The 56,005-nt window shown below is 56.1% G+C and carries 59 protein-coding genes, 1 tRNA gene and 1 pseudogene (1 of these 61 cut by a window edge); 32 read left to right on the plus strand and 29 right to left on the minus strand.

Annotation, left to right across the window (positions count from 1 at the left end; all coding sequences use genetic code 11):
* Window positions 1-118 precede the first annotated feature (118 nt).
* Complete coding sequence (locus AC2FJC_RS11550; RefSeq protein WP_496739628.1) at window positions 119-1,390, plus strand: nSTAND1 domain-containing NTPase; 1,272 nt, start codon at window positions 119-121, stop codon at window positions 1,388-1,390.
* A gap of 174 nt (window positions 1,391-1,564) precedes the next feature.
* Complete coding sequence (locus tag AC2FJC_RS11555; protein WP_496739629.1) at window positions 1,565-1,846, plus strand: hypothetical protein; 282 nt, start codon at window positions 1,565-1,567, stop codon at window positions 1,844-1,846.
* An 18-nt stretch (window positions 1,847-1,864) separates the two neighbouring features.
* Here AC2FJC_RS11555 and AC2FJC_RS11560 read toward each other — a convergent pair whose 3' ends face one another.
* The 10 genes from AC2FJC_RS11560 to AC2FJC_RS11605 all read right to left on the minus strand — a co-directional run bounded on the left by AC2FJC_RS11560 (window position 1,865) and on the right by AC2FJC_RS11605 (window position 13,326).
* Entirely contained in the window at window positions 1,865-2,635 is a 771-nt protein-coding gene (locus AC2FJC_RS11560) for an alpha/beta hydrolase (protein ID WP_496739630.1), read from the minus strand.
* 68 nt (window positions 2,636-2,703) lie between these two features.
* Window positions 2,704-3,543 carry an EamA family transporter gene (locus AC2FJC_RS11565; protein ID WP_496739632.1) on the minus strand — a complete coding sequence of 280 codons (840 nt, stop codon included), beginning with the start codon at window positions 3,541-3,543 and terminating at the stop codon, window positions 2,704-2,706.
* 74 nt (window positions 3,544-3,617) lie between these two features.
* Window positions 3,618-4,763 (minus strand): iron-containing alcohol dehydrogenase, encoded by a 1,146-nt coding sequence (locus AC2FJC_RS11570; protein WP_496739633.1) that lies wholly within the window; start codon window positions 4,761-4,763, stop codon window positions 3,618-3,620.
* 68 nt (window positions 4,764-4,831) lie between these two features.
* Window positions 4,832-6,214, minus strand: a complete 1,383-nt coding sequence (locus AC2FJC_RS11575; RefSeq protein ID WP_496739635.1) for an aldehyde dehydrogenase family protein — start codon at window positions 6,212-6,214, stop codon at window positions 4,832-4,834.
* Between the two features lie 128 nt (window positions 6,215-6,342).
* Window positions 6,343-7,704, minus strand: coding sequence for a glutamine synthetase family protein (locus tag AC2FJC_RS11580; RefSeq protein WP_496739637.1), 1,362 nt, complete (start codon window positions 7,702-7,704; stop codon window positions 6,343-6,345).
* 50 nt (window positions 7,705-7,754) lie between these two features.
* The gene (locus AC2FJC_RS11585; protein WP_496739638.1) at window positions 7,755-9,440 is read right to left on the minus strand and encodes a Na/Pi cotransporter family protein; all 1,686 of its coding nucleotides are present in this window, start codon (window positions 9,438-9,440) and stop codon (window positions 7,755-7,757) included.
* Between the two features lie 148 nt (window positions 9,441-9,588).
* A complete protein-coding gene (locus tag AC2FJC_RS11590) occupies window positions 9,589-10,623 on the minus strand; it encodes a TRAP transporter substrate-binding protein (protein ID WP_058274157.1) in 1,035 nt (344 codons plus the stop codon).
* 50 nt (window positions 10,624-10,673) lie between these two features.
* The gene (locus tag AC2FJC_RS11595) at window positions 10,674-11,993 is read right to left on the minus strand and encodes a TRAP transporter large permease (RefSeq protein WP_282169226.1); all 1,320 of its coding nucleotides are present in this window, start codon (window positions 11,991-11,993) and stop codon (window positions 10,674-10,676) included.
* Window positions 11,990-12,574, minus strand: a complete 585-nt coding sequence (locus AC2FJC_RS11600; protein ID WP_496739639.1) for a TRAP transporter small permease subunit — start codon at window positions 12,572-12,574, stop codon at window positions 11,990-11,992. Before AC2FJC_RS11600 ends, AC2FJC_RS11595 begins: the two co-directional genes overlap by 4 nt.
* Complete coding sequence (locus tag AC2FJC_RS11605; RefSeq protein ID WP_496739640.1) at window positions 12,571-13,326, minus strand: N-formylglutamate amidohydrolase; 756 nt, start codon at window positions 13,324-13,326, stop codon at window positions 12,571-12,573. Before AC2FJC_RS11605 ends, AC2FJC_RS11600 begins: the two co-directional genes overlap by 4 nt.
* A 136-nt stretch (window positions 13,327-13,462) precedes the next feature.
* Between AC2FJC_RS11605 and AC2FJC_RS11610 the strand changes: the two genes are divergently transcribed.
* Both AC2FJC_RS11610 and AC2FJC_RS11615 read left to right on the plus strand, forming a co-directional pair.
* Complete coding sequence (locus AC2FJC_RS11610; RefSeq protein ID WP_058274161.1) at window positions 13,463-14,350, plus strand: MurR/RpiR family transcriptional regulator; 888 nt, start codon at window positions 13,463-13,465, stop codon at window positions 14,348-14,350.
* A 78-nt stretch (window positions 14,351-14,428) separates the two neighbouring features.
* A pseudogene (locus tag AC2FJC_RS11615) lies at window positions 14,429-15,184 on the plus strand (hypothetical protein); the annotation flags it as partial.
* A 7-nt stretch (window positions 15,185-15,191) separates the two neighbouring features.
* On the opposite strand, the gene AC2FJC_RS11620 reads toward AC2FJC_RS11615, so the two are convergent.
* Window positions 15,192-15,866 carry a TIGR04283 family arsenosugar biosynthesis glycosyltransferase gene (locus AC2FJC_RS11620; RefSeq protein WP_496739641.1) on the minus strand — a complete coding sequence of 225 codons (675 nt, stop codon included), beginning with the start codon at window positions 15,864-15,866 and terminating at the stop codon, window positions 15,192-15,194.
* A gap of 74 nt (window positions 15,867-15,940) precedes the next feature.
* Here AC2FJC_RS11620 and ygfZ point away from each other — a divergent pair, with 74 nt between their 5' ends.
* Both ygfZ and AC2FJC_RS11630 read left to right on the plus strand, forming a co-directional pair.
* A complete protein-coding gene (gene ygfZ, locus AC2FJC_RS11625) occupies window positions 15,941-16,678 on the plus strand; it encodes a CAF17-like 4Fe-4S cluster assembly/insertion protein YgfZ (RefSeq protein WP_496739642.1) in 738 nt (245 codons plus the stop codon).
* A 106-nt stretch (window positions 16,679-16,784) separates the two neighbouring features.
* Window positions 16,785-17,729: an ABC transporter transmembrane domain-containing protein gene (locus AC2FJC_RS11630; RefSeq protein WP_496739643.1), complete on the plus strand. Its 945-nt coding sequence runs from the start codon at window positions 16,785-16,787 to the stop codon at window positions 17,727-17,729.
* A 60-nt stretch (window positions 17,730-17,789) separates the two neighbouring features.
* Here AC2FJC_RS11630 and efp read toward each other — a convergent pair whose 3' ends face one another.
* Window positions 17,790-18,353 (minus strand): elongation factor P, encoded by a 564-nt coding sequence (efp, locus tag AC2FJC_RS11635; RefSeq protein WP_496723679.1) that lies wholly within the window; start codon window positions 18,351-18,353, stop codon window positions 17,790-17,792.
* A 218-nt stretch (window positions 18,354-18,571) separates the two neighbouring features.
* Here efp and AC2FJC_RS11640 point away from each other — a divergent pair, with 218 nt between their 5' ends.
* A complete protein-coding gene (locus tag AC2FJC_RS11640) occupies window positions 18,572-18,892 on the plus strand; it encodes a DUF6280 family protein (protein ID WP_008757056.1) in 321 nt (106 codons plus the stop codon).
* 67 nt (window positions 18,893-18,959) lie between these two features.
* On the opposite strand, the gene AC2FJC_RS11645 is transcribed toward AC2FJC_RS11640, so the two are convergent.
* Window positions 18,960-19,529, minus strand: a complete 570-nt coding sequence (locus AC2FJC_RS11645) for a cobalamin biosynthesis protein CobQ (protein WP_496739644.1) — start codon at window positions 19,527-19,529, stop codon at window positions 18,960-18,962.
* 60 nt (window positions 19,530-19,589) lie between these two features.
* Between AC2FJC_RS11645 and AC2FJC_RS11650 the strand changes: the two genes are divergently transcribed.
* On the plus strand, window positions 19,590-21,047 hold the full coding sequence (locus AC2FJC_RS11650; protein WP_496739645.1) for a cobyric acid synthase: 1,458 nt from the start codon (window positions 19,590-19,592) through the stop codon (window positions 21,045-21,047).
* Between the two features lie 3 nt (window positions 21,048-21,050).
* Here the strand turns inward: AC2FJC_RS11650 and AC2FJC_RS11655 are convergent, their stop codons facing one another.
* The 3 genes from AC2FJC_RS11655 to AC2FJC_RS11665 all read right to left on the minus strand — a co-directional run bounded on the left by AC2FJC_RS11655 (window position 21,051) and on the right by AC2FJC_RS11665 (window position 24,057).
* A complete protein-coding gene (locus AC2FJC_RS11655; protein WP_496739646.1) occupies window positions 21,051-21,800 on the minus strand; it encodes a hypothetical protein in 750 nt (249 codons plus the stop codon).
* Window positions 21,801-21,889: 89 nt separating this feature from the next.
* A complete protein-coding gene (locus tag AC2FJC_RS11660) occupies window positions 21,890-23,308 on the minus strand; it encodes a TolC family outer membrane protein (protein WP_496723687.1) in 1,419 nt (472 codons plus the stop codon).
* Between the two features lie 95 nt (window positions 23,309-23,403).
* Entirely contained in the window at window positions 23,404-24,057 is a 654-nt protein-coding gene (locus AC2FJC_RS11665) for a protein-L-isoaspartate O-methyltransferase family protein (protein WP_496739647.1), read from the minus strand.
* Window positions 24,058-24,284: 227 nt separating this feature from the next.
* Here AC2FJC_RS11665 and AC2FJC_RS11670 point away from each other — a divergent pair.
* Window positions 24,285-24,358, plus strand: a tRNA-Cys gene (locus AC2FJC_RS11670).
* A 68-nt stretch (window positions 24,359-24,426) separates the two neighbouring features.
* Here AC2FJC_RS11670 and AC2FJC_RS11675 read toward each other — a convergent pair.
* The 3 genes from AC2FJC_RS11675 to AC2FJC_RS11685 are packed head-to-tail and all read right to left on the minus strand — an operon-like array spanning window position 24,427 to window position 25,865.
* A complete protein-coding gene (locus AC2FJC_RS11675) occupies window positions 24,427-25,458 on the minus strand; it encodes a site-specific integrase (RefSeq protein WP_496739648.1) in 1,032 nt (343 codons plus the stop codon).
* Window positions 25,455-25,646 carry a hypothetical protein gene (locus tag AC2FJC_RS11680; protein ID WP_102870184.1) on the minus strand — a complete coding sequence of 64 codons (192 nt, stop codon included), beginning with the start codon at window positions 25,644-25,646 and terminating at the stop codon, window positions 25,455-25,457. Before AC2FJC_RS11680 ends, AC2FJC_RS11675 begins: the two co-directional genes overlap by 4 nt.
* Before the next feature lie 24 nt (window positions 25,647-25,670).
* Window positions 25,671-25,865: an Arc family DNA-binding protein gene (locus AC2FJC_RS11685; RefSeq protein WP_081805596.1), complete on the minus strand. Its 195-nt coding sequence runs from the start codon at window positions 25,863-25,865 to the stop codon at window positions 25,671-25,673.
* 84 nt (window positions 25,866-25,949) lie between these two features.
* Between AC2FJC_RS11685 and AC2FJC_RS11690 the strand changes: the two genes are divergently transcribed.
* Window positions 25,950-26,264, plus strand: coding sequence for an Arc family DNA-binding protein (locus tag AC2FJC_RS11690; protein ID WP_121999155.1), 315 nt, complete (start codon window positions 25,950-25,952; stop codon window positions 26,262-26,264).
* A gap of 2 nt (window positions 26,265-26,266) precedes the next feature.
* Here AC2FJC_RS11690 and AC2FJC_RS11695 read toward each other — a convergent pair whose 3' ends face one another.
* Entirely contained in the window at window positions 26,267-26,866 is a 600-nt protein-coding gene (locus AC2FJC_RS11695; protein ID WP_496739649.1) for a hypothetical protein, read from the minus strand.
* Between the two features lie 200 nt (window positions 26,867-27,066).
* On the opposite strand from AC2FJC_RS11695, the gene AC2FJC_RS11700 reads away from it, so the two are divergent.
* Window positions 27,067-27,279 carry a helix-turn-helix domain-containing protein gene (locus AC2FJC_RS11700; RefSeq protein ID WP_496739650.1) on the plus strand — a complete coding sequence of 71 codons (213 nt, stop codon included), beginning with the start codon at window positions 27,067-27,069 and terminating at the stop codon, window positions 27,277-27,279.
* A 2-nt stretch (window positions 27,280-27,281) separates the two neighbouring features.
* Entirely contained in the window at window positions 27,282-27,482 is a 201-nt protein-coding gene (locus AC2FJC_RS11705) for a hypothetical protein (protein WP_496739651.1), read from the plus strand.
* A gap of 295 nt (window positions 27,483-27,777) precedes the next feature.
* Here the strand turns inward: AC2FJC_RS11705 and AC2FJC_RS11710 are convergent, their stop codons facing one another.
* The 4 genes from AC2FJC_RS11710 to AC2FJC_RS11725 all read right to left on the minus strand — a co-directional run bounded on the left by AC2FJC_RS11710 (window position 27,778) and on the right by AC2FJC_RS11725 (window position 30,541).
* A complete protein-coding gene (locus AC2FJC_RS11710) occupies window positions 27,778-28,104 on the minus strand; it encodes a hypothetical protein (protein ID WP_496706887.1) in 327 nt (108 codons plus the stop codon).
* 2 nt (window positions 28,105-28,106) lie between these two features.
* Window positions 28,107-28,751, minus strand: coding sequence for a hypothetical protein (locus tag AC2FJC_RS11715; protein WP_496706889.1), 645 nt, complete (start codon window positions 28,749-28,751; stop codon window positions 28,107-28,109).
* A gap of 425 nt (window positions 28,752-29,176) precedes the next feature.
* Complete coding sequence (locus AC2FJC_RS11720; RefSeq protein WP_496739652.1) at window positions 29,177-29,833, minus strand: hypothetical protein; 657 nt, start codon at window positions 29,831-29,833, stop codon at window positions 29,177-29,179.
* Between the two features lie 195 nt (window positions 29,834-30,028).
* Window positions 30,029-30,541, minus strand: coding sequence for a DUF805 domain-containing protein (locus AC2FJC_RS11725; protein ID WP_496706892.1), 513 nt, complete (start codon window positions 30,539-30,541; stop codon window positions 30,029-30,031).
* A gap of 206 nt (window positions 30,542-30,747) precedes the next feature.
* Between AC2FJC_RS11725 and AC2FJC_RS11730 the strand changes: the two genes are divergently transcribed.
* From AC2FJC_RS11730 to AC2FJC_RS11755, 6 genes are all read left to right on the plus strand, one after another.
* Window positions 30,748-31,515 (plus strand): DUF1835 domain-containing protein, encoded by a 768-nt coding sequence (locus AC2FJC_RS11730; RefSeq protein WP_496706893.1) that lies wholly within the window; start codon window positions 30,748-30,750, stop codon window positions 31,513-31,515.
* A gap of 90 nt (window positions 31,516-31,605) precedes the next feature.
* Window positions 31,606-32,070 (plus strand): SecDF P1 head subdomain-containing protein, encoded by a 465-nt coding sequence (locus AC2FJC_RS11735; RefSeq protein WP_496706894.1) that lies wholly within the window; start codon window positions 31,606-31,608, stop codon window positions 32,068-32,070.
* Between the two features lie 65 nt (window positions 32,071-32,135).
* Entirely contained in the window at window positions 32,136-32,336 is a 201-nt protein-coding gene (locus tag AC2FJC_RS11740; RefSeq protein ID WP_496706895.1) for a DUF3955 domain-containing protein, read from the plus strand.
* Between the two features lie 213 nt (window positions 32,337-32,549).
* Window positions 32,550-33,803, plus strand: coding sequence for a serine hydrolase domain-containing protein (locus tag AC2FJC_RS11745; protein WP_496706897.1), 1,254 nt, complete (start codon window positions 32,550-32,552; stop codon window positions 33,801-33,803).
* Between the two features lie 225 nt (window positions 33,804-34,028).
* Window positions 34,029-34,781 (plus strand): hypothetical protein, encoded by a 753-nt coding sequence (locus AC2FJC_RS11750; protein ID WP_496706898.1) that lies wholly within the window; start codon window positions 34,029-34,031, stop codon window positions 34,779-34,781.
* A 228-nt stretch (window positions 34,782-35,009) separates the two neighbouring features.
* Window positions 35,010-38,021: an autotransporter family protein gene (locus AC2FJC_RS11755; RefSeq protein ID WP_496706899.1), complete on the plus strand. Its 3,012-nt coding sequence runs from the start codon at window positions 35,010-35,012 to the stop codon at window positions 38,019-38,021.
* Between the two features lie 299 nt (window positions 38,022-38,320).
* On the opposite strand, the gene AC2FJC_RS11760 is transcribed toward AC2FJC_RS11755, so the two are convergent.
* Window positions 38,321-38,605: a hypothetical protein gene (locus AC2FJC_RS11760; protein ID WP_496739653.1), complete on the minus strand. Its 285-nt coding sequence runs from the start codon at window positions 38,603-38,605 to the stop codon at window positions 38,321-38,323.
* Between the two features lie 166 nt (window positions 38,606-38,771).
* Here AC2FJC_RS11760 and AC2FJC_RS11765 point away from each other — a divergent pair, with 166 nt between their 5' ends.
* The 14 genes from AC2FJC_RS11765 to AC2FJC_RS11830 all read left to right on the plus strand — a co-directional run bounded on the left by AC2FJC_RS11765 (window position 38,772) and on the right by AC2FJC_RS11830 (window position 49,587).
* A complete protein-coding gene (locus tag AC2FJC_RS11765; RefSeq protein ID WP_496739654.1) occupies window positions 38,772-39,098 on the plus strand; it encodes a hypothetical protein in 327 nt (108 codons plus the stop codon).
* Window positions 39,099-39,162: 64 nt separating this feature from the next.
* A complete protein-coding gene (locus AC2FJC_RS11770) occupies window positions 39,163-39,741 on the plus strand; it encodes a lytic transglycosylase domain-containing protein (protein WP_496739770.1) in 579 nt (192 codons plus the stop codon).
* Window positions 39,741-40,031 (plus strand): TrbC/VirB2 family type IV secretion system protein, encoded by a 291-nt coding sequence (locus AC2FJC_RS11775; protein WP_025060020.1) that lies wholly within the window; start codon window positions 39,741-39,743, stop codon window positions 40,029-40,031. Before AC2FJC_RS11770 ends, AC2FJC_RS11775 begins: the two co-directional genes overlap by 1 nt.
* A gap of 7 nt (window positions 40,032-40,038) precedes the next feature.
* Entirely contained in the window at window positions 40,039-40,317 is a 279-nt protein-coding gene (locus AC2FJC_RS11780; RefSeq protein ID WP_496739655.1) for a VirB3 family type IV secretion system protein, read from the plus strand.
* On the plus strand, window positions 40,307-42,673 hold the full coding sequence (locus AC2FJC_RS11785) for a VirB4 family type IV secretion/conjugal transfer ATPase (protein WP_496739656.1): 2,367 nt from the start codon (window positions 40,307-40,309) through the stop codon (window positions 42,671-42,673). Before AC2FJC_RS11780 ends, AC2FJC_RS11785 begins: the two co-directional genes overlap by 11 nt.
* Window positions 42,666-42,824 (plus strand): hypothetical protein, encoded by a 159-nt coding sequence (locus AC2FJC_RS11790; RefSeq protein WP_496739657.1) that lies wholly within the window; start codon window positions 42,666-42,668, stop codon window positions 42,822-42,824. Before AC2FJC_RS11785 ends, AC2FJC_RS11790 begins: the two co-directional genes overlap by 8 nt.
* The gene (locus AC2FJC_RS11795; protein WP_496739658.1) at window positions 42,817-43,965 is read left to right on the plus strand and encodes a lytic transglycosylase domain-containing protein; all 1,149 of its coding nucleotides are present in this window, start codon (window positions 42,817-42,819) and stop codon (window positions 43,963-43,965) included. Before AC2FJC_RS11790 ends, AC2FJC_RS11795 begins: the two co-directional genes overlap by 8 nt.
* Entirely contained in the window at window positions 43,962-44,741 is a 780-nt protein-coding gene (locus tag AC2FJC_RS11800) for a type IV secretion system protein (RefSeq protein ID WP_496739659.1), read from the plus strand. Before AC2FJC_RS11795 ends, AC2FJC_RS11800 begins: the two co-directional genes overlap by 4 nt.
* Window positions 44,742-44,745: 4 nt before the next feature.
* Window positions 44,746-45,396: a VirB8 family type IV secretion system protein gene (locus tag AC2FJC_RS11805; RefSeq protein ID WP_496739660.1), complete on the plus strand. Its 651-nt coding sequence runs from the start codon at window positions 44,746-44,748 to the stop codon at window positions 45,394-45,396.
* Window positions 45,397-45,399: 3 nt separating this feature from the next.
* A complete protein-coding gene (locus AC2FJC_RS11810; RefSeq protein ID WP_496739661.1) occupies window positions 45,400-46,095 on the plus strand; it encodes a TrbG/VirB9 family P-type conjugative transfer protein in 696 nt (231 codons plus the stop codon).
* Window positions 46,088-47,401 (plus strand): TraB/TrbI/VirB10 family type IV secretion system protein, encoded by a 1,314-nt coding sequence (locus AC2FJC_RS11815; protein ID WP_496739662.1) that lies wholly within the window; start codon window positions 46,088-46,090, stop codon window positions 47,399-47,401. Before AC2FJC_RS11810 ends, AC2FJC_RS11815 begins: the two co-directional genes overlap by 8 nt.
* A gap of 2 nt (window positions 47,402-47,403) precedes the next feature.
* Entirely contained in the window at window positions 47,404-48,399 is a 996-nt protein-coding gene (locus AC2FJC_RS11820) for an ATPase, T2SS/T4P/T4SS family (RefSeq protein ID WP_496739663.1), read from the plus strand.
* A complete protein-coding gene (locus AC2FJC_RS11825) occupies window positions 48,392-48,568 on the plus strand; it encodes a DUF4177 domain-containing protein (RefSeq protein WP_259776885.1) in 177 nt (58 codons plus the stop codon). The genes AC2FJC_RS11820 and AC2FJC_RS11825 overlap by 8 nt, the downstream gene beginning before the upstream one ends.
* 20 nt (window positions 48,569-48,588) lie before the next feature.
* A complete protein-coding gene (locus AC2FJC_RS11830) occupies window positions 48,589-49,587 on the plus strand; it encodes a TrbL/VirB6 family protein (protein WP_496739664.1) in 999 nt (332 codons plus the stop codon).
* Window positions 49,588-49,639: 52 nt separating this feature from the next.
* Here the strand turns inward: AC2FJC_RS11830 and AC2FJC_RS11835 are convergent, their stop codons facing one another.
* The 4 genes from AC2FJC_RS11835 to AC2FJC_RS11850 form a co-directional block, all read right to left on the minus strand.
* The gene (locus AC2FJC_RS11835) at window positions 49,640-51,847 is read right to left on the minus strand and encodes a KAP family P-loop NTPase fold protein (RefSeq protein ID WP_496739665.1); all 2,208 of its coding nucleotides are present in this window, start codon (window positions 51,845-51,847) and stop codon (window positions 49,640-49,642) included.
* 138 nt (window positions 51,848-51,985) lie between these two features.
* The gene (locus AC2FJC_RS11840) at window positions 51,986-53,878 is read right to left on the minus strand and encodes a type IV secretory system conjugative DNA transfer family protein (RefSeq protein WP_496739666.1); all 1,893 of its coding nucleotides are present in this window, start codon (window positions 53,876-53,878) and stop codon (window positions 51,986-51,988) included.
* Window positions 53,871-55,679, minus strand: a complete 1,809-nt coding sequence (locus tag AC2FJC_RS11845) for a relaxase/mobilization nuclease domain-containing protein (RefSeq protein WP_496739667.1) — start codon at window positions 55,677-55,679, stop codon at window positions 53,871-53,873. Before AC2FJC_RS11845 ends, AC2FJC_RS11840 begins: the two co-directional genes overlap by 8 nt.
* Window positions 55,666-56,005, minus strand: the 3' portion of a protein-coding gene (locus AC2FJC_RS11850) for a hypothetical protein (RefSeq protein ID WP_496739668.1). 251 nt of this gene lie beyond the right edge of the window; the window shows 340 of its 591 coding nt (coding positions 252-591); the start codon falls outside the window, past its right edge; it ends in the stop codon at window positions 55,666-55,668. Before AC2FJC_RS11850 ends, AC2FJC_RS11845 begins: the two co-directional genes overlap by 14 nt.

The following is a 56,005-nucleotide window of genomic DNA, read 5'->3' on the forward strand; positions in this document are numbered from 1 at the left end:
GATACACCTCTGAAACTCAGTGGCTTGAAGCATGCAACAGAGACAGCAGCAACAAATTTAATGGGTCCAGAACCTAAAGAGTTTCCAACAAAGCAATTTAAGAAATGAAAGACTAAGAATGTGGAATGATTTTGGGTTTAAAAAGAACCTCTACGATACACACCCAATCAATGGCGACCCTGATGGCGAGAGATTATTGGTCGGTAGAGAAAAAGAACTAAAGAAAGTAAAGAATAGGATCAAAAGTTTCGACAGCATAGTGACGATTGAGGGCCCTAATGGTGTTGGAAAGACCAGCTTAGTGCAAGTGGCTGGCTATCAACTACAAAGTGAGACAATCAACGCAGGAAAGAGTTCAATTCTGCTTATTCCCGGCATTTTTCAGTTTACCGCCGAAGAGACCGCCATTGAATTTAAGCGTAAAGTATATGCGGAAATCGCATCTTTTTTTATTGCAAACGAAAAAGAGTTGAGGCGGCGTTTAGATCTTCAATTCAATCTGAACCCGCTTGAATCATGGCTGGAAAATCCGCTGTTTACTCAAGGCAGCATTTCGATCCTGGGAAATGGGGTAGGTGCGGGGCAGACGCCCAATCAATCGCCCGGATTTGATCTGCACGGTTTTTTCAGCATAGTTGATCGACTTCTGAAGGTTGCTTTCAACGATAAAGGCGGCGCTGTCTGTATCTTGGACAACCTTGAAATTCTCAACACATCGCAAACTGCACGTCAAAAAATAGAAGCGCTAAGAGACGATCTATTCTCTAAGCACGGCATCAAGTGGGTTGTGTGCGGCGCGCGAGGGATCGTGAAAAGCGTCGCTAGCAGCTCACGCCTTCAGGGTCGGCTGCAAGACCCAATCGAGGTGGCACCGCTTGAAAGCGACGCGATTTCAAGCCTGATAGCATCGCGCGCGGAAGCGTATAGACTTAAAGGCGATAGCATTCCGCCTGTTGGCGTTCGGTCGTTCGAGCATATTTTCGAACTCCTAAATGAAAACTTGCGTGATTCACTGAAGTTTTCGGGCGATTTTTCAGGGTGGCTGTTTGAGGAAGGTTCTTACAAACCGAAAAAGGATCATCTACATGATTTGTTTGAAATATGGTTAGCTGAAAAAAGCGAAGAGTACTATTCTGCAACAAATGTACCACCCAGGGCATGGAAACTGTTTGATGACATCTGCAATTTGGGTGGTTCGATAAGCCCGTCTGACTACGAAGACTTTGGCTTCAATTCTCCACAAAACATGAGGGGACAGGTTTCAAAGCTCGAAGGGGCAATGCTAGTAAGTTCTGAATTTGATGAGACAGATCATCGCCGCAAAACAATAACTGTACTCCCGAAAGGTTGGTTACTGCGGCACTATCGAACTGACTTTGAACTCAAATAGAATAGTTCCTATAGCGATATGTAGGCGCAAAGATATGCGCCTACAGTAATTTCCATTGCCTAACCCGTTGATCCCGTTCACACTTACCCCATTCGTCATTCAAGAACGACATTTGAGGCTCCGAGCGTCCAAGACCCAAGTTGAACAACAACAAATTTCGAACGGGAGGACGACATGAAAGCACTAACCCTCGGGCTGGCCTTTGCCTTGTTGGCCAGTCAGGCAAGCGCGCAGCAGTCGCTGATCGGCGCATCGCCTATTCCGGTCGGGGCAGAGTTACGGTTCTGCTATTACAACGGCCTCGCTTATTCGGTGGACGCCTATGTTGTGATCTCTGGCAACAACACTGTGACCGAAACGTCCAGCGCGCGCGAAGAACACCTTCTGCGTTGTATCAAAAGCGGCGACGGTGTCATGAAGTGGAAACCAGAGAGCGGTATTCAGATCAATCGCTGAACTGAAAGGTCGGGCCGCCTAACCCACCTTACCCTCCAGCCAGTCCGCGATCTGGCCGGCGGGGTGTTCCCAGCCGGGCTCCATGAACAGGAAATGCGCGTGGTTTTCCACCGGCATAAACGTCGCGCGATCCCCGTACAGATTGGCCAACGCCCGGCAAGTGTTTGGGTTGACGGCGCGGTCCTCGGTCCCCGAGACGATCAGCACCGGGCAATCGACCTTGTCGATATCGACCTTCATCGCGTGGTGGTCGTCGAACATCCAAAAGAACATCTCGAACATCAACTGCCCGCTTTCCGCACCCAGCTGGTCGAACACTTCATGCTGCTGCGCCGCGGGCATCTTGTTCAGCGCAAAGGGGGCCATCAGGTCGAACTCGACCCGCATGGGTTGCTTCCAGAACGCCCCACCCTCCATCAGCGCGCGCGGGATGGCGCGTTCATCGTCGGTTTCGGGCAAAGTGCCCCACGGCGCGTTCGGGTTGATCAGAACAATGGCACTGGCCAACCCGCGCGCGGCCACTTGCTGCGCCACAACGCCCGCGATGGCATGGCCGAGGATGACTGGTTTGCTGTCCAAGCCCTGGGCGAGCTCGGCAATATCATTGGCATAATCCGCGACACTGGTATCCGTAAGTCCGGGGTCAGGTTCGGCCTTGGGGTCCCCACCATGAAAGCGCAGCGCAGGGGTGTGCACCGTCCAACCGCGCGCGCGGAAGAAACCCGCGTATTCCGCCATACACCAAGGTCCGGCAAAGGCCCCGTGGATCAGAACAATCTCTTTGGTCATCAAAACGCCCTCTCGTCACTTGCCCCCACTATGCGAGACGACAGGCGCGCGCGGCAAGGGCGCCGGCGTCAGACAGACATACCGATCAGGGCTACGCCAACGGCCATCAGTAGGGCCGCACCAAGGCGACGCATCCAGTTGCCCTCATGCAGGAAGATAAACCCGATCAACGCAGCGAAGATCACCGAAGTCTCACGCAGTGCTGAAACCGCACCGAGTGGTGCGAAATTCTTGGCGTAAAGCACCAGACCATAGGCCGTCATCGACACCAGCCCGCCCAGGATGCCGATCATCCAGACCTTTGCAGGAAGGCTGGCCAACGTGTCCCGCTTTTTGATACCGACGAACCCGGCGATGAACAGGTGCAGGAACGCGCCCCACGCCCAGTAGCTGAGCGTATTGCCCGACAACCGCACGCCGATGCCGTCCACGACCGAATAAATCGAGATGCAAAACCCGGTACCCAGAGCAAACCCCAGCGCCCAGCGCCCGACACCAGACCGCAAGGCCGTCCAACTGCTGAGCTGAATACCAAGCGCGATCAGCGCAATCCCGCCCCATGCCTGCAAAGGCAGCACCTCGCCCACCAGGATCATCGCCCAGAGCGAGACCAACGCAGGCACGATACCACGGGCAATCGGGTAGACGACGCTCAGATCCCCATGCTGATAGGCTTTGCCCAGCATGTAATAGTACCCAAAATGCACGACGGTCGAGATCAGGATATAGGGAAAGCTTTCCGCGCTGGGCAGCGGCAGCAGCAGGACCATGGCCGTTGCAGGGATGACATGCCCAAATGCGACGAGGCCCAAAGTGGTCGTTCGGTCGGCGGCTGTTTTGACGATGGCGTTCCACACCGCATGCAGCAACGCAGCCGTCAAAATGATGGCGATGACAAACAGAGTCACGTCCGAACCTTTCGCGCAGAGAGAACCGGCCCAAGATACGGGCCGGTTTCGTTACTTGCACAGAGCAAGACCGATCACAATGCAGCCTTGAACAGAGCGGTCAGATTGTCCTCTGTCAATTCGATTGGGTTACCACCACAAGACGGATCGATGATCGCGCCTTGCACCAGTTCCGGGATTGCAGCTTCGGTCACACCCAGTTCGGACAGCCTGGTTGGGATACCCAGCGAGTCGTTGAACGACTGGACAAAACCGCGGACGCCATCAAAGCCGCCATCAATTCCCAGATAGGCTGCCGCCGACTGAAACCGATCAGCGATAGCTGGCGCATTGAACTCCAGCACTGTCGGCATGCAAACCGCGTTGGTGGTGCCGTGGTGAGTGTTGAAAACCGCGCCAATCGGATGGCTCATGGCGTGGATCGCGCCTAGGCCTTTCTGAAAGGCGGTCGCCCCCATGGCTGCCGCGCTCATCATCTGTGCGCGGGCCTCAATATCCGTGCCATCTGCATAGGCGCGTGGCAGATACTCCTTGACCAGCCGCATACCTTCCAACGCAATGCCGTGGCTCATCGGATGATAATGCGGGCTGGAATACGCCTCGACACAATGCGCAAATGCATCCAGACCTGTGCCCGCCGTGATGAACTTGGGCATGCCAACTGTCAGCTCGGGGTCGCAGATCACCACTGTCGGCAGAACCTTGGGATGGAATATGATCTTTTTCGCGTGGGTTTCGGAATTCGTGATGACACTGGCGCGCCCGACCTCGGACCCGGTCCCGGCTGTGGTCGGCACAGCGATAATCGGCGCGATGACATCGGCATCGGCGCGAGTCCACCAATCGCCGATATCCTCGAAATCCCAAACCGGGCGCGACTGCCCTGCCATAAAGGCAACCATCTTGCCCAGATCCAACCCGGAACCGCCGCCAAAAGCGATCACACCATCATGGCCGCCCGCATTGTAGGCCGCGACCCCTGCCTCAAGATTTTTTTCGTTCGGGTTCGGATCCACGTCGCTGAATAGCCCGCGCCCCAGCCCTGCGGCCTCCATGATATCCAGCGTTGCCGCGGTGATCGGCAGATCGGCCAACCCTTTGTCGGTGACCAACAACGGCCTTTTCATACCAGCGGCAGCACATGCCTCGGGCAGTTCCTTGATGCGGCCTGCGCCGAATTTGATAGCGGTCGGATACGACCAGTTTCCAACAAGTGACATGTCAGGTTTCCTTTGTGATTTGAGACCTGCCCGGCCGAGGGGGGTCAGAACCGGCCAGGCCGATGCCCTTAGCCCGTGACCTTTTTCAGGTGGTAGGATTTAGGACGTGTCAGGTTGTGATAGCCAATGACGGACAAACCGCCGCCGCGGCCGGTATTCTTGCAGCCAGTCCAACAAAGACCCGGATCCAGATAATCGGCGCGGTTCATGAACACGGTTCCGGTTTCGATCGCATCGCCCACGCGTTCGGCCCGGTCTACATCGCGGGTCCACAGGCTGGCGGTCAGACCAAATTCACTGTCATTCATCAAAGCGATGGCTTCGTCGTCCGAGGACACTTTCATAATGCCGACCACGGGGCCGAAACTCTCGTCCTGCATCACCCGCATGTCATGGGTGACGTTGGTCAGGATCTGCGGTGTCAGATAGGCTCCACCATCGTCCTCGGGGAACGTGTCGATATGAGCCACCGCCCCGGCCGCAACAGCCTCGGCGATCTGCGCGCGCACCTCTTTGGCAAAGCGCACATTGGCCATCGGACCAATCGTTGTATCGCTGTCCAGAGGATTGCCCAGCTTATAGCCTTTCACTACATCGACTGCCTTGGCGACGAAGTCGTCATAAAGGCTTTCGTGAACGTAAATCCGCTCAATCCCACAACAGCACTGGCCCGAGTTGAACATGGCACCGTCGATCAGCGTTTCGACCGCTGCATCCAGATCAGCGTCATCCATGACATAGCCCGGATCCTTGCCACCCAGCTCGGTGCCAACACCGGTGAATGTCCCAGCAGCCGCGCGCTCCATCGCTTGGCCACCACCGACTGACCCGGTGAAGTTCACAAAGTCGAACGCATTGCCTGCGATCAGGTCATTAGTCACGTCATGGCTCAGGAAGACATTCTGAAACACATCTTCGGGTATACCCACGGAATGAAACGCTTGCGCCATGCGCTCGCCCACCAGCAGCGTCTGCGTGGCATGTTTCAGGATCACAGTGTTCCCCGCGATCAGCGCCGGGGCCACAGTGTTGATTGCGGTCATGTAGGGATAGTTCCAGGGCGCCACCACAAAGACCACGCCATGCGGAATGCGCTTGATATAGCGTTTGAAGGCTTCGTCCTCGCCCACTGCGATATCAGCCAGAGACGCCTCGGCAATCTGAGCCATATGGCTCGCACGTTCGTTAAAGCCGCCGAACTCACCGCCATAACGTACCGGACGCCCCATCATATGCGCCAACTCGGGCACAATCTCGTCATTCACTGCCCCAACCGCAGCCACACCGGCCATGACAAGATCAATACGTTCCTGCAACGGTCGCGCCGCCCATTCTGCCTGTGCCGCCCGCGATCGCGCTGCCGCTTCAAACGCCGCATCCCGTGACAACACCTCACGTTCAGCAAAAACCGATCCATCAATCGGCGAGACACATTTCAACATCTGCCCCATAACAACTCCATTTCCAAAAAAACAGGATCCCTGCTTCATCTAGCCACAAATTTCCTGGGGGCTGCCATTGGTGCGCCATTGGTTCGAGCGCCAATGGCGGCGGGCAAAGCCCCCAGCCGGACCCAATCTCAAGCCCGCTCAAACCCCCGGGCAATTTCCCAATCCGTCACAACTCGCTCGAATTCCTCGATCTCGACTTCCGCCGCGCGGGTATAGTGATCGACCACCTCTTCGCCCATGGCAGCCCGCAGCATCGATGACCCGTGCAAAGCATCCCGTGCTGCGCGCAGATTGCCGGGGATCATGCCGGTGTCACCCTGATAGACATCACCGGTGGTGGGCGATTGCAGTTCCAGGCCTTCTTCAATACCGGCGATCCCGGCGGCCAACATGCCAGCCATCGCCAGATACGGGTTCATATCTGATCCCGGAATACGACACTCAACCCGCACGGCTTTCGTCCCATCGCCGCACAGACGGAAGCCAGCCGTACGGTTGTCTACCGACCAGATAATCCGTGTCGGCGCAAAGGTACCCTTCATGAACCGCTTGTAGCTGTTGATGTAGGGGGCCATGAAATAGGTATAGTCAGCGGCATATTTCAGCAGGCCCGCCATATAGCTTTTCATCAGCGCCGACATACCCAACGCGTCATCCGCATCATAAAACGCTGGCTTGCCATCCGCCCAAAGCGACTGATGCACGTGGGACGAGCTGCCCACCTTGTCATGGTGCCACTTCGGCAGGAATGTCGCCGCGTGCCCGTGTTGCCAGGCGATCTCTTTCACCGCGTTCTTGGCGATCGAGTGAAATTCGGCCGTATCCATCGCAAGTGCATATTTGATATTCAGCTCTTCCTGCCCAGCTTCGGCTTCGCCCTTGGAATTCTCGACTGGAATCCCCGCGTTCCACAGGTGGTTGCGGATCGGGCGCATCACATGCTCTTCCTTGGTGGTCTGCAGGATGTGATAATCTTCGTTATAGCCCGAGATCGGCTCCAGATCGCGGAAGCCTTCCTTGCGGATCTGGTCAAAGCTTTTTTCGAACAGGAAAAACTCCAGTTCGGTGGCGCACATCGCGTCATAACCCATGGCTTTGAGGCGATTGACCTGTTTCTTCAGGATCGAGCGCGGCGCATGCGGCACTTCCTCATGCGTGTGGTGATCCAGCACATCGCACATCACCATCGCCGTGCCTTCCAGCCACGGCACCGGGCGCAGCGTGCTCAAGTCCGGCTTCATGACATAATCGCCATAACCCCGCTCCCAACTGGTCGAGGCATAGCCGTCCGGCGTGCCCATCTCCAGATCCGTGGCCAGCAGGTAATTGCAACAATGGGTTTCTTCCCACGCACCTGCTACGAAATGACCTGCGTGAAACCGCTTGCCCATCAGCCGGCCCTGCATGTCCACCATGCAAACCAGTACGGTGTCGACCTCGCCCGTTTCGAATTTGGCTTTCAGATCGGCCAAAATCGCTTCATTGCCCATCATTGGTTTCCTTTGTCACTCAGAAAGACCTCGGTTTCGATTACCTGCCTTCAGTCATCGTTGGCTTCTTTTTCCATTTCCATCACCAGGCGCGTTTCCAGAACCTGACCGCTTTTGTAGAGGATCGGATAGGCGACGGCGGCGATGTGCCCGTGCAAGTCGCGCATGGACCGCAGGGTTTCCAAATGCAGGTCGGAGGACTGGAAACTCTCAGTCTGACCACGCTCCAACCGTTTCAGGTGCGCCTTGCGGCTATTGCGGGACATCCGCTTGACCTCGGCCTTGTCCAACACCAGCCGGCGGGCACAATCCATGTCGTCCACCAACAGCACGTGACGCGCCAGCGAGAAGCTTTCCAGAATGGCCGCGTGCAAATCCTTCAGCTCTTTCCAGCCCTGCGCCGAGAACTCCGAACGTTCAGTATGCTTGATCTGCGCCGTCCGGGTCATCCGGTTGGAGACGACATCGCCCGCAGCTTCAAGACGGATGGCATATTCGACCAACCCTCGTGCGGCTTTGATCTGCCCTTTGCTCATATTCTGCCGCGGCATGCGCGCAACGAAACGGCGGATCTCGGTCAGTTGCGTATTGACCCGCTCATCCTGCTGCCAAAGCGCGGAAATCGCGTCGCTGTCATCCTGTTCGTAGATATCCAAAACGGGGCGGAACATACGCTCGACCTGCGTGATCATCTGCAACAGTTCGTGACGCACCGAGGACATCGCAACGCTGGCCCTTTCGCCGCTGGGGTCCCCCAGCGGTGTCAGCGCATCCGAAAACTGATCCAGCGCATTGGCCTCGGCTTTGGGCTCCGCCATCAGAACGGCCATCGGCTGTTCCAACTGGTTCACGAAACCCGTGGCCAGAAGGAATACAGCCAAATTGAATCCGATATGTGCAAAAATCAGAGACTGCGCCGGGCTCGTCACCAATAGCGCCTCGTGCAAACCGCCAACATTCACGACGATCAGCATTACCAGCGCCGCGCTTCCCCGCAATAAGAGGTTGGCCAGAGGGATACGCCGGGCTGAGACGGTCATATCGCGCGTCAGCCACAATGGAATGAAGGCCGAACCCAGATTTGCTCCCAGCACCAGCGACAACCCGGCGGCAAAGGGAATTGCACCGATCTGAACCAAGGCCACGCACATCAAGATCGTCGCGACCGAGCTGTGCATGACAAAGGCCAGCACCGCACCAACGATAAAGGCGCTGAAATAATCGGTCTCAAGATACCCCGCGATTGCGGGCAAAAACGCGCTTTCGCGGATCGGCTCAACTGCTTCGCGCAGGAATTGAAGCGAAATCAGGATGAAGGCGACGCCCAGAACGATCCGGCCCATAAGCCGTACATTCGACCGTTCGGATTTCAGGTACAGCCAACCGCCCAACGCCAGCAATGCGGGTTGTAGCCAGCCCAGATCATAGGACAGAACCTGAATGACTAAAGCGGCGCCCAAATCCGCGCCCAGAACACCCGCCAGCGCCATCCCAAACGTCACCATCCCCGCCGCAGCGAAACCGGTCAGCAATACCGTAACGGCGGCCGAGCTTTGCAGGATCGTGGCCAGAACCATGCCAGCCCCCCCTGCAACAAAGCTGTTGGAGTGGCGTGTCAGGATCGACTGGAACAGCGCACCAAAGCGCCGTTCAATGCCCGTGCGCACCAGACGCACAGCAAATAGCAGCAACATCGTTGCGGCAAAAATCTCAATCAAAAAGCTCGCGATAGCCATATGTTCACACCTCTTTCGACCGGTGCGCACAAATGTGCTTCCGGTTTCGTTTTTCTATTCTTGGAACAGAGGTGAGCATAAATGGTGTCGCTTATTGATGTCCAATCCCGACGCACGGGGTGCCCCACGCGTCGGGAAGAAGGGTTTCTTAGGTGTAACGATAGGGCCGACCAGCCTTTAGCATCTCGGCGTTGTAACGCTTGAAGATGTCGACAACTTTCGCTTTGGTCTCGGACTCGGCTGCGACTTCGTCCCAGAACTTCACGGCGGCTTCCTCAACGGTTACCCATTCTTCGTCCGGGATAGAGGTCAATTGCATCTTGGTGCCGTTGACGCGCAGGTTGGCCTCACCACCCCAATACCACCACTGACGGTAGTAATGTGACTGATCACAGCAAACCTTGAACAGGGTCTGCAGATCTTCGGGTAGTTCGTTCCAGCGGTCCATATTGGCAAAGAAGTGACCCGCCCAGGCACCCGACACGTTGTTGGTCAGGAAATAGTTGGTCACATCGGCCCAGCCGACGGTGTAGTCTTCGGTGATGCCCGACCAAGCGATACCGTCCAGTTCGCCCGTTTGAACCGCAACCTCGATGTCTTCCCACGGCAGGGTTACCGGCACGACGCCGAACTGAGACAGGAAGCGCCCCGCCGTCGGGAAGGTGAAGATGCGTTTGCCCTTCATATCCGCCAGCGAGTTGATCGGGTCCTTGGTCGCAAAGTGGCAAGGGTCCCATGCTCCGGCGCTGATGTGCTTGACGCCGACCTTGGAATATTCTTCGTCCCAGATCTCGTTCAGGCCCCACTGGTTGAACAGCACCGGCACGTCCAGAGAATAGCGCGAAGCGAACGGGAAATAACCACCGAAAACAGTGACTTCGGTAGGCGATGCCATCGAGTCGTCGTCCGACTGTACCGCGTCGATGGTGCCTTTCTGCATCGCCCGGAACAACTCTCCCGTGGGAACCAGCTGATCAGCATAGAACAGCTCAATCTGCATCCGGTCACCGGCGATTTGGTTGAACATCTTGATCGCAGGATCAATCACGTGCTCGGCCAAGGCTGGGCCAGCATATGTTTGCATCCGCCATGTGATCGTGTTCTGCGCCAAGGCAGGCGTCGCCAGTGGTGCGGCAGCAACGCCAACCCCAGCGGTTTTCAGAAACTTACGTCTTGTCGTCATGTCAATTCCTCTCCGTTAAAGTTTCTGTGCCCGTTCACCGAGCATTCTTATTAGTTTCCATAGACATACCCGGGCAACCACAGAGCGATTTCCGGGAAAATCATGATGATTGTCAGCGCCAGCACCATCACCGCGACAAAAGGAAAGATCGAACCATAGATGTCCCGCAGGGTGATCTCGGGCGGGGCCATCGCGCGCATCAGGAACAGGTTATAGCCGAAGGGCGGCGTCATATAGGCGATCTGCGTCGTGATCGTATAAAGCACCCCATACCAGATCAGATCAAAGCCCAACTCGCCGACCAGCGGGACATAAAGCGGTGCCACGATGACCAGCATTGCCGTGTCATCCAGGAACGTGCCCATGACGATAAAGCTTAGCTGCATGAGGATCAGGATCATCCAGGGCGACAAGCCAAGTTGATCGGTGAACAGATTGTCGATGGCTTTCACCGCGCCGAGACCGTCAAATACGGCCCCAAAGCCCAGCGCAGCCAGAATGATCCACATGAACATGCAGGAAATGGCCAACGTCTGCTTGGTGCAGTCTTCGAAAATCTTCCAGGTCATGCGGCGCTTGATGACGGACACAGCCAGAGCGGTCAGCGCTCCGATCGCCGAGCTTTCGACCAGCGACGTCCAGCCATTCACAAAGGGCACCATCATGGCCGCAAAGATGATCAGCGGCAGCGCCCCTGCCCCCAGAAGCCGGATCTTCTCGGCCCGAGGCACTTCATGCGCGTCTTCCATCGCCGGACCAAGTTCAGGCTGAATGCGGCAGCGGATCCAGATGTAGAGAATGAACATCGCAGCCATCAGCAGACCCGGGATAATCCCGGCCAGCCAAAGCTGCCCGACCGGCTGCCGCGCAATCATCGCGTAGAGAACCAGAACGACCGACGGCGGCACGAGAATGCCCAAACTGGACCCGGCCTGAATGACCCCAGTCACCATTGTCTTGTCATAGCCGCGCCGCAGCAGCTCCGGCAGCGCAATAGTTGCGCCGATGGCCATACCCGCAACGCTAAGGCCGTTCATGGCCGACACCAGCACCATCAACCCGATGGTGCCGATGGCCAGACCACCATTGATGGGCCCCATCCAGACATGGAACATCTTATACAGGTCATCCGCCAGCCGGCTTTCGCTGAGCACATACCCCATGAAAATGAACATTGGCAGCGTCAGCAGCGGATACCATTTCATTAGCTTCATCGCGGCCGAGAACGTGATGTCCTGCCCGCCTGTTCCCCAAAGCGCCAGCGCGGCAATGGTAGCCACCGCGCCAATCGCGCCAAAGACCCGCTGACCTGTGAACAGCATCAGCATCATCAATGCGAACATGAAGATGGCGATATATTCCTGGCTCATGCCCGCACGACCCCGATTTCCTGCCCGTTGACCCGGGCTATGTCTTTGAAGAATTCCGATATCGCCTGCAGCAGCATCAGGAAGAAGCCGAACACCATGATGGTTTTTACCGGCCAAATATACGGCCGCCACGCTGTTGATGAGCGTTCAAGCCGGCCAATTTCCTCGCTGCCTGTCAACAGTCCAAAAAAGTAGGAGACCGGTTCATCGCCCCAATAGCCAAGGCTGTAGGCCGTCGACCCAAGCCCGCCATAAAACAATACCCCCAGGTAGAAGATCAGCAGCAGAACGGTGAAGGCATCGAACCAGGCTTTCCGGTGCGGGCTCCAGTTGTGATAAAACAGGTCCATTCGGACGTTCGATCCCAGCTGGATCGAATACGGTCCGCCCATAATGTAATAGGTCACCATCGCAAACTGCGCCATTTCCAGCGTCCAATGCGATGGCACGAAAAACGTTTTTGAGATCGAGGACCAAAGCAGGATGCCCATCATCACGAACAGGCCCCACATCATGACCCGTCCGATCCGGTAGTTGACCGCATCGACGATCCGGACATATGAGGCCATCGCCTTGATCACGCCGCGCCCCCTTTCTGAAAATCTGCAAGGGTCCGCGCGATCCATGACGCCAGGCAATCGGCCATCGCCTCTTGCTGCTCGGGCGTTTGTATCAAGTCATTGCGGATCTCGATCATGACGTTCAACAGCCCGTTCGGCAGCGCCTGCGCGTCAAGCGTATGGGCAACCCCGTCCGCCGCCGAATACGGCTCATTCAAGCGAGTCTCATAGGGTTGGTCGGCGGGTGCTGTCGTCATCATTGCCCGGGCGAACCGGTCATCCACCCCGTGTAATATGCCCAGTTCCACCTCACGCGTCTGACCATGGTAGACTGGTGTAAAGCTGTGGACCGTCACCATAAGTTCAAGCGTATCCCCATTTTGGGAGATCAGGTCAGACAGTGCCTTGCTGAAGGGCTGGTAGATGCTCTCAATCCTGCTTTCACGCTCTTCCTCGGACAGATCGACATTCGCTGGGATTTGATAGTCCTCGCTGCGCGCCGGCATGGCCCCTGCGGCTTCAGGCGGGCGATTGCAGTCATAGACCAGCCGGGACACCCCGCCATACACCAGCGGTGCCGACAGGCGTGCCGCCATCAGCTTGGCCACAGCCAATGCCCCGGGATCCCACGCGATGTGGCTTTGCAGCGCGCCCACAGGCAATCCCATATCCCCCAAAAACGCGGGAATGCGGCTGGACGCGTGTTCGCAGACCAGCATTACCGAAAGGGGACCATCCACTGTGTCCGTGTGAACGACTGTTCCGAAGTCCAAAATACCGCCTTGCGATTCCAATTAAGATGCGTGTGGAAAAATTTCCACAAGAGACCTTAACCTGTCAATATTTTTCCTGTATAAATTTCACCACTCTTGATCTTGCTGAAAAATTATTCACACTAAGATCGAAAAGATGCAGGAGGAACGCCGCGTGCGGGTGACGGACAGGCTGCTGGCCCACAAAGACAAGATGACCCCATCCGAGCGGCAACTGGTCAGTGTATTGCTGGACGACTACCCCATGGCTGGCCTTGGCAGCATCACCGAGCTGGCCAGCGCGGCCTCGGTGTCCACCACGACAGTCGCGCGGATGCTGCAAAAGACCGGGTTTCAAGGTTACCCGCAGTTTCAGGCCGCCCTGCGGGGCGAAGTGAAAGAAATGATCTCGGGGCCGGTCGCCAAACGTGACTTGTGGCAAAACGATCTGCCTGAAGAGCATATCCTGAACCGGTATTCCCAACAGACACTCGCCAATCAAAAACGCACGATTGATGAGGTTGATCCAGACGAATTCGACAGTTTCTGCAACTTGTTATGTGACCCCAACCGGCGCATCTTTATCACCGGTGGACGCATTACCGGCACGTTGGCCCAATACCTGTACCTGCACCTGCAGATGATCCGCCCCGACGTGCGGTTGCTTCCCGTTGCGGCATCGTGGACACACGATTTGCTGGACGTACGCAAAGACGATGTGCTGGTCGCACTGGATGTTCGCCGATATGAAAACGCGTCCCTACTGATCGGCCAGCTGTGCCATGAACGCGAGGCTGAAATTGTTCTGTTCACCGATCAGTGGCGCTCACCCATTCATCGGCTGGCCAAACACACCTTTGCGGCGCGTATTGCCGTGCCGTCGGCGTGGGATTCAATGGCAGCCATTCTGGTTTTGATGGAATGCGTCATCGCCGAAGTACAGGAAAGGCTGTGGGATTCGGTTAAAGAGCGCACAGATGAGCTGGAACAGGCCTTTGACCGCACCAAACTGTTCCGGAAATTCGGCCAAAGCTCGGGCTCATAACGGCTTTTTACCACCCAAACGGAACAACTGAGCGTGAGGAGTGTTGCCAGCCGCATAGCAGGCCGTCACTTTGAAGGCATGAGTTTCGTGACCCAAAACCAACTACCGCTTTTGATCCTGTTCTTTCTGATTGGATTGATTGGCACCGCCTTTCTTTTCCGTAAACCCGCCGGGCATCGCGCCTGGAAACTCGCGGACCTCGTCTGGGTTGTACTGGGTGGCGTTGGCGCGCTGGTCGCGGTTTTGGCCGGGCTTTACACTTCGGATAGCTCGCGACTGGACCGCCAGATAGACGTGGCTTACGCCGCCGGGCTGGCCTTTGACCGCGATGCCGCGCGGTTCCGCCTGCGGTTTTGCGATCCGGCCTTTGACCCGGATACTGCTATTCTGTGCGAAAAGGTAGAATTCCTGTCGGCCTCAACCGCCAGCAATGCCGACCTGCCATTGTTCATCGCAGTCACAAATGAGGTCGCGCCATTGCAGGGGCTGCATTTTCTGTTTGGCAGTCAGGCAAAAGACGAACAGGACGAAATGCGCGCAATGGCCGACAAGGCTGATGCGTTCAACATCGATCAGTTCCTAGTCTTTACCACTCTGGACGACGTAACACAGGCCGCGATCGACAACATGCGCCGCAAGGTTCCAGCGATTGCCGGTGACTATCTGATCCTGGCGCAAAGCTATGATGATCTGGTGGAACAGGTCGGCAAGTTGAAGGACGAATGGGAATACCTGCAAGACAATGCGCACATACTTGTGCTGCAGATCATCGCGTTATGTCTGGTCAGTTTCGCAGCGCCGTTCCGGCTGGGCAAGTCCGTGGTCGAGCTGCGCGCGTCGCTCAGCGCCGATAGTCCTGCGCCAGCTTCGCAGGATCTGCCCCCAGAAAATACCGCGTCAGAGTCCACAGGTTCCGCCCTCCCCGACGCAACCAGCCTGCACGCTCATAGCGATCCGCGCTCGTAACTGCCCGGCTGGGCAGCAAAGTGATGCCGCGCAAGCTGCGGACCAAAGCGACGTCCTCCATCAAGGGTTGATCGGGAAAGCCCCCCGCCTTTCGATACATCTCAGATGGAACCAACAGGCCCTGATCGCCATATGGCAGGCCAAAAAGACGACTGCGCAGATTGGCCCAACCCGCCACCCATGCCGGCGCAAAGCCTGACGCCCGAAACGCCAAGCGAAAAGCAGCCGGGGTTCCGGTGAAAAGATGGTCGCCTACAACCTTACCCCACCCTGCTTGCAAAACTGTGTCGACATGCAAAACAAGCAGCCAGTCCCCTTTGGCTGCGGCGCATCCTCGGGCCAATTGCCCCCCGCGCGAAGGTGGCCCGGTCACGATCTCAGCGCCGGCCTCATCCGCAATCTTTAAAGTCTGATCAGTCGACCCACCGTCCGAGACGATCAATTCGCGGATCAGCCCCGCATGCAGGCCTTCCATCAAGGCCGCAAGGGTCGCGGGAAGGGTTCCTTCCGAATTCAGGGTCGGGATAACGATGCTAATCGGCGCAGGCACGGCGGAAACCCTCTGGTCATGGCAGCGGAAACCCCTATATCACGAGGTCCGAGGAAAAGACGAGGACAACCCAGATGCCCAACCGCCGTATATTGCGCCTGAGCGGCTCGGACACCGACAGCTTTCTTCAAGGGTTGATCACCAACGACATCGCAGGGTTGGACAATGGGCTGGTCTACGCCGCGCTGCTGACCCCACAAGGCAAATACCTGGCGGACTTCTTTCTGCAGCGCGAGGGTGACGCGGTTTTGCTGGATGTTGCCGAAGGCCTTGCCGATGGATTTGCCAAACGGTTGGGCATGTACAAGCTACGCGCAGATGTCAGCATCGAAGACAGCGGCCTGAGCCTGCAGCGCGGTACTGGCCCTGCCCCCGAAGGTGCCCTGCCCGACCCGAGGCACCCGGACATGGGGTGGCGGGCCTATACAGCGGGTGCGGAAAGCGACGACGATACAGATTGGGATGCAATCCGCGTGCGACACTGCATTCCGGAAACTGGAATCGAACTGACCCCCGACAGCTTTATCCTTGAGGCCGGGTTCGAGGCGCTAAACGGCGTGGACTTCAAGAAAGGCTGCTATGTCGGGCAAGAAGTCACCGCGAGGATGAAACACAAGACCGAGCTGCGCAAAGGCTTGCGTGGCGTCAGCGTCAGTGGTTCAGCACCAGCTGGAACTGCAATTACTTCTGGCGGAAAACCGGCCGGTACATTGTTCACCCAATCCAATGGCCGCGGGATCGCCTATTTGCGATTGGACCGCGTAGGTGACGACATGCAGGCTGGTGACGCCACCATACAGTTGGACACTTAACGTGTTGCCGAACCGGCACGGCTGACCAGCTGACTGAATTGGCGTGGTTTGAACATAGCCAAGTGCGCTGTCACACTGGTTTGAATTCAGCAATCCGGATGCACGTATGTTCCAGCTATACAGGGCAATCTGGCGCGCCAGCGCCGGACGGCAGATCATCCTCATCGTTCTGTCCATCGCGATCGCGGGTCTGGCTGCAGTTCCGCTGGAGTTTCAGCGCGACATCATCAACCACCTGACCTCAGCCGACGTAACTACGGACAAGCTGATCTACCTGGGTGCCGGAATGATGTCGGTCATCTTACTCAGCCTCGCCCTAAAGTGGCTTTTGAGCTATCGCGCAGGAACGTTGGGCGAAGACCTGATCCGCATGATCCGCCAAAGGCTGCTACTGCGCGCCTCAGATATCAATGTCTCGGGCGAAACGATGCGCAAGGGCACGATGACCACGGCGATTTCAGCCGAGGCAGAAGAGCTGGGGAAATTCGCGGGCGGCGCTTTCTCGGACCCGGTCGTTCAGATCGGCACGTTGATCAGTGTGATCGGCTATATCTCGTCAACGCAACCGGGGCTGGGCATGATCGCCTTTTCGATGATCGTGCCGCAGATCATCATCGTGCTGGTATCCCAACGCAAGGTGAACGTGTTTGTCGCCGAACGTGTCCGGATACTACGCGGAGCCAACGATAAGCTGAATGTCGAGCGGATCAACGAAGTCGCGCGCGAGGTTGAGGCGCAGTTCGACGATATCTACGAAACGCGGCGCAGGATGTTCATCTGGAAACTTTCTGCCAAGTTTCTGTTGAGCGTCATAAACGGAGCGGGAACCGTTGGCGTGCTGATGCTGGGTGGCTATTTGGTTCTGAACGGGAAAACGGATGTCGGCACTGTTGTCGCCGCCACAAGCGGCCTCAGCCGCATTCAGGGGCCCACGGCATTCCTGATCGCCTTTTACCGGCAGGTCAGCGCCAATCGTATCAAGTATGAACTGATGCTTGAACTGTTTGGCCCCAACCCCGAACGGTATCGCCAAATCAGACGGGGCCGCTGATAAAGAAAAACCGCGTGGCACCAGTCCACGCGGTTTTTCTTTACTCTGGTAAACGCGTGGTTACGCGCGTTCGGAATATTCCATGGTTTCGGTGTTCACCACGATCATCTCATCCTGACCAACAAATGGCGGCACCATGACTTTAACACCGTTGTCCAGAATGGCTGGCTTGAACGAATTCGCGGCGGTCTGACCTTTGACCACAGGCTCGGTCTCTACGATCTTGCAGGTCACTTTCTGAGGCACCGTGGCGTTCAGAGCCTCGCTTTCATAAAATTCGACGACAATTGTCATGCCGTCCTGCAGAAACGGGCGGCGTTCGCCCAGCAGTTCCGCGGGCAGTTCAATCTGCTCATACGTCTCGGAATCCATGAAGACCAACATGCCGTCAGATTCGTACAGGAACTGCTGATCTTTCTGTTCAAGACGCACGCGTTCCACTTTGTCAGCCGAGCGGAACCGCTCGTTCAACTTCGAGCCATTGCGCAGATTGCGCAGTTCGACCTGCGCAAAAGCGCCGCCTTTACCGGGCTTTACGTGGTCAACTTTGACTGCGGCCCACAGCCCGCCGTTATGCTCAAGCACATTTCCGGGGCGAATTTCGTTCCCATTTATCTTGGGCATGACTTAAATCCTTCACAAACGGTTGATGCGTCAGTTCCCGCTCCTATATCTGGCGGGAACACACCTGACAAGATGACGAGACCTAGTGCTGCACTTGCAGCAAGCTATGCAAATGACGCAACGCAACTATGCATTTTAAGTGTATCCGAATCGCACTTAATCGGTCATAAGAACCGTCACGCCGAAAATGCAAGAGCAAGAACAACAAGGAAGACGAGATGAGAGATTTCGTTGACGGCACTGCCTTTAATAACGAGCAAGGCAATCGTGCACGCAAACTTTTCGCGGCCGTCGTACTGGCTGCGCTGGATGACGCTATTGCCGACGACAAGAAGTATGGCAATGGCCCGGAACAAATCGCCCGTTGGGCGCGTTCTCGTGATGGTCGCGAAGTACTGTCGTGCGCGGGTATCGACCCGAATGAGCGCGTTGTTGGCGGACTGATGGAGTTCGTTGGACGTGGTGTACGCACCTCGGTTGCACTGTCGCGTGAAGAAAGCGAACGTCGCAACGCGGCCCAACAAGCAGAAGCCGCCTGATCCAAGGTGACTTTCGCATGAAAAAGCGCGCTCCCTAGCTGGGAGCGCGCTTTTCTTATGCAATCAATCAAAAGAACAACAGCCACTGCCGCGCGACCCATAGTTCGGCCATCAGCAACACGGCAAAGAACGTTTTCGCCCCGGTGGGCATGCCGCGACGCCACAAAATGGCGTAACACGCGACACAAAGCACGGCCGAAATTGGCGCCACCCATAAGGCGTGATGCGTGCTGTCCCAATAGCTGACGGGGCTGTGAAACACCCAGTTGCTGAATGGCCAGAACTGCGGCCGCCCATCCCCGGCATGCAGCAGAAAATCCACCGAAAGATGCAGCAACCCGGCCGACACCCCAACGGTCCAGACCTTCCAGCGCATCCATACCCCGACAAGCAAGGCACCCCCCCAAAGGACAAAGGAATTGTCGATCGCAAACACGGTCTGCCAGCCGTCGGAAAAGTATAACTGATCGAATACCACGCTTGGGGCTATCCCAAGCACGAAAAGGGATGTACCTGCCAGCACGTAGAGCGACAGGTCCGGCAATAGCGAACCCAACAGAGCGGCCCACAGGATACGTCCGTGGGCTGGGCGGGCAAAGGCGGCAGCTCCGATCAAAAGGTGCGCTGGCGTGTTCAACTTTGGCTTTTCCTTTGCCCGCAAATCAGGTCATCTGCGCGTCAACATAGGAGACAGGCCATGGTTCGGTCCATCATGATTCAGGGCACCGGCAGCAATGTCGGGAAATCGGTTCTAGTGGCCGGTCTGGCGCGGGCCTTCACCCGGCGCGGTTTACGTGTTGCACCGTTCAAACCACAGAACATGTCGAACAATGCCGCCGTCACCGAAAATGGCGGAGAGATCGGGCGCGCACAGGCTTTGCAAGCGTTGGCGGCGCGGCGTGCGACGCATACGGACATGAACCCGATTCTGCTGAAACCGGAAACCGACACTGGCGCTCAGATCATCGTACAAGGCCAACGCGCGGGCACGATGAAAGCGGGCGATTACCGCAAGGATAAATCCAAACTGCTGGGCGCGGCACTTGAAAGCTTTGACCGCTTGTGCAGTGACGCGGATCTTGTCCTGATCGAAGGTGCGGGCAGCCCGGCCGAAACCAACCTGCGCAATGGTGACATCGCCAATATGGGATTTGCGCGCGCTGCAGGCGTACCAGTTATTCTGGTAGGTGATATTCACCGCGGGGGGGTCATTGCCCAGATCGTGGGCACCCAGGCGGTATTGGATGCAGGCGATCTTGAGATGATCCGGGGTTTTGCCGTCAATCGGTTCAAGGGCGACGTATCCCTTTTCGACGAAGGTCGCGATGAAATCGCTGCACGTACCGGATGGCCTTGTCTGGGTGTCGTTCCCTGGTTCCATGATGCGTGGAAACTGCCAGCCGAGGATATGATGGATATCCGGTCCCACTCTGGCGGGGCCTGCAAAGTCGTTGTTCCGCAGTTGGAACGCATGGCCAATTTTGACGACCTCGACCCTTTGTCTGCCGAACCCGGTGTCTCGGTCGAGATCGTGCCAGCAGGACGCCCCCTGCCCGGTGATGCCGATTTGGTACTGCTGCCCGGCAGCAAATCCACCATCGGTGATCTGGCTTATTTCCGGGCGCAAGGCTGGGACATTGACCTATATGCGCATGTCCGCCGGGGCGGCCATGTTCTGGGCTTGTGCGGCGGCTATCAAATGCTGGGCAAGACGATCGCTGATCCAGATGGCGTCGACGGGCAACCGGGGACGGTCGAAGGGTTGGGCCTGCTGGATGTTGAGACCGTGATGGCAGGGAAAAAACAGGTAACACTCACATCGGCCCGCGCCCTAGACGGAGGAGAACCTGTTTCAGGCTACGAAATCCACATGGGCCGTACCGAAGGCCCTGATTGCGCCCGCGCTTGGCTAGAGGTCGAGGGGCGGCCAGAAGGTGCCGCAAACGCCTCTGGTCGTATCCGTGGCAGTTACCTGCATGGTATCTTCAGCTCGGACGCATTCCGCGCGTCTTACCTGTCGCAGTTGGGCGTGACCTCGGACTTGGCCTATGAAGACGGGGTTGACGAGACACTGGACGCGCTGGCGGATCACCTTGAACGGAATATGGATCTGGACCGCCTGCTGGCGCTTGCAGAAGCGCCCCAAAGGGCCTGAGCGCTACTCGAGGTCCTGCTCGGCCAGGGCCTTGTAGATTTCGCGCCGAACCATCTTGCGGACGTTGCGGGTGATGCGTTCGCCCAAAACACCCTGCAATTCTTCACGAACAACTTCGGCGATCATTTTGCGCAATGCGTCTTCGCTTATGCCAGCTATCGCAGAATCTTCCGCTGCTGCTTCGACAGGGTGAGCAGGTGTTGCGGTGATCACCTCGGGGTCGCGAATGAAAGTTGCCTTGGTCGTTGCCACAGTTTCTTTAGCCTTTGCCTGAGTGGGTTCGGCTTTCTTTCCCCCGGTATCCGAAAATTCTTTGCGTGCGCTGAATTCAAGGGCTTTCGCCGGAGTACCGGAGTACTCGTCTTCGCTGTCGCCGTCCGGCTCCCACTGGTCCTCAGTGCGTGCAATCGCCGCCTCTAGGGCTTCGATCTTTGCGCTCAGGCTGTTGGTCGGGTTTTTGGGCGGCTCTGGCGCGGCTTGTTCTTTGTTGGCGGGATCTTCACGATTTACAATGTCGCACGCGCGCAAAAGCATCGGCTTGACCGACGCGTCGGCCGTGTAGCCTGCTTTGGCTTCGGCTTCAATCTCCGGGCTGTCTTGAATGCTGGACGTTCCGCCGACTCGCAATGCATCGGTAAGCACCAATCGCCCGGGCTTGCGGGCGATTGAAGGCGTCGGCTCTGAGGTTTGTTCACCTCTTTCACCGACCAGCCGTTTGATCGAGGACAGCACGTCCTCTACTCTGCCGTTCACGACTTTTTCCGTCATTGTTCTCTACCGCTCTATCCTCAGGATTGAGTGTAGCCAAACAAGCCGGGCGTCACAACAGATAGTATTGGCCCTTAGTCGCGGCGCAGTGCTTTGAGAACGCGATCCAGGTCTTTGCTTTGTCTGCTGACCTGAGCCGGCGCTTTCTTGACCAGGTTGTAATACAGCGTCGGATCATAGATCTGCACCGCCAGTCCCAGGCGTTCTGCAGTCAACAGACCCTGTGCCTGCAACAGCTGATAGGCGGCGCGCGAACGCTCGATACGCGACGCGACCTCGGCCAACTGCGCATCCAACAGATCCTGCTGGGCGTTCAAAACGTCCAGCGTGGTCCGTGCACCCAAAGTGGCCTCTTCGCGAATACCGTCAAACGCCACCTTCGATGCGCGCACCCGTTCGCTTGATGCCCGCAGGCTTGCAGATGCCGCCTGGAAACGGGCATAGGCTTCGGTCACACCCTGAGTGATATCTTTCTGCACATTCAACAGGTTGGCACGCGATGCATCCCGTGTGGCCATGGCGCGGCGCACGCTTGCGGCCAAACGGCCACCGGCATAAATCGGCTGGTTGAAATTCAACGAAACCGTGCCGTCTCTGGTATTGTCGTCGTTGTCATAGCTCTCGGTGATACCGGCATCGGCATTCAGGCTGACATTCGGACCCAGGTTGGCGCGCTGCTGCGCCACGATCAGATCGAAGGCACGCACCTGGTGCTGAGCCGAAAGAATGGCCGGGTGATTACGCTGCGCAAGGCTGACGGCCTGCGGTTCCGAGTTTGGCAGGTTTGGCAGGCTAGGTTGACCGGCCGTGCGTCCGGGCGATTTGCCAACGGCATTCACATATTCCGCCTGTGCCGTATCGAGGTTACCGCGCGCAACAGCCAGATCAGCTTGCGAGCTTGCAAGCTGGGCTTGTGACAGCGCAACGTCCGTACGCGTGACTTCGCCTACATCGAACCGGTCCTGCGATGCGCGCAGTTCTTCGGCCGATACGTCGACGTTGTTCAGGCGAATCTGTACGGTTTCTTCCTGCAAAAGAACTTCGAGATAAGCATTGGCTCCGCGGAACAGAACCTGTTGTTCGATATCAATAAGGGTCTGCCTAGTGGACAGCACCGTTTCTTGCGCCGATTGCTTGCCCAGAACGGCAGCCCCACCATCGTAGAGCAGTTGGCTGAGGGTCAGCCCCGTGAAGAAGTTGTTCGGGTCGGGTCTTGTCACCACATTGTTGATTTCGCGACGCGTGTAGTCGTGGCTAATTGCAACCGTCCAGTTGATGATCGGTCGAAGCGCCGACAACGCGATTGCCACGTCTTCGTCTGCTGCACGCAACAAGGCGCGGTTTTGTTCCAGCAAACCGCTGGTATTGTAAGCGCCTATGAATGCGTCAGTTATATTGTCGGCCCAAACGGCCCGTCCCGGCACAAAGCTAAGTGCGACCCCTGCAGTCAGCGCCAGCGCTTTGACCAGCTTCCCTCCCGCCATAGAACCCATAACGAAATCCTCTCAAATCGAATTTACCCTGCTCTGCCTATAGTTTGCGCGTTTGCGTTAAACTAATCAAGGCGGCAGAAAAATCAGCTATCAAACTATAGCGAAAATACACGATTTTTGGAAAATGTCTGCAAAATCGGTGCATTGGCGTTAAACGCATCCCGCCAGGTCACACGATCCCCTGATTTATGGCCGATACGGACGACCCCCAGCGCACCTTGGACAAAAAGGCAGGCAATTCGCCCATGATCCTTAAGCTGTGCGATCAAAGCATCCGGAACCTGTTCAACGCCGCCTTGGATCATGATCACGTCATAGGGTCCATGTTCAGGGGCGCCTAGCTCAAGCGGACCGACATGGACAATCGCATTGTCTGCCTCCGCCTCCATCAGGATGGACTGGGATTCGGCCGCAAGGCTCTCGTCTTCCTCTACGGCGACAACCAGCTGTGCCATGCGCGCAGCCACAGCGGTCGAATACCCCAAGGCCGGAGCAATATCCAAAACCGACTCGTCGTTGGAGATGTTCAATATGTCCAGCATCTTAGCCAGGGTCCGCGGCTCCAGCATGCAGCGCCCGTCACCCAGCTCGATCAATCCCTCGACATAGGCGGCCTCGCGCTGTGCATCCGGCACGAAATTCTCGCGTTTGACGGTAAGCATCGCGTCTATGATGGGAAACTTCGTAACATCAGAAGGACGTATCTGGGCATCGACCATCGTTCGGCGGCGGGCTGCGAAATCTGTCATTGGATCGCTCATCTTGTTCCCTTGGGTTATTGAGTTCTGCCACATCCTTGAAAAACCGGCAACGGCCCAGACACGGAAACTTTCCAATCTTCACAAGATACAACGTCGCAACCGAAGACTAAGTTTGCACCCGACCCTGAAATTTGCGCTCCCCCCTCTGGACGCTCCTGTCGAAAGCTGCTAAAACGCCGGTCACACCACGGCAAGTATTTGATTTTACTTGAAAAGGCGAGTTGGCGGAGTGGTGACGCAGCGGATTGCAAATCCGTGTACACCGGTTCGATTCCGGTACTCGCCTCCAATAAAATCAATGACTTGCGTCATTCCCCTTCTCCTTCACTGCCATTTTTGAAACAAGCGTTGAAACTTTCACGTTTTGCTCTTGCTTCGTTCCATTTGATTTCTTGCCTCTTGAGCGCGCTTCGCGAGCTCCCTCTGTCGGATCGGCCCGCCGTATTTTTTCAGCATCTCGACGCCTGAGTGACCGGTGACAGCCTTGACCATCTCGTCATCGCATCCAGCCAGATAAAGCTCGATCGTTGCGTTTTTCCTGAGCCCGTGCGTTTTGTAGTAGCTCGCCTTCTCGTGCTTCATCTTCTTTTTGATGGAGCGCATTTCCTCAGCGACGATGCGATAGCTGACCGACCTGCCCTTGACGTCAGTCACGACCGTGCCGTCCGTTCGCTCGAGCCCGTCCAGGTGGGCCTTGAGACGATCAGTGAGCGGGATCCACAGCGGCTTGTCGGTTTTACCCTGAGTGAAATCGAATCCTTCGTCGGAAAAGTGTGCCCACTTCATCTTTACGACGTCGCCAATTCGCTGGCCTGTGCCAACGCAAAGCTCGTAGACCAGTCGCGCACGCTCAGAAGCCAGCGCTTCGAACTCTGCGCGAACATCGTCTGGCCAAGGCTCCCACCCGTCGCTCTGCTGCTTGAAGAGCGGAATGCCCTTCGCCGGATTCCCATGCTCTTTCTTGATAAAGCCAATCAAACGCGCATGGTTCATCAAGACGACCATGACCTGGACGAGATAGTTCGCCTGCCGCCAATGATCCGCATTGGCGCGGTGCAATTCGTAAATGTGATGCGTTTCGATCCGAGCCGGGTCTTTCTCGGCCCAGATCTCACGAATGTGGCTGATGTACCGCCGATAGTCGGATCTCGTCCGGGGCTTCAGCTTTTTGTAGGCGTCGCTCTCGTAGTAGCTCAAGATTAACGCCTCAAAGTTACGCTTCACCGGCGCAGGTGCTGGCTTTCCCTTAAGCAGGCGATTGTAATGATCCCAAAATTCCGGAGTGCCCGCTTCCTCTTGCATCATGACCGAGATGCCACGCGAACGCCGAATGAACCGAAGATATCCCCTGTCATTGTAGACGTATTTTGGCAGGCTCTTGCGGGTCATTCGCCCATTCTCAAGTCACTATTCAAGAAATCATCAGCTGCCTCGGCCGCCACCATGTTGGCGTCAACGATGACGCTGCCATCGGGTTTGATCTCGAACTTCGCGCGTTGCCAACCTGCCTCCCGCGCCTCGCGTATAAAGGCCGAGGCCGCTTGTTTCGCTTTCGTCTGTGCACTTGCCTTGGTCATCGTGTCGGTACCTCTCTCGCCTTGTTAACAACGCGCATTATCACCCTGATCCATAATGATATTTCCAATTGCTCCAGGTGTGGAGCGCCTGTCCTTTGCCGCGCGAATGGCGCGGATCACTTCAGAGTTTTGGGAGTTTCCATTGCGATCGGACTCCGCCTTGATCCACTCCTTGAGCTCTTGCGGAAGTCGAAGCTGCATTGGTTTACGACTGTTCATGAAACGCCTCCAGGTTGAAACCACATCCTTTTAGTGGCACTTAGCCACTATTGCGTCAATTGCTTTTTATGGCACAGTGCCACCATGCCAGAACAAAGCTCTCAAAATCAGGATAAATTCATCGTGCGGCTGCCCGACGGTCTTCGCGATCGGATACGCCTCGCGGCTGAGGCCAACCACCGCAGTATGAATGCTGAGGTCGTCGCCTTACTCGAAGAAAACTATCCGGCCCCTGTGCCGGAAAAACTGGAAGACCCCGCCGCGCGGCTGCTCTTCTGGCTCGCGAAGCGCATCCGCCGAAGAAGCCCGAAGCCCGGCTCTCCCAGAGACAAGCAAGCAGCCTTGTATGAGCGCATTGCGGTCGATATCTCGGAACGCATGAAGGATATCGGGGAATAGCCCTAATAGGCCACCCACTCATATCCGTGGTTGCCTTCGTGATCCTCCCATTCAACGCCGACGCCTCGTCGCCAATTCGATGACGAACAGCGTCGCGACGGCAAAACCCATTGCGGGGCAGCCGCTGGTGTCGTGCGTTGCCAGCCGAATTCGCCCTGCGTGCCGTAGGTCCCGAGGCGCATGTTGTAACTCTCAGAGCAATCATCGTCGCGGCCACGTTCGCGATGGCTGTAATGCCGAACGTCCCAGACACGGATCGAGCGCACGAAATCGAATTCCAAACCGCTAATGTCGATATCGGCACCACCTTCGACCACCTGCGCCAGAATGACGTGACCAAGAGTCTGGCCGATTTGGTTGCTGGCCTCCCAAGTTGTCGGGGCCGTGCTTTGCATAGGCGCGCGCTCCGCAACACCCATCGGACAACGCCAGATTTGCAGCGGTGGCTCAATCGGCCAAGGCGTGATCCGACGGATGAACACGGCACGGGCATGAGCACATTCTGCTGACGCGGGCCACCCACCAGCCAGGCAAAGCAGAATAGCGCAATCGACTTGATAGGCTTTCGCCGCCTGAGGAGCCACACTGGAAAGCAGAGACATTGCGACCCCAAAGAACCAATTCCTGATAAATCTGCACCACATTTCAATAACTGCCTTTTGACTACATTACTGTATTATTGAAAATGTAGCTCCAACATCGCCCTTCACACCATATACGAGAACATCATTTGTGATGCTCGCGCGTGTTTTGTGGAATATATTCCGTAGAGCAGTTCTTGTGATCTGGCCGAATACAGGCCATGAAATTACGGGAACAAGTAGGGTTAAATATCCGGAATCTAAGAAATTCCAGAGGGTTGAGCCAAGAACAATTAGCATTAGCTGCCGACCTGGATCGTAGCTACATCAGCGAGATCGAACTCGCGAAATTCTCAGCATCGATCGATGTTCTGGAGCGGATTGCCCTTGCTCTCGACATCGCTCCCAAGGAACTGTTTAACGAGAGGGGCTAGTTTTGCCCAAACTTGAGAGTGTTCGCACGACGGCCGAAGCCATCGGTCGCATTACGTGTATCAAGACTGGCGAAGAAATCGGTCTGCTGTATCAGTGGGATAACGGCGAGACGCAAGCAGCGCTATACGATGGCGGCCATCCTAAAACACCACACCGCTCAGATCATCCCGCTGAACCGGACCTTGGTGCAAAACGCAGCTAACGGCCGGAAAGAGCCCATTTTACCAATTTTCTGTGATGCAGCTAAAGTCCGCTTTCGGGATACGGTCAAAATTGCCGGGGAAATCACGGCCCCTAGCCGACATTACCGCCCCTCGGCAATGCGGCGGTGCGGCTCGCGGAAGGAGACGTTCGTGCACGGCGCAGCATTTCATTGGTGTAATCGTCGGTCAGTGGACTTTTCGAACTTTCGGCTCAAGTTTGCGGCGTCTTGAGTGGACAATAGAAGTTGGCCAGTCGCGCAATAGGACGGGGTTATTGGTCTGAGGCAGAGAGGCTTAGCGGTAGGGAATGCTGAAAAGTGTGAAGCTGTTTGTCTGTGTGACCATCTGTGCGCCCGTTTCGGCCATGAGGCTTTCCATAGAGGCGCTGCCGGTGGGGCACGCCACGAGATCGGCCGCATCATCCAGGAAGTCCGCTGTGAATGCACTTTCGCCGACAAGCTTGCAGTCATCTGCTGGCCCACGGTGGCCGCGGACGAAAACAAGGTCCGGATCAGGTTCGCTGATCGCGATTTCCGGTGCCGTTTCTATACACCCTGCCAAGCTGAGTGCCGCGGGAAGTATCCATAACCCGCAAATGATTTGCTTGCATCCGTTGAACATTTCTACTCCCACTCTGCTTCAGCGCTGCGCCAGGTTTTTTCCTCGGGGTCCCATACGCTTGCGACAAAACACTGCGTGGGGCCGATCCCATTGCATTGTGACCCGTGTACCTCTGCAACAAGCACCCGACTTGGGCCGATGGTCACCATTTCCCATCCCTGATTTAGAAGCGTGGCAACATTATCTTCGATGAGAAAATGGGACATGCACCCTCCCGTCCCACAATAGAGCGATGCAGCGCTTGAACATGCAAACCCAAAATCATTTAAGACCCAGTCGCTACGCAAGTCTCCGTTTAGATCGATCCTCTGTACACTTCCCCATTCCAGTGCAAATTCGCCGTTGTTTACTTCGGCGCACGCCATCTTAGCTTCATCGACTATTCGTTGAAGGGCTGGAGGCAATCTAGAGACATCTTGTGACCAAGCCGGCGTGGAAAAAGTCAGCGCGCTTATGAATAGAGCTTTTACCCAAGAAAATGGCCAGTTGCGCTGTTTGTAGCCAGAGACAAAAAACCATGAGATCATTGCACTTCCCTTACCTTTGCCCTCAGTCGCACCGTGGTATTTGCCCAAAGGTCTTTGCTGTTTCAATGTGTTTGTTGAAACAAACTCTGCAGCCCACAAGGTGTTTCGGGTCACGCCCACCGACGTGACCCTTTTCCTTAAGCGCTGCCCTCGTTTGTCAAAGACGTGATACCGGTGGTCGTTCCGTCGCTATAGGCAATGCACTCCCAGGGTGCTGCATCTGGGCCAACACCAACTGTAACCAAAGTTCCCGCTTCAGAAAACTCAGATGACAAAAGTCGCACTTGGCTATTGCCGGTCGACTGTGCAACCGCATTTAGACAAGCCTGGTCTGCCGGAGTAGGCGATGACGTCATAGAGCCAGTATCTTCCACGCATGCTGACAAAAAAGTGCCGAATATCACGCAGGAAGCCAGTTTAAATGTTGTGTTCATGTCTGTTACCTTTCTGGGTTTAATGAAGTCATTTTAGTAGAATGAATTAAAGGCGCGGCAAAAGAAATGAGACTGGCCAAACTTGAGCCCGGAAGACACCGAGCCCCTAAGTCAATTGCACTGGTTGTATTGGTAGTCTCCGTATTCGAGCCAGTTCTTGTTGCCATCTTTGAAGATGAGGAACTCAGACCGGTCCTCTCCCAACAACGCGACCACAAAACCTTGTGGCGGCTGTGCATTGCCAAAGTAGCTATAGGCCGTCATTGCACGCGTGGTGTCGCCGTTGACTGTCACGATAGCGTCCCATTCGCCCTGTGCTTTATCAAGGATCAGGTACTCGATCTGGCGTTTTACTTGGCCACCGCCGCAGTACACCACCCCCTCTGGGGCCTCCATGGTGTTGTTGCCTGCTTGGGGTGCAGAACCGCAAGAGGACCGCAGTGATCGAATAGCCTTGCCCGACCCTTTAAGGTCAAAAAGCCCATAGCTCACATCTTGATCCGCCATGGATAGATTGAGGACGGCGTTGGCTGCAATCTGATCCAGAATGAACTGGTAGTCAGCGGAGTCTTGGAACACAACTTCGACAGGATAGTTATCGACAATCCGCAGGGTGGCGTTCCCTTGACCCGCTTGGAAAGATCCGACTTCTGTCGAGCCATTTTTCATAAACCGAATTGAAAGGCTTTGCTTCCCGACGATATCTTCGCTGTCGGGATACCCGGCAGGTGCAAAGCGCAATCGGTCACATTGCAATTCCAGCGTCATGTCGCCGGTCTGAATAAACGCATTTGGGGTCTGGCCACCGCTAAATCCCCATTCAGCAAATGCAGGTGCAGCGGATATGCAAAACAGTAGACACCCAGAAAGGAAAGTGTTCTTCATTCTTAACTCCTAAAAATCCCCGATTTCTGGGGTGATAACCGTCATGCGGTGTAGAGGTAAAGGCGATTGATCACCCGCTTACGACTGTGCTCCATAAGCATTCGTGCCCTCTTGCGAAGGTCGAGAAAGCCACCAAATCATCAAGACCGAAAGGCCAAGTTGAATCGCGTACATGACCATCAAACCGGTTGCACCAAGAAAGGCTGCTGGTCCTCTCAAAGTCTCAGGGTCTTCAACGCCAGTTTCGAGCGCTGAAAAAACTGCAACCCCGGTCAGCAGCATGAACATCGTTGCGATACTGAAGGCCATTGGAAGGAGAAGATACCATCCAGGACGGCCTGTATCATGTAAACGACGCCATCCCGCAGCAAGCAAGGGTAGCAAGATCGCCAACTGGAAAACCGAATTCAGCAAGTTCGATCCCTGTCCTGTTTCCGGATCAGTGCCAAAAAGGACCGAACTGAGTACCGCCAACCCGACGCTGACCAGGACAACGAACAGAACAAACCACCAATACTCTGATCTCTGCGCGCGGCCCGAAAACACGACATACTTGGACAGGCAGGTCTTGACCGATTGCGTGAAACCCATTCTTAAACTCCTCGTTTTACTTTGGCAGCCCTATTTCTCACGTTATTAGAGTTACAATTAGGCTGTGGCGCGGCAAGCTTTTTGTTCAAATTAAAAATATTCAGACTGGGAAACCGCGCGGAAAGTGATTTACTTCAAGCAGCGTGTCCTCACGCCGGGACGTGTAGCCTGACAATCCAATCGTGTTTTAAAGTCAAAGGTAAACAATGATACAGCCCGCATACATACATCTGGTTTTGGGAGGAAGTGCGGGAGGGTGTCTGCGCGCGGCAGTTGCAACTTACGGCCTGACAGGGCACGTTCATGTGTTCGATGATGACCTGAGCCACGGGCCTTTGAACGACAAACAAGCGCGGGCGGCATATTTCGGAGCGCTTTTCCAAAACTATGGCCAGGTGCCTGAGGACCCGGTTCCTTCATTGGCCGATTTCGACAGCCTCTCAGTCCACTTGGCGCAGGATCTTGCGCCAGAAGTTTGCATTTGGGCCGGCGAGAATGCGTCGGAAAAGACCTTTCTCGGGATGGCTTGTTATAGTCTGCGCGATTTCAGAGGGCCGGTGATGCGCGTTGGCAAGACGGGTCTAAAGTCACTGCCCTATATTGGTCCGCAAACCCCGGCTTTACTGGCGAGCCTTTTTGATCAACGAGAAGCGGTAGACTCTATGACAAAAGCAGCGCTGTCTTCTGATTTTCTGCATCAGCGAGACAGCGGAGCGACACTGCGTAAATGGGAAGCAGGCAAGATCGCCGATGTTCCCGCGGATTACTATGACAGCCTGTTGTTGGCCTGTTGTTCAAAAGACTGGGTTTCTGCTGCACGTGTTGTCGGAACGGCGATGGGGCGTTGCGATGAAAACAACTTGTTGAATGATGTGTTTCTGTCCGGCAGGCTTCAGTACCTGATTGCTAAGGGGGCGGTTGAAGCATCCGGCCCTCAGGCAAGCTTGCGTGACTATGATGTGCGCCTTAGATAATGTTGCTGAACCTTGCCGCAATTCGCACCTCCAATGTGGCGAAGACTTATTGACTCTGGGGCAACTGAGAACCTTTTTGAGGGCCTGCGAATGACAAAGAATAATTTGATGATCGTCGCGGCGGCCATAGTGATTGGAGCTATGTCGTTCTGGGCTGGGCTCAATTTTCAGAAGGCACAATATAATGATGTGTGCCTTGATCTTGGCGGGGGGCAAAATCCCGGACAGCACCCTATTTGCGTCGTTGAACAGCAAAACGCAGCGCTTTGGCTGGGGCCGATCAGGGTCACTCAAAATGATGTTGTCGAACTAGAGATTCAACGCGGGGAGGATGGGCAGTCGCAGGTTCGACTTGAGTTGACACCTGAGATCGCAAGCCCTCTGGCTGCCTTCACAGAGCAATCTATTGGTAAGAATATGGACATTCGTATTGGTGGCCAATTGGTCAACTCTGTGCAAATCGCCGGTGCGATCCAGGGCACGAGCTTCATCTTGGCGTTGTCTAATGGACAGGCCGAAAAACTAAAATCACTACTCGATCGAAACACCAACTGATCGAAAGGTACCCCAATAGCGTAGCTGTCTCGTATCCAAAATTAATACAGATTGGAAAGTTCATCATGGATTCTAAACTTCGTATTTCAGGATTTATAGCTCTGGTTCTCGCCGGCTTGTCATGGTTGTCTGAGACAGCTTTTTATGGCGATGTAGATGCAAACGGTGTCCTGCAGGAGAGCTTTTTCCTTCCCCTGACTTTCATACTGGCTGCACTGGGATTGATTTTGATATTTGTTTCGCTTTTGGTTAAGCGGCGCAAATAGAATCTTCGTTGGTGTTCGACCGCCGACTTCGGGCCATCGTGACTTGGATGCCGACAAGCCAATCGTTCGCGCACGTGATTGTTGGATCTAAGGAGGCAAAAGCCGAGTTTTGTAACTCTCCTGCGAAAGCCGACTATGCGAGCATCGGCTTTGGTTGATATGCTTCCGGATAGGTCTGGGGCTTGATCTTGTTGCGAACGGAGGCCGCAAAGAATGTACATTCCACAGAATTCAGATGTAATTAAGAGTCTTTTTAGACGAGTTTGCCGATTTTTGGTTAGGCCATTTGGGGCGATCGCGCTGGCAACGACTTCATTGGTTGGATTGCCGGCTGTCGCTGCGGAATTCGGCACATGCGCGATAGAAACGAATGCGCCCGAAGCCGTCACAGAGGCCCTCGACGCACTGCTGTCTTCAGCGGTCGATTTGACTTCTCCCAATGGGTTGGCCTTTGGCACTGCACCCGGTGCCGTTCTCTCTGTGAGATCTACCGGTTGGCGTTATGCCAAGTCAGTGGGCCTAGCCGACCCGGATGCTTCGATTACCATTGACTGTCAAATGCCATTTCAAATTGGCAGCAACACGAAAATGATGACGGCAGCCGTGCTCCTCCAGTTGCAAGAAGAAGGGAAGCTATCGCTTGATGATCTGCTCTCAAGTCATCTGCCTGAAATTGCGCGGCAATTGCCGGAGGGCAATAGGATCACCTTGCGCCAACTCGCCCAGCACACCTCCGGTATCTTCAGCTATACAGACAACGCGCCCGACGGCACACCGGGCATCATGGAGGCCGGGTTGACTGATCCTGTCGCGCTTACAGCCGGTTTCAGTCCGCTAGAGCTTGTGCAGTTTGCGGTCGATCATGGCTCGCCGACCTTTGCACCCGGAACAGAAGATGCCTGGGCTTATAGCCATACGGGATACATCCTTATTGGACTCATTATTGAAAAAATCGAAGACAAACCACTCGCCGACATATTCGAAACTCGTATCTTTGCTCCGTTGGGCATGGGGGATACTTTCTTCTGGAACGACGTCCCGCTCCCCGAGTTTGGTTTGCCGCGAGCGTATCTCGAAGCTCCCTTTGACTATGAAACCTCGAAATGGAACATGTCCCAAGGTTGGGCTGCTGGCGCTGTAATTTCTACTATCGAGGACATGCACATCTTTATTGACGCGCTCGTAGGTGGTGAACTTTTCAACTCACCTCAAACACTGGCCGTGATGCAAGATACCTTGTGGGTTGGGAGTTTGACTGTGCCGCTTTACGGAATTGGACTTGTGGAAAAGACCACCGGTCTCTGGGGCCACGGCGGGCAAACACTGGGTTTCGAATCCGACATTGCGGCATTTCAGGACAGTGATGTATCCATCGTGGGATGGGCGTCGTCTTCTAGCAACATTATGGTTCTCGGCGCTGCGTCCGTAGCAGACGCTCTAAGTAAGTCAGATATTCAACCAAATTGAGAGCATCACACCTTCTAAATTGGACTGGCTTTAGGATTGAAATGGCCAAGCATTCACTTTGGGGACATTCGTGATAGCTGTCTAAATATTTTGCGCCCAAAGCGGCAGCAAGGCCAACCAAAACTCCGACGACAATGCATCATCAGATTCGGAAATGAGTGACTAATTTACCGGCGCTGTTTAGCATAATATCCGAGCTTTGGATGAAGATATGGAAGGTTTCACATGAAGTCTCTTCGACTACGACTGGCCGCCGGCATCGCGTTCTTTTTGGCGGCGGTTTGCGCAAACGCGTCAGGTCACCTCACTCTGGAGGGGGTGCAAGAAGGGCCCGGGGGCGAAATCGAGACGCTGACGGAAGGCCAGTTCTACATAGACGGTACTGCCTCCAGCGCCAGAGTGTTCACGTTCTCCAACGGAACTCGGTCTCTTCATTTTATTCCTATGATTCACCAAGCCGAGCCCGCGTTTTATGAGGCGGTGGCTGGCGAGGTGAAGCGTCTTAAAGCGCAGGGTAGCGACCTTTTCTATGAGTTCATCGACTTCGAAGCAGCGACCCTCGCAGACAAGCGTAGGATCAGGGCTATGTATGGTATCATTCCCACACCAGCATTTTATGCGCAGAATGCATCTGACGGCTTGATAGGGCAGGATAACGCGATGTTCTTGGGTTTTCCGGGTGGCAGAGACGTCAACGTCGATCTGACTCCGGCCGAGCTGGCAGACGCCTACGAGAATTTGGTTGGTCCGCTTGACATCAGTGACGAGAACCTCACCGTACCAATTGAGGAGTTCGTCATGCCAACTGCGGATGTCACGCAACTTACCAATGTCACAATCGATCAGAGAAACTGGCACTTAGCGAGGGCGATCAATGAAGCACAGAGTAGTGTCATAGTGCTTTACGGCGCGGCCCATGGCACGGGAACAATGAAAAATTTGATCGCTCTCGATCCAAGCTGGCGTCGCGAGAACTGAAAAAGTGACAGAACAACGGATTGGATGGTGTCATTTTTCAATTGACGGAGCCTAATAGTTGACGGAGCCTAATAGCTGAAAAAGCTGTGTAAGGTTGCAGCGGTTAATCCAAAAATGAATCGGTTTCGCAATTTTGTTGACCGGAAATAGGCAGCGTTATGACTCTGTGAATGTATACGATGTTATTTTGGAAATGTTTAAATCAAGTTGGGCGCAAAGGAACTTCAAATGGCTAGTAAACTCAGAACAGGTCTTTTGACCTCTTGCGCGCTTGCAACCATTCAACTCGTGGGCGCTTCAACGGCGTCGGCGCAGGGCTACTGCTCTGTCGCTTCCGAGCCAGGCTTGAGTTTGGGCTGCGCACGAACGCTTGTTGATGCAAGTCTTTTATTGGGGTTAAACCCCGCGAACCGCTTGATCAATCCAATAATTGGATCGCATGATGGGCTGGTTTTTGATTCCGACTGGATTGCAAATTCTGCGCGTGGGGGGCATCTGAGGTTTGCCGGCAACGTAAGTTTTACAAGGGGGCTTAATAGCAGTTGGGCGAATACCTATTTCGGCTCTGCGCGAACTGACGGCGGGAAAACAGCCTTAGAAATCACCGCGTATGATATACCAACAGAAAATACCGTCCCAAGCAATACAGTCGTTGAGTTGGAGTTTGACCGGCTTACCCTTGAAAATACTGCTGTAACGCTGAGAGATGGCGCAAGCGATGATGGAGCACACACGGGTCAAATTAGTTACCTGCTGATAGGGGATGGATCCGTTGGGCGCGGCGGCGTTTTGGCGCTGCGCAATGCCTCGCTGACGTTTGAGGACAGCACAGACTTGTTCATGGCAGCACCGCGTGGCGGCACGCCTGTCATTCGCGCTGAAACAGGCGACAACCTCCTCCAACTTGGCAATCAGTCAACGAACTTGAACCGTTTGTCGGTGGTGGTCGACGATGGCGCGAATCTAACATTCGATGGAACGGCAATCACGCCGCGCACCGAAGGGAATCTGACAGTTGGCTCAGGGGCAAACCTGGTAGTCGAAAAAAACTCCGTTTTAGGGCTGCTCAGTAACGTGGGCTCCGGCTTGCCACAGTCCACGGTGAATGGCGGCAATGTTACGGTGGATGGCTTGTCCTCCGAACTTCGCCTAACGGCACCCGTTTTCAACAACAGTACGGTTTCACTTGAAAATGGCGGTACACTGCGCATCGAGCAACGCAATGGCGTACGCAGCACCCTATCGTTTAGCGGCGACAGTACTTTGAACTTTGGAAGTGCGGAAGCGGCTGTATTGGGAGCCTCTGCCAACCCGCAAGCCGTGTTATTGGAAGTTGGCGCTGGCACGACGACAATAACCTCGACCGGTGCGAATAACCTGGGGCGCGGCCTGCAAGTCGACCAGGTATGGATTGACGGCGGCACTTTGGACACAACCGGCTATACGGTAAGAACAGACGTACCCGACGCATGGCTTGACCTCAGAGTTCAGAACGGTGGTACGTTTTACGACCGTTTCCAATTCTACAACAACCTCGACAGACTGATCGTTGACTCCGGTACACTGCGAACGCGTTCCAGTTTTGGCGACTTTGGGGTCGCCGATGGCATTGACGTTGCGCGATTTACGAACAGCACAATCGATCTGGTCTCAGCATCGCCGTTGGGCGCAGGAAGCGGCGGCGTGTCACCTGGATTGCAATCGGTGGTGTTGAATGCACAAAACCTTGAATTTGCAGGCACCAACCAAGTTTTGGTTGGCATCAGCCCTGCCGGAGAATGCATTGGCGGCGTTTGCGTCCCGGGAGTCATCACTTACGCTGGGGAGCTTGTTGCCAATGTTGGTGGATCGCCTACCTCACAACTGACAGGCTTCGATACAGTTTTTTTCATTCCTTTTGCCACTGATCCGACGGCAGTTTCCGCAGACTACATCACAGGGGGAAACAGCGGTATTTACACTGTTGCGAGGGCGGACAATAATCCGGACCTGACGTCCAATGTACAAGGTTTTGACGCGGCCCCGATGGCAGCAACGGCCACACAGCTTAGTGCCGCTGGCTCTGATCTGCCTGCAAATCTTGTCTATACCATTGTGAACAATCCGGTGGCTGATGACCGTGTGGACATTTCTTTTGTGGATATTGGTTTGCTGAATCACCCATTGATTGCCACGGGCACGACCAACACGATGAATTACGGAAATCTGGTTGTGAACAGCAACAAGACCTTGACGCATGCGGATCTACAGCAAGTTGAAACGCTTCACCCTGAAATCTACGCATCTTACATAACCGTGGCGTTGGAGCACAGCGACTTACGTCGTAATATGGTTTTGTCGAATGCCCGAGGAACGGGTGTAGCCGATGGACGAACCGAAGGCTTCACGGATGACGGTCGGCGCTTTTGGATTGATGCGGCAATTTCCGAGGGTACTGTGGATTCAGACGGTAATCTTGCTGGTTTCGGTTACAATCTGGGAGAAATTATTTTGGGCTCTGACCTGTGGAGTTCTGCGGAAGGGCGGATCGGCGCATATGTTGGCTATGGCACGTATTCTTTGGATGAACATACGTCCGCCTTTGCGTCGGATCTTTCATCCACCGCATTTCACCTCGGTGCATACGGTGCCTACGATGTTGACGACTGGTCGCTAACAGGGATGGCCGGTATGTCTTGGGCACAGACGGATGGCACACGCACAGCCATCACTGGGAGTGGCGCAAATACGCACAATGCAGATTATAGCAGCCGCACAATCGAAGCCGCCGTTCGTGCCGAATACAATGGTTGGCAACCATTAGGAGCATTTAGTTTCGCACCTGAATTTGGATTGGGCTATGCCCATTATAGTCAGGATGGTTTCACTGAAACTGGTGATGCATCTACAGCTCTAAAGGTTTACGATACTTCTGCAGAAAGCCTCGTCGCAAGTGTCGGGTTGAATTTTTCCGGGCCGGAGTTTGGCGGCGGACTTATCCCAATCGGATTTGCGCGCTACGAGCACGATTTCCTCGCTTCCTCACAAAGAACGCATGGTATCAACGCCGGCTTTGCCTCCACACCCGGAGTTTCCCAATCGTTCGTTGGCACACATCGCGGGCCGGATTCACTGTCCGTTGGCCTTGGTCTTCGGGCCGCACCCGGTAGTGCGTGGGACGTATCCGCCGGCCTTGTATACACAATCAACACTTATGGTGAAGAGTTCGGTGGAGGAATTAAGGTTAGCTGGAATTTTTAGGCAATATGGGATGCAGCTAACGTCGCCAATTTTACACAGCCACTTGAGCCTTAGCTAACACGTTTCACCGTGCCCAATTAGGCCAATTCACACGTTTCCCTAAGGCGCGAACACTCCAATTCGGACTTTGGTGCGTTCCGCAGCGTAGGTCTCCTTTTCGCCCACGGTGCTTTTTTCTGCAGGCGCAGTATTTCGAAAGCAGCCATTGACCTCGGCGATTTCTAGGTCGGTTTTGTCCGCCTTGGCGACCTTCGCCGCCGCTTTAGTGAACGACAGCTTTCTCTAGGTGAGGACGGGTATCATTTCCTCATGTCGTCCAGGAACTCCAGAACGCGCGCATAGTCTCCACTGACCTCGCGCGCTTGCTCGAAGACCTCTCGCCGCTGCCGATCCAGGCATCGGAAGTACTGCTCAACATCGATAAAATACATCTCCGCGTCGCGCTTCAACAGATCCGCGTAGGCCTGCACGTCATCGGCATTGGTCGGCATCCAGGGCGGCACAGGCGGCAGGCAACTGCCCGCGATCGAGGCTGACCCCCAACTCAAAACAGCCAGAGCCGCACATGTTTGTTTCAAAAGCACCATATTATCTTGGCTCAGCCACTCCGTTGCAGTAAATTCGTTTCAACGCATGAATGGCGCAACAAATCAAATTGCACCTATTGATTGCAAGATTATAATATTGTATCGGTTCGGTAGTCCATGAGGGACTGCCGGGCTAATGCACAATTCTGCAAGGCTCGATCCTATGAATTTGATGCAAGACGCCCCCAATGTTGTCAGTGAAGACGGGCTGCGCACGCTGCTTGCCGAGGGTCATTCGGCGGATGTTGTGTGCCGGGTTACGCCCAAACGTACAGGTGCTCAGTGGTCCGGAGTTTGGACCGTGCATTGCGTCTCGCCAGATGGCGAGACGCGTCGCCTGCTCGTCACTGCACGCAACAACATGGCTGCCCGAGAGTTCAAGACAATCAACGGCTTATCCAGCTTCCTTGCGGGGCTTGGCGCTTCAATCATTTCTATCCCCATGTTTGAGGGCAAAGCCGCCTCTCACAAACTGGACGTCGCGGGCTAAACCACTTGCCGCCCTCGCAGCATTCCTTGCTGCGCCCGCCTATTCTGAAGGCTTCGTGCTTTCCATGCGGGCCGATGGCCAGCTGGAGACCAAAACACCCCAATCAGGTTTTGCCCAAACCTATGTCGACGGGATTGGTGCAAACCTGCCAGAGCTGATCGTTTTTGCAGCGCCTGAGCCTGATGCTTCGCCTCCTGCACCCGCCCGAGCAGTTCCCCGCCCTGAAATCCTCGCAGCTCTTGAAAGCACCGCGCATCGCTATGGCGGACACCCGGCATTGCGCCGCGCCGGTCTATCTGTGTCTGAATGGCGCGCGCTTTTCCAAGCCAATATCGAGATCGAAAGCGCCTATCGCCCGAATGCGCGCAGCTCTGCAGGAGCAATCGGGCTTGGACAATTGATGCCCGCAACGGCCGCGCAGCTCGGCGTAGATCCGCATAATTGGCAGGCCAACCTGGATGGTTCTGCGCGATACCTCCTGATGATGCTGGCGCGCTTTGGCACGCCTGAGCTTGCGCTTGCCGCCTATAACGCGGGGCCAGACGCGGTCGCGCGCTACGGCGGCATTCCTCCCTACCAAGAAACCCAAAATCACGTGCGCCGCGTCATGGCCGTGCGTGATCGACTGACTGGAGCCTCCTGATGCACATTCAATTCCGCACGATCCTGTCGCTGGCTCTGGCCAGTTTGATGATTGCCAACCCGGCCTTTGCGCAGAGCATCGACCTTTCGCCGGTGCAGAACCTGCTGCAAGGCATTGTCGATACAATCACCGGTCCGTTGGGCATTGTGATCGGCACCTTGGCTTTGATCGGTGTATTCCTATCCTGGCTCTTTGGCATTCTGGATTTCCGCCAAGCACTTTGGGTGCTTGTTGCGATTGCAGGCATCGCAGCTGCGCCGACCATCGTGACCGCGATCTGGGGCGCGTAAATTCGGCATGGCAACGCAAACCCGCCTCTTCCTCGGCCTGATCCGTCCGCCAAAGCTCATCGGCTTGCCGATCATGTATGCCATGGTGTGGCTCTTCGGGTTTGTGTTGCTGTTTCTCTGGGTTCAGAGCTGGCCGGTGATCATCATCGCCGCTCTCGCCTATCCTGCGTTGTGGAAAGCGGCTGACTGGGATCCGGCCTTTCTTGAGGTGATGGTCACCGCTTTGCAGGAAACGCCCCCTACGCCGAACCGCACGATCCATTCGGGGGACAGCTATGCTCCGTGATCCTTCGGATGATCTTGCCATGATGCCAGGGTGGGCGCGTAAAGAGCGGCCGATGGCCAGCATGCTGCCCTATGTCAGCCTCGTGAATGACGTGACGATCCGTACGCGCGGCAATGCCCTGTTCCAATGCATCCGCCTCGATGGCGTCAACAGCATGACCTGCGACGACGCCCATTTGGAGAAGATCCGCGCGCTCTTTGCTGCGATCATTGCGCAGATTGGGCCAGAATATAGCTTCTACGTGCATAAGGTGTCGAAGGCCATCGAGACCACGCTGCCGCCGGTGCCCGAGGAAGGATTTGCGCAAGCGCTGGACACCCGTTGGCAGACAGCCATGGCACGGGCGGGGCTGCGGGACAAAACGCTCACGCTGACAGTGCTGAAACGTCCTCCCATGAGCGCGCGGCTGCGCCTGAAGCGCACGGATTCGATCGCACAGCTGAAAGACCAGACAGCCAAACAGTTGCGCAAGCTCGAGGAGGTCGTCGGGTTTCTCAGATCGTCGTTCTCTGAGATGAACCCACGCTCTCTTGGGGCCGAAAATGGCGAGCTACTCGGGTTCCTCGGGGCGCTCAACATCGGCCAAGAGCGACCGCTCTTCGCAAAATCGCGATTTGGCGTCATTGCCGAAGATGTGGCCAACACCCGCGTCACGTTTCAGGGGCGAGGCTTTTTGCTCGACGATGGGACGGCGGGCAAGCGGTTTGGTACGAGCTTTGCGATCAAGACCTACCCGGCCAAAACCAACTGCACTATGTTCGATGAGCTGAACCTGCCCGTCGACATGGTCGTCACGCATTCTTTCACGCCGATCAACAGCAACATCATGGCCAGCCGGATCAAGCGCCAACAGCGTCTGATGAAGGCCAGTAATGATGGGGCCATCTCATTGGCCGAAGAACTGGTCGACGCGCTCGACGATCTGGAATCCAAGCGGCTCAGCTTTGGCGATCATCACATGACGGTCACGGTCTTCGCCGAGACTGAGGAAAAGCTGGATGCAATCGCTGCCGAGGTGCGCAACATCGCGGCCAGTGAAGGTGTCAATCTGGTAAACGAGAGTTTCGCCGCCCGAACCCATTATTTCGCGCAGCATCCGGGCAATGGGCAGATGCGCAGCCGCAAGGCCGCTATAACCAACACGAACTTTGCTGACCTCGCCGCGCTTCATCGCGGTCAACTGGGCAAACCTGGCCACCAAGTGCCTTGGGGCAAACCAATCTCCCTGTTCCCGACGCCTGAACGTTCGGGCTTCCTGTTCAACTATCATGAAACGGGTCAGCCGGACAAAGAACCGACAGGCGGGCACACCTTGATCCTCGGCCGCCCAGGCTCTGGCAAGTCAGTGCTGTCGGCCTTCATCATGACCCAAGCCCGACGCTGTGAGGCACGCGTCTTTGTTTTCGACTATCGCGCGGGCATGGAAATGGCGGTACGAGCCAATGGCGGGCGCTACAGCGCCATCAAGGCGGGCGAAGCAACTGGTCTCAACCCGCTGCGCACGGAAATCGATGGGCGCGGTCAAGCCTGGCTGTCTGATTGGCTGGCCACGCTGCTGCATCGCTCTGACAAGCCTCTAAGCCCGGTCCAGATCAATCGCATTCAAGAGGTGGTTCGCCAAAACGCCGGGGCCAGTGAGGCCGCCCTGCGCAACTGGCAGGATCTGGCCTCCCTCTTTGTGGCCGGGGCGGATGAAGGGGATCTGTTCGAGCGGATCCAGGAATGGACCGCAGACGGCCGATATGGCTGGATCTTCGGGCAGAGCGCTGAAGACACCTTCTCGCTCGACGGTGATGTCGTGGGCTTTGACCTGACCGGCATTCTCGACAGCGAAAGCGAGAAAGAACGCATGGCGGTCCTGTCCTATCTGTTTCGGCGGGTGGAACGCGTGATTGAAGATCGCAAGCCGACGCTGATTATCATCGATGAAGCGTGGAAAGCGCTCGACAATCCGTATTTCGCGGATCGCCTTAGCAACTGGCTTGTCACCGCGCGCAAACAGAATGCCGTCGTTGTGATGATGACCCAATACGCAAGCCAGCTCGAGAAAACCCGCACCGGCAAAACGATTATCGAGGCGGTCCCGGCGCAGCTTTTGCTTCCCAACATTCGTGCCTCCGCCAGCGATTACACGATGCTGGGTCTCGCTGAAAAAGAGCTGAGCGTTCTGCTCGGCACGGGCAGTAACTCTCGCCTAGCGCTGGTGCGCGACGATCAAGGCTCGGTGGTGATCGACGCCGATCTCAGCGCCCTTGGCCCCTACCTCACGATCCTTGGCGGCATGGAAAAAGGCGAAGCGCTGGTCGGCGCGGATTATCGCAAAAACCCCGATTTTTGGAGACAGATTGATGCGTAGACTTTTCGTGCTGACCCTCGCCCTTTTGACCCTGACAGCCTGCGCGGAATACCGACCGTCAGAAGCGGAATGCTTCAATTCGTTCGCTGAGGTCAGCCGCAGCAACTGCAATTTCGAGCTGCTTGGCCCGATTGGCGGTCTCAGTGAGTAAGCACCACCTGCATATCTTTGTGGGCTTGGTCTGTTTCAGCGCGCCGTTGGCCTATGCTCAAGGTGTGCCCACATTTGATGCGGGCATGTTCTTGCAACGCGAGCGCGTTCTGCAGCAGCGGAAACAAGATCTGGCGCTTCAGCGGGATCGGCTGACCAGAGAGGAAGAGCTTGAAGAGCTCGAGCAAGAACAACTCCAGGCGCTGGATGATATCCTCGATGCCGCAACGCTTGCCAGCGGCAATTCAGGCGCGCTGGTCGCGAGTTTGGAGGCAGGATCATCACCTGAAAGCGCAGCAGAGACGCTTTACGGTCCGGTCGACCCAAACCCCGGCGCAGTCCAGATGTTCGGCGACGCCTCCGGCTCCATCGAAGAGCTGATCATCCGCGCCGCCCAAGAAACGCACAATATGTCCGGCGTGCGCGCGGCGGGCCTGTCGCCCAAGCAATGGCGCTGCCTTTTGCAGGCCCTGATCTGGCAAGAAAGCCGCTTCACAATCGGAGCGCGCTCCCCTGTCGGTGCATTCGGCCTGACCCAGATCATGCCCGGCACGGCGCAGGACCTCGGGATTTATCCAGCCTATTACGAAAACCCCTACATCCAGGTCACTGGTGGCGCGCGCTATCTAGCGCAGATGCTGGCCATGTTTGACGGCAACATCATTCACGGTCTGGCGGCCTACAATGCCGGTCCTGGCAACGTGCAGCGGTACGGCGGCGTGCCGCCCTTTGCCGAGACCCAGCACTACGTTCAGGTCATCCCCGAGCGCTACAATCTCTACCTCGCGCGTGTCGGTGGCGTCGATGCGCTCGGCACCATCGATCCCGTTCTGCTTGCCAACTCCACCATGAGCCTCACCTCTTTTGGCGCGGGGGTTTACGGTGACTATTCCATGGTCTCCGTGCGCGCAGCTGCCCTGCGCGTACAAAATATCATCACCCGTATTGGCGAGACCGATGACATTCATGCCGCGATGTCGCTCAACACCTATGCGCGGGCCGAACTCGCTCGCCTGATCGCGATCCGGACCCGCCTCAAGGCCGCCCATACCCGTCCACTAAGTGCGGCCGAACTGGTCATGGCCGCCGCTCAAGCCCACGAACAAGATTTCATGCAATTCGATCTGGAGGCACTCCGATGATCCGCTTTCTTTCAGCCATAGCCACTTGCGCGTTGTTGTTCGCGTCATCCGTATCTGCCCAAGGCGTTCCAACGATCGACACCCGCAACATTGCGCAGGAAATTCGCCAACTGCAGCAGATGCTGGAGGATTTCGGGATCCAAACTGACCAGCTCGACACGCTTCTCGAACAACTCGACCTGGTTCAGCAGCAACTCGACACACTCAATGAGACCTACGCAGCCCTGACCGGCGCGACGGATATCATCGAAATGGCCATGGGCGGCGACCTTGACGGCCTGCTCGATCAGGAATTCGGCGATCTCCTTGGCACCATCCGGCAAATCCAAAGCGGTGACTTCAGTAGCCTGATCGGCAATGCGGCCCCACAGATGGAAGGCCGCATGACGCAAGCCCTGGAAGATGCAGGCTTTGATCAAGATACCCTTTCCGACATGGCCAGCAGCGGCAATCCGGGGGCTGAGCGCATTGCTAGCCAGGCGGGCACCGGGGCGGTGATGTCGGCAGCAGCCGAGAACAGCTATGACGAGGCCGCGCAATCCCTTGAACGGGTCGAGCAGCTGGTTTCACTGATCCCGGACATGGAAACGCTCAAGGAAGCCGTCGATCATAACACCCGGGTCACGGCCGAACTGGCCATTGCCATGACCCGCATGTGGGAGCTCGAAGCTATTCAGACCGTCGGTGCGGGCCAGTCCGGCGTGGTGGATGCTGCCACGCTAGCTGAAGAGCGCCGCTACATGGACTTCACCCTGCCAGACCTGCGTGCGGACTGAACCCATGAGCAGCGAGGCAGAAATCATCGAAGAAGAGCTCGTCTACGGCGCAAGACGGCGCGAGCTCATGTGGCAAAAGCTGGGGCTGACAGGCATGGCGTTTGGCATGGCAGGTTGCCTCGCCGCTGCCCTTGTCGCCCTGTTTGACGTGGACCCGCCGCCCATGATCGTGCCCTTTGATAGCGAAACCGGCATGGCCCTCCCCAATGCCATGGTTGAAGCGGTCTCACTCACGGAACGCCCCGCTATCATCGAGGCACAGGTCTATCGCTACGTGATTGATCGAGAGACGTACAATCAGCTCGACAATGATGTGCGGGTGCGGCGGGTCCTGGACCAGTCGGACGGTGCGGCCGCCGCAGGGCTGCGCGCGCTATGGACGAGCGGTCATGAGGCCTATCCGCCGGACAGTTATGGCACAGATGCGCGGCTTGAGGTCGAGGTGCTCTCGATCACCCATATCAGCGCCAATCGTGCCCAAGTGCGCCTGCGCAAGCAGCTAAACTCGCCGCGCGGCAGTCAAAACGGGCTCTTCACCGCAACCCTGATGTTTGAGTTTCGGCCCGAGAACAGCCGGTCGATCGACGATGTCTGGCAGAACCCTTTCGGCTTCACCGTCACCGAATACGCGATCCGCTCGGATCGTTTGGAGTAACCCATGCGCCGCCTGTTCCTGATCCTCGCCTTCTTTGTTCCGCTTGCTGGCACCGCCTATGCGGAAACACAGCCGCGCCAGGGGCCCTATGATGCCCGCGTCAGGCTGGCGACCTACCAGGATGGACAGGTCTACCGCATCCGCACCAGCCTGACCCACGTGACCAGCATTGAATTCGGCCAAGGCGAGACCATCCGCTCAATCATTGCAGGCGACACCGAAGGGTTTCTCCTGGACGGCGTGCCCGGTGGCCAGGCTTTTGCGATCAAGCCCGTCTCGCGCGGCGCGCATACCAACATCACCGTCTATACCAACCGGCGCAGCTATTATTTCAACGTCACTGAGGCGAGTTCGCCGACCTTCTACGTTATTCGCTTCACCTATCCTGAGGCGGCACCACGTCAATCTCGTGTGGCCGCAAGCCAACCTTCAAACCACGCCTATGGCGTCAGCGCGCAGTCCGAAATCACCCCGCGCGAGATTTGGGATGACGGCACCTTCACCTATTTCCGCTTTGCCGCAAACGCGCCGCTGCCCGCGATCTTTCGCTGGTCGGCGGGCAATGAGCGCAGCGTAAATGCGCTGGCGCGGCCAGATGGCGTGATCCGCGTCTCAGGTGTCAGCGATCGATGGGTTCTCAGGCTTGGTGAGGACGAGATCTGCGTCCAAGAGATGAGCGAGGAAGATCGCGATGAGTGAAACAGCTGAGCTTAAGAAACGCCTCGAAGCGCTTGAAGGAAAACCACAAAACGCGAAGGCGCGCCCGTCTGTTGTCACTATTGCCTTGGGCATTGTGGCAATCGCAGCCCTTGGGGGACTCATGTTGTTGTTCTCTGGCGGCTCAGCCCCCGAAAGTCTGGAAACTGCGTCTCCTGATGAGTTCCAAGCAGCCGGACCGGGCTTTGGTGCGCTCGAGCCCACGCCTGCACCGATTGACACAACCCCGCCGCCGGAGCCGGAACCAAACAGCGAAACAGAAGAGCTGCGCGCGCAAATGGACGCCATGCGGCGCGAGCTCGAAGCCATGCGCAACGCACCTGCACCTGAAGCCCCAACTGTCGACCTCGAGGCACTGGATACCTTGGGCGCAGAAATCGACGCCCTGCGCAGCGAGGCAGAAGCAACGCAAACCGCCTTGCGCGAAGAGTTGGAAGAACGTGCGCGGCAAATCCAGCGCCTGCAGAACGATCTTGAGCTTGCACGCCTGGAAGCCCCGCGCACACCCGCACCGACCGGCCCCACGGCCGAGGAGCTGCGACTTCAGGAGCTGGAACGGCGGCGGCAAGCCGAACTTGAGGAGCTGCAAGCCCGTATCGCCAGCCCAATCATTGCTTTCGGCGGCTCAAGCAGCGGCAACAATGATACCGCCGCAGAGCAGCGGCGGCTGGATGGGGACACAGAGTTTGTCCGCAATGGCGCTGAGCCTGCCGAGGTGACGCAAGCTCAGCTGATCGTGAACCCATCAAATACGGTCGTTCAGGGGACGATGATCCAGGCAGTACTGGAGACCGCAATCGACAGCTCGCTCGCCGGTCAGGTCCGCGCGATGGTGTCTGAAGATGTCCACGCCTATGATGGCTCACGGGTTCTGATTCCGCGCGGCGCACGTCTGATCGGGCGGTATCAATCCGGCCTCGACATCGCGCAGCAACGCGTGACCATCGCCTGGGACCGGATCATTCTGCCGAGCAACCAGGCCGTCGAAATCAGCGCCTTTGGTGGTGATGAACTGGGACGGTCCGGCACAACTGGCTTCGTCGACAGCCGCTTTGGCACGCGGTTCGGCTCAGCCGCCCTGATATCACTGATCGGAGCCTTGCCTGCCGTCGCCGCGCAGAACACCGAAGACGAGATCACCTCTGATGTCTTGGAAGGCATTGGCGAAGACCTGCAAGACAGCGCGCAAAGCGTAATTGGCGAATACCTCTCCGTCTCGCCCGTGATCTATGTCGATCAAGGTGCCCGTATCACAGTGATGGTCGACCGCGATCTGGAGATTTTCTGATCATGGCCGCCACCTATCTGCAAAGTTCGATGGACAAGATCCCCGAGGCGCGCGATCCAAAGCTGATCGAGCTTTGCATCAATCCTGACGGCACGCTGTGGGCCGAGTTTCAGGGGGATCACTTTATGCGGCGCGTCAGTCGACAGCTCTCGCCCAATGAAATCAAAGACCTGGGCAATCAGATTGCTTCGGCCGCAAACACCACACTTAGCCGGACCAAACCGATCGTCTCGGTCAGCATCACCTACCGTGACCGCCCAATCCGCGCGCAAGTCATTCAGCCCCCTGCTGTCGATGGCGGTTACGCGATTTCTTTGCGGTTCTTCGCCGACCTTCCATTGGAACAGATCAAACTGTCCTACCTGTTCGGAAAAGAGCGCAGCAACGAGGGTGCAAGACACAAGCGCAATGCCGAGTTGCGCGATGTCGTGGCCACAGGCGACATCGACGCCGCGATCAAGTTCTGCGTCACCCACAAGCTCAACATGATCGTGTCCGGCGGAACCTCCACCGGCAAAACCGTCACGGCGCGCAAGATCCTCTCCTTTGTGCCCGCCGACGAGCGCATCATCACGATCGAAGAGGCTGCGGAGCTGCGTCCAACGCAGCCAAATGTTGTGACCCTGATGTCTGACCGCGACGAAGCCATGCGCAGCGCCGATGTCCTGCTGACCTCTACCCTGCGCATGCGGCCAGACCGCATCGTTCTGGGCGAAGTGCGCGGCAAAGAGGCCATGACCTTCCTCGAGGCGATCAACACCGGCCACGGTGGCTCACTCACCACGCTGCACGCTGAAACCCCTCAGCTGGCGGTCCAGCGCCTCGCCATCGCCGCCCTGAAGACCGACGTGCCCATGACCTACCAGGACATGAACGACTACATCACCCGCTCCATCGATGTGATCATTCAAGCCGGTCGCCATGAAGGCGCGCGCGGCATTACCGAATTCTACCTGCCGATTGATCCGGCCCATTCAAAGGAAACAGCCCATGTTTGAATACAAGATTGAACAGATCAACACTGCCAAGACAAAGCCACCGAAGATCGAAGCGCAGCTGACGGCTCTTGGCCAAGACGGCTGGGAACTGGTCTCGGTCGTGCCGGATTTTGACGGCGAGCATATCCTGAAGGCATTCCTGAAACGTCGCACTGGTGACACCACCTAAATCCAACCGAGGAGGAACCGATGGGCGTCGTCACCTGGATGGTAGAGACAACCGACAACTTTCTGGACGACGCGGCCCAAACCACCTTTGGCAATGTCGCCGGTCAGCTCGGCGGCGTCATTGCCGTGGCTTCGACGCTCGCGGTGATCGGCGTCTTCCTCAACATGGTGTTTCAGTACAAGTCCATGGATGGGCGAACTGCGTTCTGGTTCGCTCTCAAGCTCATGTTGATCTCCCTCTTTGCGATGAATTGGGTCCAATTCAACGCCGTGGCCAGCGCCCTGATCAACGGGCTCGACCAGCTCGGGGGCGGCATGGTGGCAGGACTTGGCGGCGGCGGCGCAGGTGCATCCTACTTTGCCGAAGCCTTTGACGATCTCATCGAGGAATTTGGTGATTATCTGAACGCGGCCGGTGACAACATGCATTGGATGGCCGGTGCCCTCATCGGTGCGATTGGCGCTTTCCTATTGGGCGTCATCGGCGCACTTTGCGGGCTTGTCCTGATCTTCGCCAAGATCATGCTGGCCTTTATGATCGGCATCGCACCCATCATGATCGCGCTTTCGCTGTTCGACGTCAGCAAAGACTATTTCCACCGCTGGCTGTCCAGCACCGTGTCCTACGCGCTCTACCCTCTCGTGATCGCCGGGGTGTTTTCCACTGTTGTCGGCATGTCGCGCTCACTGATGACCGAACTCGGAGATCCCTCCGGAGCCAGCAACATCGGCGCGCTGGTGCCCTTCTTCATGATGATGTTCCTCGCAGGTGGCATGATCATTGCCACACCACTGATCGTGCGCTCAATCTCAGGCAATTTCATGATGGCCGGACCGCCAAGCATTCCGGGGCCCGGCGGCTTCGCCAAGGGATTGGTCGGCACCAAGGGGTCCCGGGCGCGAGCACGTTTTGGGACAAGGTCGAACGCCGAGATTGCGGGAGCCGGGATACGGCAGGCGGGCGGAGCTACTGTTTCGATGGTTCAGAAGGTTGCCGAACGAGCTAAGCGGTTGGAGTGAAATCGACACTGACCGGCTGTTCAGCGAGACCTACGCCAGATTTCTTTTTCGCTCAATGCCTTGATTGTTCAATTGCCAGCTGGAGGTCAGCAACTTGATCTGCAAATTCACCGTCCTTCAAGCTATCCAAGCGGGCAACAGTGTCATCCCAATCGAGAAATCCTTCGACGGCATCTTTGGATAGTGGGTAATAGACTTTGTCACTCATCGACCATCCTCTGAGATGGTTCAGTATACTAAGAAAACCCTCATCGGTAATAGTGTATTCTCGAACCCAATCGATGGCTTGATCATCTCCAGTTATGTTCAGCCAGCCATATAGGTAGGCTGAAATGTCAGGCAGATTCGGTATCAGTTCTTTTGTGACTTGTTCGCTGACGCGCGCCTTCAAGATTTCTATGGCTTCATCCAGAACATTTTCCGAAATTTCCCATTGGTCCGGACTATCTGCTTCATTGCCAACTTTACCGTGGCGAAACAGTTGGCTTCTAAAAAACTTGCCAACCAGCCAATTTATGGCCTGTCCTTCCCTTGCAATCTGTCGGACCGTCTCAGCCTGTGCGGCCGGGTTCAGACCATGCAATCGATTTAGGCAACTCTTGGTAACGATATTCGCAATGCCATCAAGTGAAAGAGAAAACGCGCGCTGCTCTCCGTCTTCTGCCATCGCGGCGTCCATCATTCCCGACAGCGCTTTTACAATTCCAACAAGCTGAGCTTCATCCAACCCCGCTATGCATTCGTCGTCTAGTCGGTTCAGCACATGTTCGAACCACGTTTTGCCTGAGCTACGACGCTTCATAACTTCTTCGGTTAGGCGTTCGGTCAACTGTGGGACATTTGCCCGTGCCAACTCCATGAGGTCATTGAAATCGCCATCTGACATAACTGTCTTTGGACCAGTGAGCGCAAAATAAAAACGATAATGCAATGGGCTACCGAGCCTTTTGAGCGTGATAGCTTCGGAAACAGCGGCCGAATTCATCGTGTTAAAAACTCGCTTTTCTGCCTCTTCCACATCAGCTACGCCCGGAATGAAGCGTCTCAAACTCCAGATCGAGCGCCCAGAGTCAGGGCCCTCGGAAGGCAAGAGCGTCTTTAGCTGCTCACCCATTTTGGCCTTTTCATCACTTGCAACCGTTGCATCTCCAGTCACCAGTACAGAGCGCACTGAAAGATACACCTCAAGCCATTGATAAAGTTTGTAATTGGTGGTCTTGATCAAGTGAAGACGGCAGAAATCTGGGAAATATACATCGTCTTTAACCTGTGGGAATACAAAGCGAATGCTGTTCAAAGCAAGTTTAACTTCGCGCGGTGTGGATAGCCCCATTCCTTCTCGGTCGACGGCGGAGCCTAAATCCTTGAGTAGCTCGCCGTCAGCGTCAGCCCCCATGACTTCGGCATAAATAGCTTTTGCTTCATCTCGAAATTGAGTGCGAAGATCGAATGGCTCTGGAAGCGGAATATTGAATGTGAGTTGCACGATTTTCTGAAGGAAAAGATCACCGTCTGCAACTTTGAGGCCGGTCTTTAGGGCCTGAGCTAGAACTTCGCGATCGTAGCACATCAAATAAGCGACCCGTGGAAAGTCAGCGACGGAACGGACCAAACGCACAACCTCAACCGCTTGCTCGGGTTCAAGGCGATCTAGATCATCGAGAATGACGACAAACCCGACATTCAGTTCTTGAATTTTGTGCGCTATTTTTTGCTTTAGTTCAGATGGTGTTGGCCCAACAGGCATCAACTGATCCGCCGCATTTGCAGCGGCTTCTAGTGCACCTCCGACCATCTGGCTTCCAGGAATGAAGTACCCGGCAACATTCGCAACTGATGCTATCCTGCGGGCAGTCTTCGGACCATAATCCCGCAGCAGCTGACCGACCTCAGCCATCTGTTCCTTTGCCGCATTCTCCTGTTCGCCGTCAGCCGCCGCAAGCGCTTCTTCCTTCGCCTTAAGTATTACCGTCATCGGTTCAAGCAATGACTCGACCATCGATGACGTATCCCCATTGAGCCACGGCGCTATTGTGATGGTGTGTATTCCTTCGTTTTGAGCTGCGACAAGTTCGCTTCGTAAGAAGTTCAAAAGCGAAGTCTTTCCCGAACCCCAACGGCCTTCCAAGCCGATGACCATGCCATCACCTTTGGATGCTTCAACAATTGATGGAGCAAGTCGCTTTGCCATACCGACAAAGCCGAATTGATCTTGGGCCTCATCTTCAAGTGCGCGGTCGGAGTCTAGTGCGGTTGCCATGACTTTCCCCAATGATTATTGTTCAAAATCTTTTTACTTAGGTACCTTGCATACTGGAAATCTACCACTGCAGTTTAACCTCGGACCATCAGGAAGCAGTCGTTCCTGTAGATTGTAGCGAAAACCTCTTTCCGCACTTCATCCTTTAGCCGCTTCTTCCATAAACTTCTTTACCCTTTCAGTTCCTACCTGGTACTCACCTAAACTAGGCGCTTCACCGGACGAGAAATCCCGCTTTTCACTGACCAACTCATCAATTTCTTCGCGCCGTTTTCCACCACTTTGAGAGCCGTCACCAACAACCCCTCTTGGCACCTCAAGCGCCCCAATCTTCGCCTCCAGCGCCTTGATTTGCCCCTGCAGGCCGCGCATTTGGTCCCCGGCGGAAGGATACGGCAGATCGCCTCTCTGCTTGTCGAAGATCTGCTTAAAGAACCGGTCATCATAGTATTTGATCCGCTTAGCGCGCACCGGCATTTGCGCGTCGACCACCAGAACGATGTCATCAAGATCCATGCGCCGCGCCTCATCCTCGGGCAGCAACGCGGTTTCTTCGGTCCGTTCAGACATGCTGCGCCCGGCGAAGGGGTTGCGACCGACCGAGCGCGAGCGGGTCACAACGCGCTTGGTGGTTTTGCCGACGGCCTTGCTGAGCTCTTCGATGGTCTTTTCATCTGAGGGGGTCAGATAGAGCTTGATACCTGCATTGCCCTGCAGCGCGCGGCGGGCATTTTCACCGTAGATCTCGTCCAAGGCCGGGATTGTCTGTGTGACGATCGCGAGGTTCGCCCGATATGACCGCAGGGTTTCGATGCTGTCGAGTACGATTGGCATTTTGCCAAGGCGATTGAACTCATCGAGCATGATCATCACTGGCCACGGCTCATCCTTGCTGGGTTCATGATCCTGAAGCGATGCCAGCAGGTCCGAAAAGAACAGGCGGATAAGCGGCGCGAGGGGTTTCACCATCAGCGGTTCGACTACCAGATAGACCGAAAACGGCGTCTTTCGGATGTCGCGGAAATCGAAGTCTGAGGTTGCTGTTGCACGGTCGATGGCAGGGTTCGACCATTGCTTGAGGCCCGAAGTCATCAAAAGCGACAGGTAAGACGTCAGCGTGTCGTTGTTGGTCGAGGCCATCCGCATGAAGATCAGCTTGGCGGCTGGATTGACCACTTCGTCAGCGCGGCGGCGATATTCCTTCTGCTTGTCACCGCCTGATGCGGTAATGCGGTAGATCTCGCCCAAGGTCGGCCGTTTGCGCTCGCACGCCAGAAGCCCTGCTGCCACGAACAAATCGATACCACCATCAAGAAGCCCCTGAACCCGGTCGTTGTCAGCTTGTAGAAAGAGAGACGCCAGGAGCTGCAGCTCCATCTGCTGGCGGTCAACGTTGTCCAGCGCCGATATGCGCAGCAAAGGATTGTAGCGATGCGAACGGCCATCCTTCCAGTCTGTTGGCGCGAACCGGAACACCTTGTCGCCCTGCGCAGCCCTGTGGCGGGCCGTTGCCTCGAAGTTCTCGCCCTTCACGTCCAGAACCACCGCGCTGCCCTGATAGGTGAGAAGGTTCGGAATTACGAACCCTGTTGTCTTGCCGCGTCCGGTCGGGGCCACAATCAGGGCATGCGGAAAGACCTTGGACATAACGAAAGGTTTGCGGCTCTTGGGCTTACCCATCTTACCAAGGACAAAGCCGTGGCCGGGCTTCCCGAAAAAGCCATTCCGCTTCATTTCGGGCATGTGCTGCCAGTGGGTTTCACCAAATTTTGTCAGCGCGTCGTTCATCAACACAGCGCTGAGCAATACACCGGCAGCGGTGCAGATCCCAAGAAACAAATGAACGATCTGAATATCGTCGGGATGGGTTGTTCGAAGAGCCCCATAGCTGCGCGCCAGCATTAAAAAATCGATATCCGCCCCAACCCCGAACCAGCGGAATGTCACAAAGGCAGACGCCAAAACATACCCGAGAACCGCGCCGAGAAGAGCAAAGCTCATGACACCGAGTGCGATCCGCGCCTTACCCATGCGTCACGCCCTTTTCGCCATCGGCATCGACGTGCCGCTCACGTTGAACATCAATTTCTTCATTGGCGATCTCGTCAAGGACATGCTCCATCGCCACACTGTTCGCCAGAGCGGCATCGCTCTGCAGATAGGCCTTGGCCGCATAGAGCCGGTCCAGGCGGTCTTCGATATGATCCTCCAGAGTGGCCTCGTCGCCAATCGCCAAGTCGGAGGCATGCTCTTCACCAGCCAACTCCTCCAGCTCGGCACGCAAGGCCTCGCGCTCCATATCGCTGCGGAATGGATCTACGATTGGATCATCTCTCATGCGGCTCAGGATTTCAGCGGTGGTCGGCGGCAAGCTGTCGACTATGGCTTCCTGCCGGTCGGCTTCCAACGCCCCACTGTCTTTGAGAACTTGCGCCTCGGCCAACACGCGCCCCAAATCACTGTGCACTTGGTCGAGGCGGTCGATCGCCTTCTCCAGCTCATCGGCGCGAGACAGGTCAAAGCCCTCTTTCTCGGCAATCGCCTTCAAATCCTGCCCGAGCCATTGCCGCTCCAGTGCGGCATTGCCCGCGCCGATTTCAACGCGGCGGGTAACCTCTTGCGAGTCAATGCCGGTGCCTTTCACAGCCTGCTGAAGACGTTCGGAAAGAGCTGGATCCTTCAAAAAGCCTTGGGCCTCGGCCCGAATATTCGCATCGGAATAGATCCCACTTTTGGACGCATCTTCGAGCAAGGTGTGGGACTGCGTTCCCATTGGGCTGAGATGCGAAAGAGAGCGATAGATGTCGTTCAGTTCATGCTCCAGCGCCGCGCGCCGCTCTACCGGCGCGTCCGCCACAATGCGTTCAGCTTGGTTGATCTTGTCGTGAAAGGCATCCACGACCTCATCAAACGAATGCTGTTCTTCGGCCATACCATATACCTTTCCATCTGCTTCAATCGGTTTGCCCTGCGCCAAAAGCGTCGCGGCCTTGTCCAACGCTGCTGCAATCTCATGTTGGTTTTCGCGCGAGGCCTCGGCAGCCAGGCCGCGATAAAGCCGCGCGTTCAGCGCCACCTCAGCCAAGGCACGGTCAAGCTCCGGCCCCACGCGGTCACGTTCGGCCAGCTTCTGCCCCGTAGCTTCTGCACGACGTCGGTCCACGTCGCTCGGCCTCTTCGTCGTGATCCCACGCTCGAGCTTTCGGGTCGCCTCAAGCCGCAGCCCATAGCGGTCCGACACCTCAACCATCGCCTCGCGAAAACTGTCGTAGTTGAAGTGGTGCCCTTCCTTCAGAAAGAAGAACTCACCATCCTTGCTGCGCCGGTTCAGGACAATATGGGCATGCGGGTGGTCTCGGTCCTCGTGCACGGCAGCAATGTAGTCAAAGTGGCTGCCTTCGCCCTGAAAAAATCGCTCGCAAATCTCGCGCGTGATCTCGGCGACATCTTCGCCGCGCGTGCCAATTGGGAAGGCCATCAAGAGGTGCGAGGTATGTCCGAGCTTGGGATGGAACCCCTCATTCCAAGGCGCGGAAAACCGTCGCGTGACCTGTTCGATCTCTTTGGCTGACAGAACGCTTTGACCGTCATATGTGCCACGGCTGTCGATGATGAAGCTGGACTTGGTGGTCAGGTATTCCAGCTGGTTGCGCAGTTGCGCTTTGTTGTGCGTACCGCCATCGCGAATGGCTTTGAAGATCGCGGGCGAATGTCCCATGGCCGCGCGGGCCATCTGCTTTGCACGGGCGCGCGGGACGCTGCCGCGAATGCGGCTCCAGTCGCGATCGAAGAAGGCCTCTTGCGCGGCAGCAACGGCGCTATTCCGGGCCATCGGCGAAGCCTCCCAGAACGCGGGCAACCTCGCCGGACAGCGCGCTTCGGCGGCGCTGCGCCATGTCCTGAACCTGGTCGGCGAAATCGAAGATCAGCCCGGCCAAGGCGCGCACCTGGCTATGGGCAGAATTGCCATAGGGCGGCGTCTTGCCCTGGCGCTTTGCCTCGTTCAGGCGCTGCGCGATCTGGTTTATGTTGTTGCCGGTGCGATTGAGCGAGGCCGAGAGCCCCTGCATCTGGTTGGCCAGTTCATCGTCGGGAACAAAGAGATCATTCGACGCATAGATCAGCCGCCGCAGCCCCTCCGCCCGGCTAGCGATATCA

This window comes from Ruegeria sp. CDSB117 (genome assembly GCF_059611005.1).

Coding starts and splice junctions, on each gene's coding strand:
- AC2FJC_RS11585 (WP_496739638.1), bottom strand. CDS start 9,440: ATGGCTATCGCGAGCTTTTTGATTGAGATTTTTGCCGCAACGATGTTG.
- AC2FJC_RS11825 (WP_259776885.1), top strand. CDS start 48,392: ATGTTTGAATACAAGATTGAACAGATCAACACTGCCAAGACAAAGCCA.
- AC2FJC_RS11725 (WP_496706892.1), bottom strand. CDS start 30,541: ATGGGTTTCACGCAATCGGTCAAGACCTGCCTGTCCAAGTATGTCGTG.
- AC2FJC_RS11735 (WP_496706894.1), top strand. CDS start 31,606: ATGACAAAGAATAATTTGATGATCGTCGCGGCGGCCATAGTGATTGGA.
- AC2FJC_RS11610 (WP_058274161.1), top strand. CDS start 13,463: ATGCAGGAGGAACGCCGCGTGCGGGTGACGGACAGGCTGCTGGCCCAC.
- AC2FJC_RS11815 (WP_496739662.1), top strand. CDS start 46,088: ATGAGTGAAACAGCTGAGCTTAAGAAACGCCTCGAAGCGCTTGAAGGA.
- AC2FJC_RS11580 (WP_496739637.1), bottom strand. CDS start 7,704: ATGGGCAATGAAGCGATTTTGGCCGATCTGAAAGCCAAATTCGAAACG.
- AC2FJC_RS11685 (WP_081805596.1), bottom strand. CDS start 25,865: ATGAACAGTCGTAAACCAATGCAGCTTCGACTTCCGCAAGAGCTCAAG.
- AC2FJC_RS11640 (WP_008757056.1), top strand. CDS start 18,572: ATGAGAGATTTCGTTGACGGCACTGCCTTTAATAACGAGCAAGGCAAT.
- AC2FJC_RS11555 (WP_496739629.1), top strand. CDS start 1,565: ATGAAAGCACTAACCCTCGGGCTGGCCTTTGCCTTGTTGGCCAGTCAG.
- AC2FJC_RS11840 (WP_496739666.1), bottom strand. CDS start 53,878: ATGGGTAAGGCGCGGATCGCACTCGGTGTCATGAGCTTTGCTCTTCTC.
- AC2FJC_RS11810 (WP_496739661.1), top strand. CDS start 45,400: ATGCGCCGCCTGTTCCTGATCCTCGCCTTCTTTGTTCCGCTTGCTGGC.
- AC2FJC_RS11680 (WP_102870184.1), bottom strand. CDS start 25,646: ATGACCAAGGCAAGTGCACAGACGAAAGCGAAACAAGCGGCCTCGGCC.
- AC2FJC_RS11770 (WP_496739770.1), top strand. CDS start 39,163: ATGCGGGCCGATGGCCAGCTGGAGACCAAAACACCCCAATCAGGTTTT.
- AC2FJC_RS11720 (WP_496739652.1), bottom strand. CDS start 29,833: ATGACGCTGGAATTGCAATGTGACCGATTGCGCTTTGCACCTGCCGGG.
- AC2FJC_RS11800 (WP_496739659.1), top strand. CDS start 43,962: ATGATCCGCTTTCTTTCAGCCATAGCCACTTGCGCGTTGTTGTTCGCG.
- AC2FJC_RS11595 (WP_282169226.1), bottom strand. CDS start 11,993: ATGAGCCAGGAATATATCGCCATCTTCATGTTCGCATTGATGATGCTG.
- AC2FJC_RS11820 (WP_496739663.1), top strand. CDS start 47,404: ATGGCCGCCACCTATCTGCAAAGTTCGATGGACAAGATCCCCGAGGCG.
- AC2FJC_RS11695 (WP_496739649.1), bottom strand. CDS start 26,866: ATGTCTCTGCTTTCCAGTGTGGCTCCTCAGGCGGCGAAAGCCTATCAA.
- AC2FJC_RS11675 (WP_496739648.1), bottom strand. CDS start 25,458: ATGACCCGCAAGAGCCTGCCAAAATACGTCTACAATGACAGGGGATAT.
- AC2FJC_RS11745 (WP_496706897.1), top strand. CDS start 32,550: ATGTACATTCCACAGAATTCAGATGTAATTAAGAGTCTTTTTAGACGA.
- AC2FJC_RS11775 (WP_025060020.1), top strand. CDS start 39,741: ATGCACATTCAATTCCGCACGATCCTGTCGCTGGCTCTGGCCAGTTTG.
- AC2FJC_RS11660 (WP_496723687.1), bottom strand. CDS start 23,308: ATGGGTTCTATGGCGGGAGGGAAGCTGGTCAAAGCGCTGGCGCTGACT.
- AC2FJC_RS11690 (WP_121999155.1), top strand. CDS start 25,950: ATGCCAGAACAAAGCTCTCAAAATCAGGATAAATTCATCGTGCGGCTG.
- AC2FJC_RS11750 (WP_496706898.1), top strand. CDS start 34,029: ATGAAGTCTCTTCGACTACGACTGGCCGCCGGCATCGCGTTCTTTTTG.
- AC2FJC_RS11665 (WP_496739647.1), bottom strand. CDS start 24,057: ATGACAGATTTCGCAGCCCGCCGCCGAACGATGGTCGATGCCCAGATA.
- AC2FJC_RS11700 (WP_496739650.1), top strand. CDS start 27,067: ATGAAATTACGGGAACAAGTAGGGTTAAATATCCGGAATCTAAGAAAT.
- AC2FJC_RS11780 (WP_496739655.1), top strand. CDS start 40,039: ATGGCAACGCAAACCCGCCTCTTCCTCGGCCTGATCCGTCCGCCAAAG.
- AC2FJC_RS11740 (WP_496706895.1), top strand. CDS start 32,136: ATGGATTCTAAACTTCGTATTTCAGGATTTATAGCTCTGGTTCTCGCC.
- AC2FJC_RS11575 (WP_496739635.1), bottom strand. CDS start 6,214: ATGGGGCAGATGTTGAAATGTGTCTCGCCGATTGATGGATCGGTTTTT.
- AC2FJC_RS11650 (WP_496739645.1), top strand. CDS start 19,590: ATGGTTCGGTCCATCATGATTCAGGGCACCGGCAGCAATGTCGGGAAA.
- ygfZ (WP_496739642.1), top strand. CDS start 15,941: ATGCCCAACCGCCGTATATTGCGCCTGAGCGGCTCGGACACCGACAGC.
- AC2FJC_RS11570 (WP_496739633.1), bottom strand. CDS start 4,763: ATGTCACTTGTTGGAAACTGGTCGTATCCGACCGCTATCAAATTCGGC.
- AC2FJC_RS11590 (WP_058274157.1), bottom strand. CDS start 10,623: ATGACGACAAGACGTAAGTTTCTGAAAACCGCTGGGGTTGGCGTTGCT.
- AC2FJC_RS11845 (WP_496739667.1), bottom strand. CDS start 55,679: ATGGCCCGGAATAGCGCCGTTGCTGCCGCGCAAGAGGCCTTCTTCGAT.
- AC2FJC_RS11835 (WP_496739665.1), bottom strand. CDS start 51,847: ATGGCAACCGCACTAGACTCCGACCGCGCACTTGAAGATGAGGCCCAA.
- AC2FJC_RS11785 (WP_496739656.1), top strand. CDS start 40,307: ATGCTCCGTGATCCTTCGGATGATCTTGCCATGATGCCAGGGTGGGCG.
- AC2FJC_RS11560 (WP_496739630.1), bottom strand. CDS start 2,635: ATGACCAAAGAGATTGTTCTGATCCACGGGGCCTTTGCCGGACCTTGG.
- AC2FJC_RS11630 (WP_496739643.1), top strand. CDS start 16,785: ATGTTCCAGCTATACAGGGCAATCTGGCGCGCCAGCGCCGGACGGCAG.
- AC2FJC_RS11550 (WP_496739628.1), top strand. CDS start 119: ATGTGGAATGATTTTGGGTTTAAAAAGAACCTCTACGATACACACCCA.
- AC2FJC_RS11765 (WP_496739654.1), top strand. CDS start 38,772: ATGAATTTGATGCAAGACGCCCCCAATGTTGTCAGTGAAGACGGGCTG.
- AC2FJC_RS11755 (WP_496706899.1), top strand. CDS start 35,010: ATGGCTAGTAAACTCAGAACAGGTCTTTTGACCTCTTGCGCGCTTGCA.
- AC2FJC_RS11730 (WP_496706893.1), top strand. CDS start 30,748: ATGATACAGCCCGCATACATACATCTGGTTTTGGGAGGAAGTGCGGGA.
- efp (WP_496723679.1), bottom strand. CDS start 18,353: ATGCCCAAGATAAATGGGAACGAAATTCGCCCCGGAAATGTGCTTGAG.
- AC2FJC_RS11805 (WP_496739660.1), top strand. CDS start 44,746: ATGAGCAGCGAGGCAGAAATCATCGAAGAAGAGCTCGTCTACGGCGCA.
- AC2FJC_RS11710 (WP_496706887.1), bottom strand. CDS start 28,104: ATGTTCAACGGATGCAAGCAAATCATTTGCGGGTTATGGATACTTCCC.
- AC2FJC_RS11830 (WP_496739664.1), top strand. CDS start 48,589: ATGGGCGTCGTCACCTGGATGGTAGAGACAACCGACAACTTTCTGGAC.
- AC2FJC_RS11790 (WP_496739657.1), top strand. CDS start 42,666: ATGCGTAGACTTTTCGTGCTGACCCTCGCCCTTTTGACCCTGACAGCC.